This is a genomic window from Streptomyces sp. C36 (assembly GCF_040932295.1).
GTDB lineage: Bacteria > Actinomycetota > Actinomycetes > Streptomycetales > Streptomycetaceae > Streptomyces > Streptomyces triculaminicus.
Genome location: NZ_JBFQGI010000006.1, coordinates 110,899 through 167,942, shown reverse-complemented (window position 1 = coordinate 167,942; position 57,044 = coordinate 110,899). Strand labels below are relative to the sequence as shown.

General features: G+C 73.8%; 49 protein-coding genes (2 of these 49 only partly in view). 31 read left to right on the top strand and 18 right to left on the bottom strand.

Annotated elements, in window-relative coordinates:
• Positions 1-166, top strand: partial view of a hypothetical protein gene (locus AB4K12_RS19875; RefSeq protein ID WP_368435443.1) — the 3' end only. The gene continues 983 nt to the left of window position 1, outside the view; 166 of the gene's 1,149 nt are visible here — the last part of the coding sequence; its start codon lies beyond the left edge, outside the window; its stop codon occupies positions 164-166.
• Between the two features lie 52 nt (positions 167-218).
• Here the strand turns inward: AB4K12_RS19875 and AB4K12_RS19870 are convergent, their stop codons facing one another.
• The 6 genes from AB4K12_RS19870 to AB4K12_RS19845 form a co-directional block, all read right to left on the bottom strand.
• Positions 219-1,496 (bottom strand): alginate lyase family protein, encoded by a 1,278-nt coding sequence (locus AB4K12_RS19870; RefSeq protein WP_368435442.1) that lies wholly within the window; start codon positions 1,494-1,496, stop codon positions 219-221.
• 221 nt (positions 1,497-1,717) lie between these two features.
• Positions 1,718-3,073: a cytochrome P450 gene (locus AB4K12_RS19865; protein WP_368435441.1), complete on the bottom strand. Its 1,356-nt coding sequence runs from the start codon at positions 3,071-3,073 to the stop codon at positions 1,718-1,720.
• Between the two features lie 96 nt (positions 3,074-3,169).
• The gene (locus AB4K12_RS19860; RefSeq protein WP_368435440.1) at positions 3,170-4,600 is read right to left on the bottom strand and encodes a glycoside hydrolase family 47 protein; all 1,431 of its coding nucleotides are present in this window, start codon (positions 4,598-4,600) and stop codon (positions 3,170-3,172) included.
• Positions 4,601-4,766: 166 nt separating this feature from the next.
• Positions 4,767-5,309 (bottom strand): RNA 2'-phosphotransferase, encoded by a 543-nt coding sequence (locus tag AB4K12_RS19855; protein WP_368435439.1) that lies wholly within the window; start codon positions 5,307-5,309, stop codon positions 4,767-4,769.
• A gap of 67 nt (positions 5,310-5,376) precedes the next feature.
• Positions 5,377-6,366 (bottom strand): hypothetical protein, encoded by a 990-nt coding sequence (locus AB4K12_RS19850; protein ID WP_368435438.1) that lies wholly within the window; start codon positions 6,364-6,366, stop codon positions 5,377-5,379.
• A 205-nt stretch (positions 6,367-6,571) separates the two neighbouring features.
• Positions 6,572-9,166: a SpoIIE family protein phosphatase gene (locus AB4K12_RS19845; protein WP_368435437.1), complete on the bottom strand. Its 2,595-nt coding sequence runs from the start codon at positions 9,164-9,166 to the stop codon at positions 6,572-6,574.
• Between the two features lie 280 nt (positions 9,167-9,446).
• Here AB4K12_RS19845 and AB4K12_RS19840 point away from each other — a divergent pair, with 280 nt between their 5' ends.
• On the top strand, positions 9,447-10,046 hold the full coding sequence (locus AB4K12_RS19840; protein WP_368435436.1) for a DUF6328 family protein: 600 nt from the start codon (positions 9,447-9,449) through the stop codon (positions 10,044-10,046).
• A 43-nt stretch (positions 10,047-10,089) separates the two neighbouring features.
• Here AB4K12_RS19840 and AB4K12_RS19835 read toward each other — a convergent pair whose 3' ends face one another.
• Both AB4K12_RS19835 and AB4K12_RS19830 read right to left on the bottom strand, forming a co-directional pair.
• Entirely contained in the window at positions 10,090-10,560 is a 471-nt protein-coding gene (locus AB4K12_RS19835; protein WP_362260694.1) for a VOC family protein, read from the bottom strand.
• A 62-nt stretch (positions 10,561-10,622) separates the two neighbouring features.
• Positions 10,623-11,861 carry an MFS transporter gene (locus AB4K12_RS19830; protein WP_368435435.1) on the bottom strand — a complete coding sequence of 413 codons (1,239 nt, stop codon included), beginning with the start codon at positions 11,859-11,861 and terminating at the stop codon, positions 10,623-10,625.
• Between the two features lie 146 nt (positions 11,862-12,007).
• Between AB4K12_RS19830 and AB4K12_RS19825 the strand changes: the two genes are divergently transcribed.
• Complete coding sequence (locus tag AB4K12_RS19825) at positions 12,008-13,327, top strand: aminotransferase class I/II-fold pyridoxal phosphate-dependent enzyme (RefSeq protein WP_368435434.1); 1,320 nt, start codon at positions 12,008-12,010, stop codon at positions 13,325-13,327.
• 52 nt (positions 13,328-13,379) lie between these two features.
• Here the strand turns inward: AB4K12_RS19825 and AB4K12_RS19820 are convergent, their stop codons facing one another.
• Positions 13,380-14,261, bottom strand: a complete 882-nt coding sequence (locus AB4K12_RS19820) for an alpha/beta fold hydrolase (RefSeq protein WP_368435433.1) — start codon at positions 14,259-14,261, stop codon at positions 13,380-13,382.
• A gap of 164 nt (positions 14,262-14,425) precedes the next feature.
• On the opposite strand from AB4K12_RS19820, the gene AB4K12_RS19815 reads away from it, so the two are divergent.
• From AB4K12_RS19815 to AB4K12_RS19805, 3 genes are all read left to right on the top strand, one after another.
• Positions 14,426-15,085: an ABC transporter ATP-binding protein gene (locus tag AB4K12_RS19815; RefSeq protein ID WP_368435432.1), complete on the top strand. Its 660-nt coding sequence runs from the start codon at positions 14,426-14,428 to the stop codon at positions 15,083-15,085.
• Between the two features lie 5 nt (positions 15,086-15,090).
• Positions 15,091-15,873 carry an ABC transporter permease gene (locus AB4K12_RS19810; protein ID WP_368435431.1) on the top strand — a complete coding sequence of 261 codons (783 nt, stop codon included), beginning with the start codon at positions 15,091-15,093 and terminating at the stop codon, positions 15,871-15,873.
• Positions 15,874-16,174: 301 nt separating this feature from the next.
• The gene (locus AB4K12_RS19805; RefSeq protein WP_368435430.1) at positions 16,175-16,846 is read left to right on the top strand and encodes a transglycosylase SLT domain-containing protein; all 672 of its coding nucleotides are present in this window, start codon (positions 16,175-16,177) and stop codon (positions 16,844-16,846) included.
• A gap of 72 nt (positions 16,847-16,918) precedes the next feature.
• Here AB4K12_RS19805 and AB4K12_RS19800 read toward each other — a convergent pair whose 3' ends face one another.
• The 3 genes from AB4K12_RS19800 to AB4K12_RS19790 form a co-directional block, all read right to left on the bottom strand.
• Positions 16,919-18,526 (bottom strand): FAD-dependent oxidoreductase, encoded by a 1,608-nt coding sequence (locus AB4K12_RS19800; protein ID WP_368435429.1) that lies wholly within the window; start codon positions 18,524-18,526, stop codon positions 16,919-16,921.
• A gap of 213 nt (positions 18,527-18,739) precedes the next feature.
• Positions 18,740-19,381, bottom strand: coding sequence for an NAD(P)-dependent oxidoreductase (locus tag AB4K12_RS19795; RefSeq protein WP_368435428.1), 642 nt, complete (start codon positions 19,379-19,381; stop codon positions 18,740-18,742).
• 5 nt (positions 19,382-19,386) lie between these two features.
• A complete protein-coding gene (locus AB4K12_RS19790) occupies positions 19,387-20,304 on the bottom strand; it encodes an EamA family transporter (protein ID WP_368435427.1) in 918 nt (305 codons plus the stop codon).
• A 111-nt stretch (positions 20,305-20,415) separates the two neighbouring features.
• Here AB4K12_RS19790 and AB4K12_RS19785 point away from each other — a divergent pair, with 111 nt between their 5' ends.
• The 19 genes from AB4K12_RS19785 to AB4K12_RS19695 all read left to right on the top strand — a co-directional run bounded on the left by AB4K12_RS19785 (position 20,416) and on the right by AB4K12_RS19695 (position 45,140).
• Positions 20,416-20,913, top strand: coding sequence for a MarR family winged helix-turn-helix transcriptional regulator (locus AB4K12_RS19785; protein WP_368435426.1), 498 nt, complete (start codon positions 20,416-20,418; stop codon positions 20,911-20,913).
• Positions 20,914-21,232: 319 nt separating this feature from the next.
• Complete coding sequence (locus AB4K12_RS19780) at positions 21,233-24,262, top strand: BTAD domain-containing putative transcriptional regulator (RefSeq protein ID WP_368435425.1); 3,030 nt, start codon at positions 21,233-21,235, stop codon at positions 24,260-24,262.
• 77 nt (positions 24,263-24,339) lie between these two features.
• Positions 24,340-25,353, top strand: coding sequence for an L-tyrosine/L-tryptophan isonitrile synthase family protein (locus AB4K12_RS19775; RefSeq protein ID WP_368435424.1), 1,014 nt, complete (start codon positions 24,340-24,342; stop codon positions 25,351-25,353).
• Positions 25,354-25,438: 85 nt separating this feature from the next.
• Complete coding sequence (locus AB4K12_RS19770) at positions 25,439-26,299, top strand: TauD/TfdA dioxygenase family protein (RefSeq protein WP_368435423.1); 861 nt, start codon at positions 25,439-25,441, stop codon at positions 26,297-26,299.
• Positions 26,296-27,813, top strand: coding sequence for a 4-hydroxyphenylacetate 3-hydroxylase family protein (locus tag AB4K12_RS19765; protein ID WP_368435422.1), 1,518 nt, complete (start codon positions 26,296-26,298; stop codon positions 27,811-27,813). Before AB4K12_RS19770 ends, AB4K12_RS19765 begins: the two co-directional genes overlap by 4 nt.
• Before the next feature lie 19 nt (positions 27,814-27,832).
• The gene (gene asnB / locus AB4K12_RS19760; protein ID WP_368435421.1) at positions 27,833-29,710 is read left to right on the top strand and encodes an asparagine synthase (glutamine-hydrolyzing); all 1,878 of its coding nucleotides are present in this window, start codon (positions 27,833-27,835) and stop codon (positions 29,708-29,710) included.
• The gene (locus AB4K12_RS19755; RefSeq protein ID WP_368435420.1) at positions 29,710-30,684 is read left to right on the top strand and encodes a quinone oxidoreductase; all 975 of its coding nucleotides are present in this window, start codon (positions 29,710-29,712) and stop codon (positions 30,682-30,684) included. Before asnB ends, AB4K12_RS19755 begins: the two co-directional genes overlap by 1 nt.
• A gap of 12 nt (positions 30,685-30,696) precedes the next feature.
• Positions 30,697-31,578: a catechol 1,2-dioxygenase gene (locus AB4K12_RS19750; RefSeq protein WP_368435419.1), complete on the top strand. Its 882-nt coding sequence runs from the start codon at positions 30,697-30,699 to the stop codon at positions 31,576-31,578.
• Positions 31,579-31,936: 358 nt separating this feature from the next.
• Positions 31,937-32,584 (top strand): DUF4360 domain-containing protein, encoded by a 648-nt coding sequence (locus tag AB4K12_RS19745; RefSeq protein WP_368435418.1) that lies wholly within the window; start codon positions 31,937-31,939, stop codon positions 32,582-32,584.
• A 75-nt stretch (positions 32,585-32,659) separates the two neighbouring features.
• Positions 32,660-33,316 (top strand): DUF4360 domain-containing protein, encoded by a 657-nt coding sequence (locus AB4K12_RS19740; RefSeq protein WP_368435417.1) that lies wholly within the window; start codon positions 32,660-32,662, stop codon positions 33,314-33,316.
• Between the two features lie 115 nt (positions 33,317-33,431).
• On the top strand, positions 33,432-34,712 hold the full coding sequence (locus tag AB4K12_RS19735) for a toll/interleukin-1 receptor domain-containing protein (RefSeq protein ID WP_368435416.1): 1,281 nt from the start codon (positions 33,432-33,434) through the stop codon (positions 34,710-34,712).
• Complete coding sequence (locus AB4K12_RS19730) at positions 34,709-35,725, top strand: AAA family ATPase (RefSeq protein WP_368435415.1); 1,017 nt, start codon at positions 34,709-34,711, stop codon at positions 35,723-35,725. The genes AB4K12_RS19735 and AB4K12_RS19730 overlap by 4 nt, the downstream gene beginning before the upstream one ends.
• Positions 35,722-36,678, top strand: a complete 957-nt coding sequence (locus AB4K12_RS19725) for a hypothetical protein (protein WP_368435414.1) — start codon at positions 35,722-35,724, stop codon at positions 36,676-36,678. Before AB4K12_RS19730 ends, AB4K12_RS19725 begins: the two co-directional genes overlap by 4 nt.
• Positions 36,675-40,553: an FxSxx-COOH system tetratricopeptide repeat protein gene (fxsT, locus tag AB4K12_RS19720; protein WP_368435413.1), complete on the top strand. Its 3,879-nt coding sequence runs from the start codon at positions 36,675-36,677 to the stop codon at positions 40,551-40,553. The genes AB4K12_RS19725 and fxsT overlap by 4 nt, the downstream gene beginning before the upstream one ends.
• 56 nt (positions 40,554-40,609) lie before the next feature.
• Positions 40,610-41,218 (top strand): antibiotic biosynthesis monooxygenase, encoded by a 609-nt coding sequence (locus AB4K12_RS19715; RefSeq protein WP_368435412.1) that lies wholly within the window; start codon positions 40,610-40,612, stop codon positions 41,216-41,218.
• A gap of 131 nt (positions 41,219-41,349) precedes the next feature.
• On the top strand, positions 41,350-41,751 hold the full coding sequence (locus AB4K12_RS19710; RefSeq protein WP_368435411.1) for a hypothetical protein: 402 nt from the start codon (positions 41,350-41,352) through the stop codon (positions 41,749-41,751).
• 174 nt (positions 41,752-41,925) lie between these two features.
• Positions 41,926-42,600, top strand: a complete 675-nt coding sequence (locus tag AB4K12_RS19705) for a DUF6766 family protein (RefSeq protein WP_368435410.1) — start codon at positions 41,926-41,928, stop codon at positions 42,598-42,600.
• 32 nt (positions 42,601-42,632) lie between these two features.
• Positions 42,633-43,961 carry a wax ester/triacylglycerol synthase domain-containing protein gene (locus AB4K12_RS19700; protein ID WP_368435409.1) on the top strand — a complete coding sequence of 443 codons (1,329 nt, stop codon included), beginning with the start codon at positions 42,633-42,635 and terminating at the stop codon, positions 43,959-43,961.
• A 108-nt stretch (positions 43,962-44,069) separates the two neighbouring features.
• Positions 44,070-45,140 carry a chitinase gene (locus AB4K12_RS19695; RefSeq protein WP_368435408.1) on the top strand — a complete coding sequence of 357 codons (1,071 nt, stop codon included), beginning with the start codon at positions 44,070-44,072 and terminating at the stop codon, positions 45,138-45,140.
• A 19-nt stretch (positions 45,141-45,159) separates the two neighbouring features.
• Here AB4K12_RS19695 and AB4K12_RS19690 read toward each other — a convergent pair whose 3' ends face one another.
• Positions 45,160-45,888 (bottom strand): hypothetical protein, encoded by a 729-nt coding sequence (locus AB4K12_RS19690; protein ID WP_368435407.1) that lies wholly within the window; start codon positions 45,886-45,888, stop codon positions 45,160-45,162.
• Positions 45,889-45,978: 90 nt separating this feature from the next.
• Here AB4K12_RS19690 and AB4K12_RS19685 point away from each other — a divergent pair, with 90 nt between their 5' ends.
• On the top strand, positions 45,979-46,437 hold the full coding sequence (locus AB4K12_RS19685; RefSeq protein WP_368435406.1) for a pyridoxamine 5'-phosphate oxidase family protein: 459 nt from the start codon (positions 45,979-45,981) through the stop codon (positions 46,435-46,437).
• Positions 46,438-46,477: 40 nt separating this feature from the next.
• On the opposite strand, the gene AB4K12_RS19680 is transcribed toward AB4K12_RS19685, so the two are convergent.
• Positions 46,478-46,993 (bottom strand): NUDIX domain-containing protein, encoded by a 516-nt coding sequence (locus tag AB4K12_RS19680; protein WP_368435405.1) that lies wholly within the window; start codon positions 46,991-46,993, stop codon positions 46,478-46,480.
• A gap of 100 nt (positions 46,994-47,093) precedes the next feature.
• Between AB4K12_RS19680 and AB4K12_RS19675 the strand changes: the two genes are divergently transcribed.
• On the top strand, positions 47,094-47,468 hold the full coding sequence (locus tag AB4K12_RS19675) for an MmcQ/YjbR family DNA-binding protein (protein WP_368435404.1): 375 nt from the start codon (positions 47,094-47,096) through the stop codon (positions 47,466-47,468).
• A 66-nt stretch (positions 47,469-47,534) separates the two neighbouring features.
• Here the strand turns inward: AB4K12_RS19675 and AB4K12_RS19670 are convergent, their stop codons facing one another.
• On the bottom strand, positions 47,535-47,981 hold the full coding sequence (locus tag AB4K12_RS19670; RefSeq protein ID WP_368435403.1) for a GNAT family N-acetyltransferase: 447 nt from the start codon (positions 47,979-47,981) through the stop codon (positions 47,535-47,537).
• Positions 47,982-48,022: 41 nt separating this feature from the next.
• Entirely contained in the window at positions 48,023-49,057 is a 1,035-nt protein-coding gene (locus AB4K12_RS19665; protein WP_368435402.1) for an Lrp/AsnC family transcriptional regulator, read from the bottom strand.
• 216 nt (positions 49,058-49,273) lie between these two features.
• On the opposite strand from AB4K12_RS19665, the gene AB4K12_RS19660 reads away from it, so the two are divergent.
• Positions 49,274-50,848: an MFS transporter gene (locus tag AB4K12_RS19660; RefSeq protein ID WP_368435401.1), complete on the top strand. Its 1,575-nt coding sequence runs from the start codon at positions 49,274-49,276 to the stop codon at positions 50,846-50,848.
• A gap of 124 nt (positions 50,849-50,972) precedes the next feature.
• Here AB4K12_RS19660 and AB4K12_RS19655 read toward each other — a convergent pair whose 3' ends face one another.
• A complete protein-coding gene (locus tag AB4K12_RS19655) occupies positions 50,973-52,292 on the bottom strand; it encodes an MFS transporter (protein ID WP_368435400.1) in 1,320 nt (439 codons plus the stop codon).
• Positions 52,289-52,882, bottom strand: coding sequence for an ArsR/SmtB family transcription factor (locus AB4K12_RS19650; RefSeq protein WP_368435399.1), 594 nt, complete (start codon positions 52,880-52,882; stop codon positions 52,289-52,291). Before AB4K12_RS19650 ends, AB4K12_RS19655 begins: the two co-directional genes overlap by 4 nt.
• Positions 52,883-53,259: 377 nt before the next feature.
• On the opposite strand from AB4K12_RS19650, the gene AB4K12_RS19645 reads away from it, so the two are divergent.
• The 3 genes from AB4K12_RS19645 to AB4K12_RS19635 form a co-directional block, all read left to right on the top strand.
• A complete protein-coding gene (locus AB4K12_RS19645) occupies positions 53,260-53,982 on the top strand; it encodes a transglycosylase SLT domain-containing protein (RefSeq protein WP_368435398.1) in 723 nt (240 codons plus the stop codon).
• A 182-nt stretch (positions 53,983-54,164) separates the two neighbouring features.
• Positions 54,165-54,668, top strand: a complete 504-nt coding sequence (locus tag AB4K12_RS19640; RefSeq protein ID WP_368435397.1) for an NUDIX domain-containing protein — start codon at positions 54,165-54,167, stop codon at positions 54,666-54,668.
• Between the two features lie 143 nt (positions 54,669-54,811).
• Positions 54,812-57,044, top strand: partial view of an AAA family ATPase gene (locus tag AB4K12_RS19635; protein WP_368435396.1) — the 5' portion only. 629 nt of this gene lie beyond the right edge of the window; the window shows 2,233 of its 2,862 coding nt (coding positions 1-2,233); its start codon is at positions 54,812-54,814; its stop codon lies off the right edge, out of view.

Here is a 57,044-nt window from a genome sequence, read left to right as displayed (position 1 = left end):
GAAGGTGGAGGCGCCCACCGAGCCCCTGCTGGCGGACCCCTCCATCCACGAGGACGTCGTGGACGAGATCGTGGAGAACGCGCTCCGCAGCGGCGCGGACATCGAGTTCGTCCCGGACGACACCCTCGCCTCCGAGGACCGGCTGGCGGCCGTACTGCGCTTCTGACCGACACAAGCGCAGGGCACGGCAGGCACGCGGACGGCCCCGGCCGGCAGGCTCAGCCGGGGTTGTTCGTGTGGGTCAGGGTCTCCCAGGCCACGAACAGGTTGTCCGTCCCGCGGTGGCGCGCCGGCCGGGCGGCCTCCTCGGGGTCCCGGAGCGACCACCCCCGACGGTTGCCCAGGTGGTTGAGGAGGACCTCGGTGTCGGGCCCCATCCTCACCTTCAGCCTCCCGTCGCACAGCCATGACGGGGCCGGGTCGCCCAGCTGGTAGCGGGCGTGGAGGTCCAGCGCCGCGCGCAGCCGCTCGGCGACCTCGTCGTAGAGGTCCACGCCCTGGTGCCAGGCGGTCTCCGCGACGTGGGCGGTGGCCGCGAGGGCGTAGCCGACGTGGGTGAAGTTCCGGCAGGTCTCCTGCGCGAGGCCGTCCACGAAGACGCGCTGGCCGAACCAGTACGTCCTGATGTCGTCCGCCGTCTTGATGCGGCTGCCCCGCGGTCGCTCGGGCAGCGGTCCGTCCGAGCGCAGGTAGAAGTAGGCGGGAACGCGGTCGCGGAACCGGCGCACGGCCGTCTCGAAGGCCTCGGTGTCGTCGAGGAAGACCGCGATGCCGATGCTCGCGTCGGCCATGGTCAGGTCCCAGTTCCCGTTGTGGTCCGGGGCGCCCCGCTCGGTCAGGGGCAGATACGCGGTGCGCAGTATCGTGGCGAACCGCCGCACCCGGGCGCGCGACCAGCCGTCGTAGGTGTAGCGCATGATCTCCCCGGCCCGCGCCCAGGAGCTCCCCGACCAGGCGGCCTGCAGCGGCGCGTTGCCCTCGGTGTGGTCCTCCACCTCCGCCGACCAGGCGTCCATGATCTGCACGGCCTTCCGGGCGTGCGCGCGGTCGCGGGTGACGTACCACAGCAGGGCGTGGGTGTACGCGGCGATCGCGTCCCGCCGCTCCTCCACGCACCCCCGCCCGGGCTGGGAACCGGGCGGGCAGCGCACGACCGCGACGGGCGCCGCCGTGTAGTCGAGCGATCCGTACATGCTGGACCGCATGACCTCGAACTCCGACGCCCATGGCTCGGCGCCGTCGGCGACCCGCGCGCGGATCCGCTTCAACTGCGCCCGGGTGAGCAGGACGCCGGGGTGCCGGAAGGCGTGCCCGGAGTCGTCCCGTCGTACGGGACGGCCGGGCGCGCCCGCCGCGCCGGACAGGACGGCGGCCGGTGCCGCGGGCGCGTCCGGGCGCGTCGGCGGGGTCTGGGGTGTCAGGGGTGCCAGCGCGGCGGCGAGCGCGGCGACGACACAGGCGCGCGGCAGCACGCTTCGTGACAAGGTTCCGGGCACGGCCACCTCCGGTACGACTATCCGCAAGCCTCGAGCCCAACGGCGGTATCCGCCGGACGCGTTGCGCCGATCGGCGGCCACGAACCACCCGCCGGGGAAAACGGGCTGCCGCCGCGCACCGGCCGGCGCGGCGAGGCGGTGCCCGGCGGGAGCGGGGGGGGCACGCCAAGGCGAAGCGGCTGCTCGTACGGGCCTCCTGACGGCCCGTTGGGCCGCTGCGCCTACCGGGCCCGCACGGTCGCCCGTACCGGGACGGCCGGCTGGAGGAGGAGGCCCACGGCGGGCCGGCCGTCGTGGGGGGCGGCCTCGAGGTGGAAACGCCGGGCCAGCGTGGCGAGCACCAGCGTCGCCTCGACGAGCGCGAACCGCGCGCCGAGGCAGGTGCGCAGGCCCCCGCCGAAGGGGAACCACGCGTGGTCCGGCACGGCGTCCGGGGCGTCGGCGTCCCAGCGTTCGGGCCGGAAGGCCGCAGGATCGCGGAACCACCGGGGGTCGCGGTGCGTGGTCCACTGGCTGCACCACACGATCGTGCCCGCCCGGACGGGCGATCCGCCCAGCGCGGCGTCCTTCCCGGCCACGGCGGAGATGACCCACGCGGGCGGGTACAGGCGCAGCGCCTCCTTGACGATCTGCCGGGCCCAGGGGAGCCGTTCGTAGTCCTCGTAGGCGGGTGGCCGCCCGCCGAGCACCCGGTCCAGCTCCTCGGTGAGCCGGGCGCGGGCGTCCGGGCAGCGGGAGAGCAGCAGCCAGGTCCACGTCAGGGTCGTGGAGGTGGTCTCGTGGCCCGCGGCCCACAGGGTCACGGCCTCGTCGCGCACCTCACGGGCCGTCAGGGCCCGGCCGTCCTCGTCGCGGGCGGCGAGGAGGCGGCCGAGCAGGTCGTCCTGCCGGCCGTCGGCGGGGTCCTCGGCGCGCCGTGCGTCGATCAGCCGCCGGATCTCCGCGTCGACCACGGTCACCGCGGCCAGCAGGCGGCGCCGCCAGGGCGGGCGCGCCCAGGACGGCAGGAACAGATTGACGCCGCCCCGCAGCTCCGTCGCCAGCTCGCGCTGGATCGCGGCCATCGCGTCGCCGAGGCGGCCGCCGTCGTCCTCGAGGTCGTTCCCGAAGAGGGTCCGGACCACGATCCGCTGAGTGAGCCGTGTCATCTCGCGGCGTACGTCGAGGCGCTGGCCCTCGCGCCAGGCGCCGGCCAGCTCCGTCGCGCAGTCGACCATCGTGGTGGCGTACGTGCGCACGTGGCGGGGGCGGACGGTCGGCTGGACCAGGGTCCGCTTGCGCCGCCAGTCGGCGCCCTTGCTCAGCAGGACGCTGTCGCCGACCAGCTGCTTGAGGCCCCAGCCGATCTCGAGCGGCTCGAAGGTCTGCTCGACCGCCGCGAGGAACTCGGCGATGTGGTCGGGCCGGGAGACGAAGACGCTCCTGCGCGGACCGAGCCGCCAGGTGACGACGTCGCCGTGGTCGCGCAGCCGGCCGAAGAAGGCCAGCGGATCCCTGCCGAAGGCGGTGAGGTTCCCGAAGAGGGGCAGGCCGCGCGGACCGGGAACGGGGCGGGCGGACGCTGCGGACACGGCCATGAGGGACATTCTCCGGCCCTTCCGGGTGGGCGTGGAATACGGCTTACGGGTGATGTCGGAGCGCGTTCGCTCGCGTGGGCGAACGCCCGGGCGGCCTCACGCGCGGCGCAGGCCGCGGAGCACCTTGCCCTCGGTGCTGAGGTAGCCGTGGGCGTAGTCGAAGCGCGGGGTGTCGGCGAAGGTGAGGTAGAGCCACTTGAAGTTCTCGGCGAAGACGTAGGCGGGGCAGTGGTCGCCCTGGGGCATGGGCCGCCGGGTGACGTCGGAGACGACCGTGTAGCCGCCCGGGACGCGGTGGTACTTCCTGAGGTTCTGGAAGTAGCGCCAGGCCGTCGTGCGGTAGTACGCCTCGCCCGTCTGCCAGTAGAGCTGGAAGGCGCAGTTGGCGTACTCGGGGCGCAGCTCGTTCCTGGGGTCGACGGCCTGCAGGCGGGTGTAGTCGATCTGTTCCGGGATGACGGAGTACTTGTCGAGGACGGCCGTCCACGACCGGTAGTAGTCGGCCGCGAGGCCGGGGTCGCCGCCCACGGGCAGGATGGCGACGGCCAGGGAGGACTGCCGCCGGCTCGTGGTCGCCCCGGTGCCGAAGTCGACGTGCCGGAACCACAGCAGCCCGTCCGCCCGCTCGGCCTGGTGCCGGCGCAGCGCGTCGTCGAGCGTGCGGAACCAGTCCCGGCACTCCTCGTCGCCGAACATCTCCCACGCGCCCCACAGGTACTCGTAGAACGAGTCCGCCGGCGGGTCGACGGCGACGGCCTGCCGGTCGGCCCACCGGCCGGTCTCGACGTTCATGGTGGTGGCGAGCAGATCCAGCCCCGAACGGCGTTCCACCAGGGCGCGCACGGCGCGCTTGGCGGCCCGGCGGTAGCGCGGGTCGCCGGTGAGCTCGGACAGGACGGAGAACTCCAGGAGGTGGGTGCCGATCTCGGCCACCGGCGAGACGGCGCCCGAGACGCGCCCGGTGCGGAGGTTGACGTACCGGTAGGGCATGCCGGTCGGCGACGCGGTGAAGGCCGGCAGCAGCCGGTCCGTCAGGTCCGCGCACAGGTCGAGCAGGGCCCGCCTGCCGGTCGCCAGATAGCCCGCGAGCAGGCCGCCGACCAGGCGGATCGTCGCCTCGAAGACCTGGAAGTCGGCGTCGATGTCGAAATCCAGATGGTCGACGATCCACCGCACGCACCGGTCGGCCTCGTCGTCGAGCCCCATCAGATGGTGGGTGTCGAGCGCCTCGACGATCGACAGCCCGACGGGGTGGCCCCGGGCGAAGAACTCGCGGTGACCGCCCGAGACGGGCAGGACCTCGTCGTGCCCCCAGGCGAAGCGCTTGTACCCCTCCCAGGCGTGGAGGAACTCGTCGCGGATCTCCCGTGCCTTCGCGGCGTCCGGCCGCGTTCCGGGCATCACCGGCCGGGCTCCCGGCGCGGCGGCCGCGCCGGGCCCGCCGCCCAGGGCGAGGCCGCTCGCGGCCGCGAGCGCGCGGAGCATGCCACGACGGGACGCGTGCGCCCCGAACGATGTGTCGGTCATCGGGTGGGTCCTCCTGACCATTCGTGCCGGGCCCGGTGGAGTGAGCGATGATCGCAGTATGGGGCGCCGCGGCCGCTCTCCCCGGCAGGCGCGGCGCCGGGGCCGCCCTCGGCGTGACGGGCGTGGTCCGGAGGCCGGCCCCGCCCGGGGTCCCACGACGCCCGGCTCAGCCGGGGAACCGCAGGAACCGCGGCGGCACCCTCTCCGCCAGCCACACCCCGTTCCCGGTCACCCGGAAGACGTGCCCCGCCGCGTGCATCGCCGCGGCGTCCACCGCCAGCACCACCGGCTTGCCGCGCCGGGCGCCGACGCGCGTGGCGGTCTCCCGGTCGGCCGACAGATGCACATGGTGGCGGTTCATGGGCGACAGCCCCTCGGCCCGTATCGCCGCCACGTTGCGGCCGACGGTGCCGTGATAGAGGTACGGCGGGGGCTCGGCCGCCGGCAGCCCGAGGTCCACCGCGACCGAATGCCCCTGCCGCGCCCGGATGCGGTCCCCCTCCAGCGCGAACCGCCGCTTGTCGTTCGTGGCCACCACGTGCTCCAGCTCCTGGCGGCTGACGGGGAAGCCGTGGGCCGCCGCCGCGGCGAGCAGGACGTCGACGTCCACCCAGCCCTGCGCGTCGAGGCTGATGCCGATGCGCTCGGGCTGGTGGCGCAGGTGCAACGAGAGGTACTTCGAGACCCGTACGGTCCGTCGTTCGTCCATGCCCCCAGCCTGCCGTGCCGGAGGGGCCGTGGTCAGCCGGTTTTCCGCGGGCGGCGGACCGGGGGCGTCAGGCCCAGGGGGCCAGCGGGTACCAGATCAGGTCCCGCCGGGCGAGGATCCGCACGTCCCAGTACAGGACCATGAACACGCCCGCGGCGATGAAGGCCGCCGCCGTCAGCGCCGACGCGCGGCTGGGCTTCGCGGCGAACCAGCCGTACAGCCGCTCGCCCGCCAGGCCGGCGACGAGCAGGAACAGCACGGCCATGATCAGGATGTTGCCGAGGGCCTGCAGACCGAACGCCGCCGCGCCGTAAAGGACGTTGTGGCTCTCCGCCGCGTCGCGGAAGAGCTGACGGAACAGCGGATACGGGCGGCCGATCAGGAACGAGCCGGTCAGCGCGCCCATGACGACCATCGGGGCGTTCGGGAAGCGCGCCGAGAGGCGGGCCAGCGGATCGCGGACCAGGCCCAGCGAGGCGAGGCCCAGATAGGCCATGCACAGGCCGACCAGGCCGAACACCACCATGGACTGGATCAGCCGGGGCGAGAAGCCGCCCGCCGCGGTGGTGGACTGGAACTGGGGCATGCGGGTGCCGGCCAGCGCGACGACCACGCCGTAGGCCGCCGACACCGCGACCGATCCGGCGGCCAGCAGGCCCAGCGGCCGGATCATGCGCGCCATCCGCCCCCGGCGGGTGGGCACGCAGCCGGCCAGCGGGGCGATGGCGCTGAAGGCGGCCACGTTGCAGGCGGTGAACGTGCCCGCCACGCCGGTGGCGAGCGCGAAGGCGATGCCGCCCAGGGCTCCGGTGATGGGCGTCTCGCGCGAGTCGTGGCCCAGCAGCGTGTCGGCCACGTTGCCCCCGATCGTCCGGTCGACGAACTCCGCCGACCACACCACCGTCAGCGCGAATCCGAACAACGCGGCCAGGAGGATGACCAGGGCCCGGCGGCCGGGGAAGAATCCGTTGACGAAGAGGGACGTCGCCGGCGCCGTCCCACCCCGTCCCCCTATGAGAGGGCGTCGGGCATCGGGTCGGTCGGGTGCCTGGGTCATCGGATGGCCTTTCCCGGGGCGACGTGGCGTCGGCCCGGAAACTACTCGCGGTCCGCCCCGCCGGGGATCTGCCGGGAGAGGATTGAGCACGCCGGAAGAAGGCGGACGGACGCGACGGGACCAGGCGGCCCTCGGGGTCGCGCGGCGGACGGGCGGTACCCGGGATCCGGGCCCGCCGACGGGCCGTACGCCACCGCGCGCGGCCTCAGGGCAGCAGCTGCTCGGCCCAGATGACCTTGCCCTCGGCCGTGTACCGGGCACCCCAGCGCTCGGCCAGCTGCGCCACCAGGAACAGCCCGCGGCCGCCCTCGTCCTCGGCGGCCGCGTAGCGCAGGTGCGGCGCGGTGCTGCTGGTGTCGGAGACCTCGCAGATCAGGGCGCGGTCGCGCAGCAGACGGACGCCGATCGGGCCGGAGGCGTGCCGGATGGCGTTGGTGATCAGCTCGCTGAGGATCAGCTCCGTGGTGAACCCCAGCTCCTCCAGGCCCCACTCGGTCAGCTGCCGGGTGATGTCGGCCCGTGCGGCCGCGACGACCGCCGGGTCGGCGGGCAGCTCCCAGGTGGCGATCAGATCGGCTTCCAGGCACCGGGTGCGGGCGATGACCAGGGCGATGTCGTCGGCCTGGCGCGCGGGCAGCAGCGCGCCGAGCACCGCGTCGCACATCTTCTGCGGCGACCGGCCGGGCTGCGCCAGCGTGCGGGCGAGGATCTCCAGGCCGACGTCGATGTCCCGCGTACGGTCCTCGATGAGGCCGTCGGTGTACAGGGCCAGGCTGCTGCCCTCGGGCAGGCGCAGCTCCACGGCCTCGAAGGGCAGCCCGCCCAGGCCGAGCGGCGGCCCCGCGGGCAGCTCCGGGAACTCCACCGTGCCGTCGGGACGGACCAGCGCGGGCAGCGGATGGCCGGCCCGGGCCATGCTGCACATCCCGGTGGAGGGGTCGTAGATCGCGTACAGGCAGGTGGCGCCGGTGATCGGCGCCTCCCCGTCCACGTCCGCCGTCTCCTGGTCGATCCGGCCGATCAGCTCGTCGAGATGGCCCAGGAGCTCGTCCGGCGGCAGGTCCAGGGAGGAGAAGTTCTGCACGGCCGTGCGCAGCCGGCCCATCGTCGCGGCGGCGTGCAGCCCGTGGCCGACCACGTCGCCCACGACCAGGGCCACCCGGGCGCCGGGCAGCGGGATGACGTCGAACCAGTCGCCGCCCACCCCGGCCTGGGCCGGCAGGTAGCGGTAGGCGATGTCGAGGGCGTTCTGCTCCGGCACGCCGCGCGGCAGCAGGCTGTGCTGCAGGGTCACGGCCATGGCGTGCTCGCGGGTGAAGCGGCGGGCGTTGTCGATGCACACCGCCGCCCGGGCCGACAGCTCCTCGGCCAGGGACAGGTCGTCGTCCTCGAACGTCCCGCTGCCCTGGGCCCGCCAGAAGTTCACGATGCCCATCAGCACGCCGCGCGCCTTGAGCGGAACGGTGATCAGCGAGTGGAAGCCGTAGTCGAGGATCTCCTGGGTGCGTACGAGGTCCTGGGTGCGCCAGCCGTCGGAGACGCGCAGGTCGGGCACGAGCACGGCCTGCCCGCTGACGAAGCCCGTGGCCTGCGGGGTGGTCGCGGCGAAGCGGTGCACCTCTCCCGCCCGGTAGAGGGGATGGTCGTCCGGGGAGCCGCTCAGGGCCACCCGGCGCAGTTCCGGGGCCTCGTGGCCCACCCCGGTCCGGGGTTCCTCGCCGCGCAGCACCGGCTCGGCGAGGTCGACGGAGACGTAGTCGGCGAACCGGGGGGAGGCCACCTCGGCGAGCTCCTCGGCGGTGCGCTGCACGTCCAGGGTGGTGCCGATGGCCACGCTCGCGTCGTACAGCAGCCGCAGCCGGCCGCGTGCCACCTCGGCCTTGCCCGCGAGCGCGCGCAGCTCGGTGGAGTCCCGCAGGGTGGCCACGCTGCCCGGCGGGCCGCCCCGGCGGTCGGTCGGCCGCTGGTTCACCGCCAGCAGCCGCTCCCCGACGGGCAGCACCTCGTCGGTGGCCACGCGACGCGACGCCAGGAGCTCCGCCATCCGGGGATCCAGGCCCAGGGCGTCGACGGGCCGGCCCTCCACGTCCGTGGGCAGGCCGAGGAGCCGGCGCGCCTCGTCGTTGGCGAGCAGGACGTGGCCGTCACCGCTGACGATGACCACGCCCTCGCGCACCGCGTGCAGAACCGCGTCGTGGTGCTCGTACATCCGGGTCATCTCGACCGGGCCGAGACCATGGGTCTGCCGCCGCAGCCGCCGGGTCACCAGCGCCGTGCCGCCCGTCGCGAGCGCCAGGGCGACGGCGCCGGCGCCCAGGACGACCGGCAGCTGCCGGTCGACCGCGCTGCTCACCGAGCGGACCTTGAGCCCGGAGGAGACCATGCCGACGACCCGGCCGCGGTCCGTCACCGGCACCACGACCTGCAGCTCCTCGCCGAGGGGGCCGTTGACCTTCTCGACCGTGACGCGGCCGTGCAACGACGGCTCGATCGTGCCGACGAACTTCTTGCCGATCTCCTTCGGCGAGGGATGGGTGTAGCGGATGCCGTCGCGGTTCATCACCACGAGGAAGTCGACACCGCCCTGGCGGCGGGCGGCCTCGGTCAGCGGCTGGAGCGTGGCGGACGGGTTGGGGCCGCTCATGGTCTGCACCAGGCCCGGCGAATGGGAGAACGCCTCGGCGGCGGCGAGCGAACGGTCGCGCGCCGCCTGGAACCTGTCGCTGCGCGCCTGGAGCAGCAGTGTCACCACCGCGGCCACGATGAGCAGCAGCACGATCAGGACCTGCAGCACGAACATCTGGCCGGCGACGCTGCGGTCGGCGACCGACCGCAGGCGCCGAGCCCACGGCAGCCCTGCGCCCGCGCGCCTCTGTCGCCGCTCACGCCGGCTACCTCGGCGCCGACCGGCGAACCAGCGACCCGATGGCCTCCAGGAGCGGCCCCGGATTCGGGCCATACCCCTATGTCTACCCCGCCCTCTTCCGCGGCGCGAACGGTACGCGCCACCCTGTGGTCCTCTCCGGATGCGGAGGGCGCCCGGTGACGGCAGCGTGGGCGGGACGAAGGGACGGACGAGCATGCCGCGCAACCGAGCACACGACGGCACCCCGGACGGCCCCGGCGCGCGGCGGGGCCGGGGCGCGGCGGACGCCCTGGGCGCGGCGGACGCCCTGGGCACACCGGCGGGTGACCGGGCGGGGACCGGGCGTCACGAGACGCAGGAGGAACGCGCCGACCGCCGCTGGAACGAGCTGCTCCAGGAGGTCCGCGTCGCCCAGACCGGCGTCCAGATCCTCTTCGGCTTCCTGCTGACCGTCGTCTTCTCGCCGAAGTTCACCGCCCTCACGGCCACGGACCGCGCCATCTACATCGTCACCGTCGTGCTCGGCGCGGCCACCATGGGCGCCCTCATCGGGCCCGTCTCCTTCCACCGGCTCGTCACCGGGCACCGCCTCAAACCCCAGACCGTCATCTGGGCCTCCCGGCTGACGCTCGTGGGTGTCGTGCTGCTGCTGGCCACGATCGTCTCGGCGCTGCTGCTCGTCCTGCGCATCGCCCTGCACTCCTCCGCGGTGCCCTGGCTCGTCGCGGGGCTGACCACGTGGTTCCTGCTGTGCTGGTTCGGGCTGCCGGCGTGGGCCCGGCACCGCTACGCCGACGGGGGCCGGCCGAAATAGGCCGCCGCGCCGGCCGTGGTGCGCGGCCCGTCGGCCGGTGGGTTCACTGTTCGTAGGCGTCCACCAGCGCCTGAATGTCGATCTTCTTCATCTGGAGCATGGCCTGCATGACCCGGCCCGCCCTCACCGGGTCGGGATCGCCCAGCAGCTCGGTCAGCCTGCGCGGGTTGATCTGCCACCACAGGCCGTAGCGGTCCTTCAGCCAGCCGCACTGGCCCTCCTCGCCGCCCTCGCCGAGCCTGGCCCAGAGCGTGTCGACCTCCTCCTGCGTGGCGCAGTCGACCGACAGGGAGACGGCCTCGTTGAAGGTGAAGTGCGGACCGCCGTTGAGGGCGATGAACTGCTGCCCGGCGAGCTCGAAGGCGATGGTCATGACCGTTCCGGCCTTCCCCGGCCCGGCCTCGCCGTAGCGCTGCGTCTCCACGATCCGGGAGTCGTCGAAGACGGACATGTAGTGCCGCACCGCCTCCTCGGCCTGGTCGTCGAACCACAGGAAGGGCGTGATCTTCTGCATGACGGTGTCATACCGGACGGTGCCCGGCGGCCCGGCCAGCGGCGGGCCCGCGCCCCCCAAGGTCACCCGACCGGGTTCGTGCCGCCGGCCGCCGGCTCGGCCGGGGACGGGGCGGACGGCGACGGCCCGGACGGCTCGGGCGGCCCGGGGCGCACGAGGCGGTGCTGGGCCAGACAGGCGGCGGCGATGACGGTGCCGAAGGCGGTCCAGCCGAGGGGGCCGGCGGCGATGGCGGCGGTGACGGCCAGAGGTCCGATCGCGCGCTGGCTCGCCTGGGCCAGGCCGTGGACGCCGAGGTAGGAGCCCTGGGACTCCTCGGGGGCGAGGGCGACCGACAACTCCCACGAGACGGTGGCGTGCAGCATCTCGGCGAGGGTGAAGCCGACGGCCGCCGCGGTCAGGGCGATGCTCGCGGGCACGGCCCCGTGCACGGCGGAGGCCGCCATGGCGACGCCGGAGGCCAGGAAGGTGAGGGAGAGCGGCAGCAGGAGGCGGCGGGCCGCGCTCGTCGTGGCGCCGAACCGGGCCAGGGGGACCTGGAGGCCCACGACCATCACGTTGTTGAGGACCATCAGCAGGGGTACGAGGCCGTGCGGGGCGTCGGTGGCGTGGACGGCCCACAGGGACAGCCCGACCTTGAAGATCGCGTCGTCGAGGAAGAGCACCGTGTCGGTGGCCACGTACGCCAGGTAGGTCCGGTCGCGCCAGGGGTTGGTGGCGCGCACGCCGGGGGCGGCCCGGCCGCCGGCGGCGACGACGCGGGCCGGCGCGGCGGCCTCCGCGCAGCTCAGGGTGATCGCCGCGGCCGCGACGAAGGAGAGGGCGTCGCCGACGAGCAGGACGCGGTAGACGGTGGTGGTGCCGGCGGCGAGGGCGGCGGCCGCGCCGAGGCCGCCGAGGGCCCAGCCGGCGTTGGCGACCGTGCGGTTGACCGCCTGGTAGCGCACGCGCTCGGCGCCCGCGACGCGGGTGCCGTACAGCTTGGTGAGCACGCTCGCCGCCCTGTCGCCGAACCCGGCGAGCGCCGAGAGCACCAGCAGCGGCGCGAAGTCGGTGGTCAGCAGCAGCCCGAGGGCGGACGCCGCGCGCAGCACCTGGCACGCGGCGAGCACCCGGGTGAGCGGAAAGCGGTCCGCCAGCCTGCCGCCGACCGGCGCCCCCGCGATGCCGGCGACCCCGGCGACGGCCGCCAGCGTGCCCACCTGGGCGACGCTCAGCCCGGTGACGAAGGTGAAGTACAGCACCGAGGTCGCGGCCCACAGGCCGTTGCCGGCGCGGTCGACCAGTGCGACCGCGAGCATGCGCCGCCCGTCCCGGCCTCCCGGTATGCGTGCTGTCAGTGCGGCCCACCGCTGCGTCGGGCTCACGATTTCCCCCCGGTCCCTCGTCCGACGTCCGGCGTCCGAAACGCTTGCCGTCGGCTATGTATTGATACATAATCAGTTACGTGGCAATACGATATGGGATCACCGGCGGTACGGCCAAGGCCATTTCCGCCTCGGTCGAACGCGCCGTCACCGAAGGCGCCCTGGAGCCCGGCGCCGCCCTCCCACCAGTGCGCCGGCTCGCGGACGACCTCGGCGTCAGCCCCGGCACCGTCGCGACCGCCTACAAGGAACTCCGGCAGCGCGGCATCGTGGTCACCCGCGGCCGCGGCGGCACGGTCGTCGCGGAAGGCCCCGGCCTGGCGTCGCGACGCCCGCCGAAGGTGCCCGAAGGACTGCGCGACCTGGCCGGAGGACACCCCGACCCCGCCCTCCTGCCCGAGCTGGTGCCGCCCGTACGCCTCTCGCCCGGCAGCCGCTCGCACCGCTCGGTGCCACGGCTGCCGCGCCTGGAGGAGACGGTCCGCGAGTGGCTGGCGGCCGACGGCGTTCCGGCCGGGCACGTCACGTTCGCCCATGGAGCGCTGGACATGATCGGACGGCTGCTGTCCGTCGAGCTCCGGCCGGGCGACGCCGTGGCCGTGGAGGATCCCGGCTACCACCACCTCCTCGACCTCGTCACGGCCCTCGGCCTGCGCACGGTCGCGGTCACGGTCGACGACGAGGGCATGCGCCCCGAGGCGCTGCGCGCCGCGCTCCGGGAGGGCGTACGGGCCGTCGTGTGCGTCCCCCGCGCCCAGAACCCGTACGGCGGGTGCTTCTCGGCCGCACGCCGCGACGCGCTCGCCGACGTGCTGCGCGAGGCCCCCGACGTGCTCGTGATCGAGAACGACTTCGCCACCGAGATCGCCGGAGCGCCCCTCCACTCGGTGACCGGGGCCGGCCTGTCGCGCTGGGCGCACGTACGGACCGTCACGAAGTTCCTGGGAACGGACCTGCGGTGGGCCGCCGCGGCGTGCGACGCGACCACGCTGGCCCGGCACGACGGGCGGCTGCTGCTCACCTCCGGCTGGGTGAGCCATCTGCTCCAGGAGACCGTGCTCGGCCTGATGGGGGACGCCGCGACGAGCGCGCTCGTCGGGCGGGCGCGGGAGGCGTACGCACGGCGGCGCCGGACCCTGATCGACGAACTCGGGCGGCACGGCATCGCGGCCCACGGCGCCGCCGGCATGAATGTGTGGGTGCCGGTGCGGGACGAGTCGGCCGTCGTCAACGGGCTGCGCTCGCACGGGTGGTGGGTCGCCGCCGGGGCCCGCTTCCGGATCGGCTCCGCACCGGGAGTGCGGATCACCACCGCCGCGCTGCCGACGTCCGACGGGGCGCGCCTGGCCCGGGACTTCGCGGCCGTCCTGGGCGAGTCGCAGGCCACGTACGGGGGATGAGGCCGCCCGGGCCTCCGGCGGCCTCCTTGAGGGAAGCGGCCGCCGGGCGGGCTCAGGCCGCGAGCCGCCCGGTGGTGTGACCGACGATCGCGGCGGTCAGCGGGGCGAGCACCTCGCGCGGCAGGGCGTGGCCCATGCCCGGGATCTCCACGACGCGCGCCCCGCGGACCGCCTGGGCGAGGTGCTGCGGGTGCGGCGGCGGGAAGACCGGCTCGGCGGGGGCGGAGACGACGAGGGTGGGCACGCGGTTCGCGGCCAGCTCCTCGGTGCGCAGCAGCCCCGAGTCGTCGGCGCGGGCGTGCGCGGTGCCGACGGTGTGGTGCCCGGTGTGTTCGACGATCCGCCGCTCGAGCGCGCGGAAGTACTCCGCGTCGAACGGGATGCGGCCGCCGCTCAGCACCCGCCAGTGTTCGACGCGCCGGTCCAGCTCGGCCTCGACTCCACGGTCCTCGACGGGCCGGGCCCACATCTCCAGCACCTCGGGCGCGATGCCGGGCAGCTCCGTGGCCGGGACCCGGGTGCCGTCCGGGCGGGTGTAGGGGGCGGTGCTGAGGGCGCACGTACCCATCAGCGTGGCGCTGAGCAGCCGGCCGGGATGGTCGGCGATCAGCAGCTGCGCCAGCAGGCCGCCCAGTGACAGCCCGGCGATGTGGGCGCGTTCGATGCCCAGGCCGTCCAGGACGGCGACGGCGTCCCGCGCGAGGTCGGCGACGGCGTAGGGCTGCCGCTCGAAGGGCCAGGTGGAGCGGCCCGTGTCGCGGTGGTCGTAGCGGATCACCCGGTGGTGGACGGCGAGCGCGTCGACCAGCTCGTCCGGCCAGCCCATGCCGGAGGCCTGCGCTCCCATGATCAGCAGCAGCGGCGGGGCGTCGGAGGCGCCGCGCTCCTCCGCCCAGAGACGGATGCCGGGTGCCGCGTCGATGAAGTGTTCCATGGGTTTCCTCCTTGGGGCCGACGAAGATGGACATGATCATACGAGACGTCTCGTCTCGCGGTCAAGGAGTGGCCGGTCCCCCCGGCGCAACGAATCCCGTTCCTCCTCGTTGGGCCGGGCGGGCCGCCGATGGAGAAGGCGCGCGAACGAGGAGGGGCGAGGCGATGCCGGTGAAGCCGTACGCCCTGCGCGTGCGCGACGTACGCAAGGCGTACGGATCCCGCCAGGTGCTGCGCGGCGTCTCGCTGGATCTCCGGCCGGGCACCCTCGCCGGCATGGTGGGGGAGAACGGCGCCGGCAAGACCACCCTGCTGCGCATTCTCTGCGGCCAGACCGCGGCCGGATCCGGCGAGGTCGACATCAGGGGATCGCTCGGCTACTGCCCCCAGGAGACCGTGCTCAACGACTTCCTGACCGTCGACCAGCACGTGCGGTACTTCCAGGCCGCCTACGGACTGCCGAGCACCGGCCGCGCCGAGGAGCTCATCGAGGAGCTCCACTTCGCCGAGTACCGCCACACCCGCGTCGACGACCTCAGCGGCGGAACCCGGCAGAAACTGAACCTGACCCTGGCACTCATGCACGACCCGAGCGTGCTGTTGCTCGACGAGCCCTACCAGGGCTTCGACTGGGAGACGTACCTGCGGTTCTGGAGCCTCGCCGGTCGGCTCCGCGACAGCGGGCGCTGCGTGCTCGTCGTCTCCCACCTCGCCTGGGACGCCGAACGGCTGGACGTGCTCCACCAGCTGCGCGAGGGAGTCGCCGAGCCGTGGGAGCCCGACGGCCGGACGTCGGCCCCCGCCGCGGACGACGACGGCCGGTGAACGGGGTGAACGGGACGTGGCGGCGGCTCGGCACGGCGGTGGGCTTCGCCCTGCTCGAGCACGCCCGCAACCGCTTCGCCCTCGTCCTGATCCTGTTCTACATTCCGCTCTGGCTCAGCCTCGAGAGCTGGTTCGTCGCCCGCAAGCCCGCGAGCTTCATGCTCCGCGCGACCGGACGGACCGTCACCGTCGACGGCAACCACCTCACGATGATCTCCGGGGCGGTCAACACGGTCACCCTCATCGTCGGCTTCATGATGTTCATGACCACCTTCAAGTCCCTGGCCTTCGACCGCCGGCTGGCCTTCGCCGGCTACCCCCGCGTCCATCTGCTCGTCGCCAAGGTCGCCGCCATGACGCTCGCGGCGGCCCTGATCGCCGCCTACGCCACCGCCGTCGTCCACTGCTACTGGGCCCCCGTCCGACCCGGCCTGCTGACGGCCGGGCTGTTCACGGCGGCCGTCGCCTACGGCGGGATCGGCATCCTCCTCGGCTCGTTCCTGCGCAACGAGCTGGAGGGCATGTTCCTCATCATCATGATCAGTCTTCTCGACACCATGCTGCAGAACCCCATCAGCAATCCGGAGGCGAGCAAGGACGGAGTGCATCTGCTGCCGGAGTACGGGCCGACGCAGGTGAGCGTGGCCGCGGGCTTCACCCACGCCGTCCCGTACCGGCAGCTGCTCCTGGGGCCCGCCTGGTTCGCCGCGATGTGGCTGCTGGGTACCGCGGCCTTCCACCTGCGCACCCGTGACCACCGCCCCCGGGGGCGGACCCGAGAGCACTGACGCACCGTGCGCGTACCCTCGCGCACGGTGCGGCCCGGGGGGCCCGCGTGTGAGGCCGCCCATAGGGGCCAGATCACTTACGAAAGCGATTAGTGATCCGCCTTGAGCCGGGAAACCGGGATTTCCCGGCTTCCCGGATCCCCGCCTTTCCGATCGCGCATAGTAGGTCACACCTTTGCCAGGCGGTTTTCGCGCCGCTAACAATTGCCGAGTCGCACGGCGCCGTCGACCGAGAAACGGCGCTCTTTTTGCGCCATCGACGGCCATTGCGACGTAAGCGATTGGAAGGGTTCAGCTCGTTATGCGCTCCACCGTCTCCGGTTATTCCGCTCTGTCCAAGGCTCATAAGTTCTCCGCCGCCGGTCTGGTGACCGTGGCCGGTGCCGCCGCTCTGACCTTCGCCCTGGTCCCGCAGGCCTCGGCCGCCGACGCCCAGTCGGCCGCCGTGAAGCCGGTGGCGCAGAACGCCCAGTCCTTCGGTGAGACGCACGACGCCGAGCTGGCCAAGGCCGCGGACGCCGCCGCCGCGCAGGCCAAGGCCAAGGCCGGTGCCGCGGTGAAGGCGAAGGCCGACGAGGACCGCGCGAGCCGTTCGACCGAGCGCAAGCCCATCAAGCCCGCCGCCAAGCCGGCCCCGGCGAAGAAGGCCTACGCGGACAACCTGGACGGCTGGATCAGCGAGTCCCTGGACGTCCTGCGCTCCAAGGGCATTCCGGCCTCGTACGAGGGCATCAAGCGCAACATCATGCGTGAGTCCACCGGTAATCCCCGTGCGATCAACGACTGGGACATCAATGCGGTGAACGGTGTGCCGTCGAAGGGTCTGCTGCAGATCATCGACCCGACGTTCAAGGCGTATCACGTCGAGGGCACGTCCTGGGACATCTATGACCCGGTCGCCAACATCACCGCGTCCTGCAACTACGCGGCCGACAAGTACGGCTCGATGGACAACGTCAACTCCGCGTACTGACCGTACGCGGCGCGGCACCTGACGCAGAGGGCGGCGGCACCCCGGACCACCGGGATGCCGCCGCCCTTTCGGTTATCGCGGCGGCCGGACGGACAGCGCGTGGCGGAACTCGTCGCGCGGATCCCACCGGGCCTTGATCCGCTGCAGCCGGGGGTAGTTGTCCTTGTAGTAGAGCGTGTGCCAGGGGACGCCGGAGGCGTTCAGGGCGGGGTCGGCCAGGTCGGTGTCCGGGTAGTTGACGAAGGAACCGTCGTTCGCCCCGCCCGGCGCGGGCACACCGCCGCTGTCCGCGTACACGGTCCGGTAGAAGTCCCGCACCCACGCCAGCGGCGGGCCGTCGTCCTGCCCGGCCTCCCAGCTCGACATGTAGATCGCCTTGAGGATCGCGTCCCGCTGGGCGACGGCCGTCGCGTCGGACGCGACGGTGTTGACCTGGCCGCCGTACGAGACCAGCCACAGCGACCCGTCGAGGTCCGCGCCCGCCGTGCCCGACAGCCGCTCCCAGGCGGCCCCGGCCTGGCGGTCGGTGAAGCGTTTGCGCAGGTAGGCGGCCTTCGCCTTGAAGCGGGCGGGTGCGGTCTCCTGCACCGCGCCCGCGGCCCGCAGCCACGGCACGCTCTCCTGGCCCCGGGCCGGCTTCGCGTCGACCTCCCGGCCGACCGCCGCCACGTAGTCGTCGAGCAGGCGTTCCGCGCCGCGTCCGGTGGAGTCCAGAAGCCCCGCCAGGGTGACGGTGCCGGTCTTGCGGGTGTTGAGCATCAGCACGCTGAACAGCCCCGCGTAGGGCGAGCCGGGCGCGCTGTTCCGCTCGTGCCACTCCCCGTGGTTGCGCACCAGGCGGGTGAACGCGAGCCGGTCCAGGTCCTTCCAGGACCAGGAGGCGTAGAAGCTCGTCACCGCCTCCGGGGCCCTCGGCAGCAGCCGCGCGGGGTCGCCGCCCTCGGCCGCCGGATCACGGAACCAGTAGCGGGTCACCACGCCGAAGTTGCCGCCCCCGCCGCCGGTGTGCGCCCACCACAGATCGTGGTTCGGGTCCGCGGGGTCGCGGGTGGCCACCACGCTCCTGACGTTCCCCGCCTTGTCCACCACCACGACCTCGACCGCGTGGAGATGGTCGACCGACAGCCCGTACCGGCGTGACAGCGCGCCGTACCCGCCGCCCAGGACGTGCCCGCCGACCCCGACCTCGGCGGTGGCGCCCGCCGGGATGGCCACGCCCCAGCCCAGGAAGAGCTTGCGGTACACCTCGCCGAGGAGCGCGCCGGGCTCGACCGCGAACGCCTCGCGCCGTGCGTCGTAGTACACGGCCGACATGGGGGAGAGGTCGATGACCACGCGGACGGCCGGGTCGTCGACGAAGTTCTCGAAGCAGTGCCCGCCGCTGCGCACGGCGATGCGCCGTCCTTCCCGCACCGCCTGCCGCACCGCGTCGACGACCTGCCCGGTGGTGCTCACCACGCGGACGTAGTCGGGCCGGCCGACGAAGCGGGCGTTGCAGCCGCGGTGGGTGAGGGAGGGGTAGCGCGAGTCGCCGGGAGCGACGGTGACCGCGTCCGCCGGCGGGGCCGTCGCGGCCCCGGGCGCCGCGGACGCCGCCGGCGCCGCGACGCCCTGGGCCACTAATCCGGCGGCCGTACCGCCCCATACCGCCGCGCCCGCCAGAACGCCGCGACGCGTCATGTCCGCCATGGTGCACTCCCGTTGACTCCGATTGCCGGGGACGATCTCGCCCCTTTCGCATGATCGGGGTCCGGAGCGCGGACGGGCATCGTCCGCGATGACCATGTGGCCCCTACACCCTTCGGGGTACCGGCACCCTCCCGGCGGAGGTTGCGTCCCGGCGCCCCTGGCCCCCCAAGACGTGTGCCTAGGGAGTGTCCGATGGGTCAGCCCCTAGTACCCGACGGTGAACCGCGTGCGGTGGTGGCGGGGGCCTTCGGCCTCGTCGAGGAGGGCCACGGCGAGGTCCTCCATGGAGATCCCCGAGACGCCCCGGTCGTCGACGAGCAGCTCGTCGGTGCCCAGGCGGTAGCCGCCGGTGCGCCGGCCCGGCTCCAGCAGGGCGGGCGGGCTCACGTAGGCCCAGTCGACGACCGTCTCGTCGCGGCAGACGGCGAGCTGCTCGCCGCAGGCCAGGGCGATGGGCCGCCAGGACGGGGGGACGAACGCGGGGTCGTCGACCACGGTGCGGCCGGCGCCTCCCGGTACGGTCAGGCTGCCGGCGCCGCCGACGAGCAGCAGGCGGACGCCGGTCCGGGCGAGCCCGGCGAGCAACGCGCGGGTGGCGTCGGCGAGTTCGCCCTCGCTGCCGGGCGCCGGCCGGGTGGCGCTGATCACGAGGTCCTGCCCGGCGCTGAGCTCCGCCACGACGTCGGCGTCGCGGGCGTCGCCCGTACGGACCGTCACGGTGGGGGGAAGGGCGCCGGTGCGGGCGGGGTCGCGGACGACGGCGGTGACCTCGTGGCCGCGGGACAGGGCCTCGGCCACGACCCGGCTGCCCACGTTTCCGTTGGCTCCGAAGACGGTGATGCGCATGATGGTCAGCTCCTTGCAGAGGGGGAGGGAGAGGGAGAAGCAAGGGGGCGGGCGTCGGACCGCCGGGCGGTCGCCGGTGCGGCGGTCTGCGCGGCGACGAGCGCGGCGAGGACGACGAGGCCGCCCACGAGCTGCGGTGCGCTGAGGTCCTGGCCGAGCCACAGCCAGCCGAGCGCGGTGGCGACCATCGGGCTGAGCAGGCCGAGGAAGGCCACCTTGGTCGGCGGCAGGGCCCGTATCCCCCGGAACCACAGGGCGTAGGCCACGGCGGTGCCGATGACGGCGAGGTAGCCGTAGCCCGCCAGGTTGGCGCCGGTCGGGACGGGCGGCCGGCCCTCGACGAGGAGTGCGACGGGGAGCAGCATCAGACCGCCCGCGGTGAGCTGCCAGCCCGTGGTCGCCAGCAGGGGCGCGGGCGACGTCCACCGCTTGCTGAGCACGACTCCGGCCGCCATGACGACGGCGCCGCCGGCCGCGGCCGCCACTCCCGTCACGTCCAGGTGGGCGTCCGCCCGCAGGACGAGCAGGGCGATGCCGGCCACGCCGGCGACGCCGGCCGTGGCCGTGCGCGCGGTCAGCCGCTCGCCGAGCAGGACGGCCGCCAGGCCGGCCGCCAGCAACGGCTGAATGGCACCGATGGTGGCCGCGACGCCGCCGGGCAGCCGGTACGCGGCGACGAACAACAGGGCGAAGAATCCGCCGATGTTGAGGGCGCCGAGCACCAGGGCCCGCCACCACCAGTCGCCCTGCGGCAGCCGGCGGGTGAGGGCGATCAGCACCAGACCGGCCGGCAGCGCCCGGACCGTCGCGGCCAGCAGCGGGCGGCCCGGCGGCAGGAATTCGGTGGTGACGAGGTAGGTGCTGCCCCAGACGGCGGGGGCCAGCGCGGTCGCGGAGACGACCTTGAGTCGATTGCTTAGCACTAAGCGAATGTATCTCACCGCTAAGCGAATCCGGCCTCGAGTGCGCCGTGATGTACCTCACCGCTAAGACATCACTAAGGCATCGGTTAAGGCATTGGCTACGATGACGAGGTGGCAGATCACGTCGACCATGTACTGGAGCAGTGGGCCCGGCAGCGTCCCGACCTGGACGTATCGTCGATGGCGGTCATCGGGCGGCTCAAGCGGCTCTCCCTCCTGATCAATACCGAGCTGCGCCGTACCTTCGCCGCGCACGACCTCGACGCCGCGTCGTTCGACGTCCTCGCCACCCTGCGCCGCAGCGACGCGCCCCACCGGCTGACCCCCGCCGAGCTGATGCGGGAGTCCATGGTCACGTCGGGGGCCATCACCCAGCGCCTCGACCGCCTCGAGGGGCGCGGGCTCGTGACGCGCGTGCCCAGCGCGTCGGACGGCCGCAGCGTGGTGGTCTCCCTGACCGACGAGGGCCGTTCGCTCATCGACCGGGTGCTGCCCGACCACATCGCCACCCAGAGCCGGCTCCTGGCCGCCGTCGGCCCCGAGGGGTGCGACGATCTCGCCGGGGTGCTCCGGGATCTCCTGGAGTCCCTCGGGGACAAGCGCGACTGACGGCCTCTCGGCCTCGACGGAGACGGTGCGCCTGCCGGGTCGCCGGGACGACGTCCGGCGGCCCGGCAGGCTTTCGTGCACCCGCCATGATGAACGACCGCCGTGCGCAGGCGTCACGGCCGAGGTGATGCCGCGCGTGCTGTGCGCACCGCAAGTGGAAGTTGGCGCACCGTATAGCCCATAGGGTTGTCGGACATTGTTCGCTGCACAGCGAAGCCGCACAACGAAGCTGTGCATCGAAGCTGTGCGACGAACACGAGCGACGGAGCACTCACGCGCGCTCCGCGTCGTGCAGCCGACAGAAGGGGCGGTCCGGGCGGTGGAGCTTCCGCGCGTCGAGTTCAAGGTGCTGGGGCCCCTGGAGGCCGTGGCCGACGGCCGGACCCTGCCGCTCGGCGGCCCCAGGCAGCGGACCCTCCTCGCCACCCTGCTGGTCCACGCCGACGTCCCGGTGAGCGCGGACCGCCTGTGCGACGCGATCTGGGGAGAGGCGCCGCCCGCGTCCGCCCAGGCCAACGTCCGCAGTTACGTCGCCGCGCTCCGCAAGGCGCTCGCCCCCGGCCCCGGCCCCGGCGAGGACCGCCTCGGCCTCGGACACCGCGGCTACCTGCTGCGCGTGGAGCCCGGCGAACTGGACCTCCACCGCTTCGAGGACCTCGCCGCCGACGGCCGCAGGGCGCTCGCCGTCGCCGACCACCACCGGGCGGCCTGCCACCTGAGGGAGGCGCTCGACCTCTGGCGCGGCGCGGCCTTCGACGGCGTGGCGCACAACGAAGCCCTGCACATCGAGGCCGTCCGCCTCGAGGAGGCGCGGCTGACCGCCGTCGAGGACTACGCCGAGGCGCGCCTGGCGCTGGGCGAACACCGCGAGGCGGCGGGCATGCTGCGCGAGCAGACCGCCCTGCACCCGCTGCGGGAGTCGCTGTGGGCCAAGCTGATGCTCGCCCAGTACCGCAGCAACCGCCCCGGCGACGCGCTCCGGTCCTACGCGCTCGCCCGCGCCGCCCTGCGCGAGGAACTCGGCCTCGAACCGGGCGACGAACTCCGCCGGCTGCACCGCGCGGTGCTCGTCCGCGACCCGGCGCTCGGCGCCGCACCCGCCCCCCTGAGACCCGCCCGGGCCCTGCCCGCCTGGCGCACCGTCAACCAACTCCCCGCGGACATCGCCGACTTCGTCGGACGCGACCTCGTGATGTCCCGGGCCGCCGCGCTCCTGGAGCCCGCCGCGGCACCGCCCGTGGCAGCCTCGGCCCCCGGCGTGCCCTCGGCCGCCGCCCCCGTCGTGATCCTCACCGGACCGCCCGGCGTCGGCAAGACCGCCCTGGCCGTCCGGCTCGCCCACCTCCTGCGCCACGCCTTCCCCGACGGCCGCCTCTTCCTGCGCCTGGACGGCACCCGAGGGCCCCGCCGCCCGGCCGGCGCCGTCCTGGCGGAGCTGCTGCGCGGCCTCGGCGCCGCCGCCTCCTCCCTGCCCGAGGCGACGGTGGACCGGGCCGCGATGCTCCGGCTGCTGCTGTCCGGCCGCAAGGTGCTGATGGTGCTCGACGACGCGTGCGACGAGGAGCAGATACGCCCGTTGCTCTCCGGCGTCCCCGGCTGCGCCGTCCTCGTCACCGGCCGGGACCGGCCGGCGGCCCCTGCGGGCGCCCACCTCGTCGACGTCACCCCCCTCGACGACGAGGAGTCCCGCCTGCTGCTGCGGCGCACCGCCGGACCCCGCCGGCTCGAGGCCGAACCCGAGGCGACCGACTGGGTCGTGGCCGGCTGCGCCGGCCTGCCCCTGGCCCTGAGGGTGGCGGGAGCGGCGCTCGCCGGCCGCCCCCACTGGCGGGTGGGATGCCTCGCCGACCGGCTCGCCGGCGCGCACGGGACACAGGAGGAGCCCGCCCCGGACGCTTCCGCCGTGCACAGCGCCGTCGCCGCCGCGTACCGGAGCCTGCCCGCCGAGGCGGCCCGGGCCTTCCGGGCCCTCGGCCTGCTCCCCTCACCGCGGTTCCCCGGCTGGGCCCTCGCCGCCCTGCTCGACGCCGACGACCCCGACGGACCCCACGGGGGCACACCCTCCGCCGCGCTCGACGCGCTCCTCGACGCGCACCTCGTCCAGGTCGAGGGCGCCGACGCCCAGGGCCGGCCCCGGTACCGCACCCACGACCTGCTGCACGCCTACGCGGCGGAACGGGCCCTGGCCGAGGAGCCGGCCCGGTGGCGGCGGGAGGCGACGGCCCGGGTCCTCGACGGCTGCCTGACCCGGGTCCGGGCGGCCGGCGACCAGCTCCTGCGGGGCGAGCCGGGCGATCTCGTCCGGGGCGGCCCGGGCGACCTCGTGGGATGGCTGGAGAACGAGCGGGAGGGCCTGGTCACCCTGGTGGAGTTCGCCGCCGCCACCGGCCACGGGCCGCACGTGGCCGCCCTCGCCGCCGCTCTGGAGGACGTCTGCCACCTGCGGAACTGGTGGGACGAGTGGGACCGGGTGGCCCGGGCCGCGCTCGACCGCGCCGAAGCCGACGGCGACCAGGTCGCCGTCGCGGTCGCCCAGGGCTCCCTGGCCCGGGCCCACGCCGTGCGCGGCCGCGTGGACGAGGCCGTGACCCGCTGGGAGCGGGCCCTCGAGCGGCTGGACGCGCTGGGCGAGCCGCACCACGCCGCCCGCCTGCGCACCCACCGCAGCTTCGCCGTGTCCGACCGGGGCATGGCCGAACTCGCCCACGACGACGCCCTGTCCGCCGCCGAGGCCATGGGCCGGCTCGGCGACGCCCACGGACAGGTCCTCGCCCTGCGCAGCCTCGGCTACGCGCTCGTGTGCCGGGGGCGCGAGGCCGAGGCCGCCCGGGCCCTGGAACCGGCCCTGGAGACGGCCGAGCGGCTCGGCCACCCGCTCCTGCTCGCCGACGTCCTGCAGCTGCTGGCCGTGACCGACATCGGCCTCGGCCGGCTGGGCCGGGCCGCCCGGCAGACCCACCGGGCCCTCGCCGGCTACCGGATGGTGCGGCACCGCCCCGGCGAGGCGTACGCGCTGGTCACGCTCGGGCGGATCCACGTCCGCCTCGGCCCCGACCAGGCGCCCAGAGCGCTAGGGCCGCTCGCCGAGGCCGCGTCGATCTTCACCGAGCTCGGCGAGCGCCGGGGAGAGGCCCTCACCTCCTACTGGCTCGGCAAGGTCCACGCCGCCCTGGGCGAGACCGCGCGGGCGACGAGCCGGATCGCCGAGGCGTTGACCGGCTTCCGCGTCCTGCGCATGCCCTTCTGGGCCGAGACCGCCCGCCGGGAGCTCAGCGTCCTGGCACGGGCCGCCACCCCGCCCGGCCGCGCCCCCGACGACCCGTCGGAGTGCCCCTACGCCGTGCGCTGAGGGGCCGTCGCGCGCCCTTGTGCGTTTCTCATGCGCTCGCCGACCACGGTGGTACCCAGTCCACGAAGGGAGGCGCGGTGTACGACGTCGCCGCACCCGCTGTCGAAACGGTCGCCGTCGACGTGCTCAAGGAGGTCCTGTCCCACCAGCGCAGACTGCGCGACGGAGGATGCGCCGGGGAGGTCTGCCCGCGATGCGTCCGCCACCACCTCGAGGCGGTGCGCCGCGCGATGGCGAGCGGCCGGCGCATCGAGTTCGTCCTGCCGGCGTTCCCCACGAAGTCCCCCAACCCCGCCAAGGTGCTCGGCCCCCTGCCCGACCTGGCCGAGGAACTCGCGCTGCGCTTCCTCGACGGGCTGTGCGAGCGCATCGCCCGGATCTACCCGCCGGGCGCCGTCATCCTCATCTGCTCCGACGGACGGGTCTTCAACGACCTGCTCGGCGTCGGCGACGAGAACGTCACCGGCTACGTACGGGCCCTCGACCGCATGATCACCCGGATCGGGGCCACCCACCTCGAGCAGTTCACCCTCGACGAGGTCCACCCCGGCGCCGGGCACGAGGACATGCGCGCCATGCTCTCCGCCGGCCACGCCCCGACGCTCGAGGAACTGCGCGAGGAGGTCCGCGGGGGCGGCGCGCCGCTGGCCATGTACCGCGGCATCACCCGCTTCATGCTCGAGGACCTCTCCACCCCCGACTACACCGGCACCCGCTCCGCCCTGCAGCGCAGATGCCGGCAGCTCGCCTACCGCGTCATCCAGCGCAGCCGGGCGTGGGGGAACCTGCTCGACGAGCTCTTCCCGGACGCCGTCCGCCTGTCGATCCACCCCCAGCCGTGCTCCACGGACAAGATCGGCATCCTGCTCGCGGACACTCCGGACGCCTGGCTGACGCCCTGGCACAGCGTCGCCGTCGCCACCGGCGGGCGTTTCACGCTCATGAAGCGCGCCGACGCCGAACGGGCGGGCGCCACGCTCACCTACGTGGCCGGGCGCCCCAGCTTCTACGCGCTCGAGCCCGCCGGCACCGGCGGGAGCGCGCCCGCCGCCGCACACCCCGAGCCCCTCGAGGGCGCGGCCTGCGCGTGAAGCGCGCCCGCCCCACCCCCCTCGGCGCCCGCCGCCCGGACCCCTACCGGGCGCGGCCGCCCGCACCACCCGAAGGAGAACAACCATGACCGACGCCCCCGACGTCCCGGCCGCGAGCCGGTACGACGTCACGCCCGTCGAACCCTTCGGGGTGGCGATCCTGGCCCCGGAAACCGGGGCACGCGTCGCCGACCTCGACGTCACCACCCTGCGCTCGCTCGTCCGCGCCCACCACATCCTGCTGCTCCGCGGCTTCGCGCCCTTCGGCGCCCCCGAGGAGCTGTCCGCGTACTGCGAGCTGTGGGGCGAGCCCAGCGTCTGGCCGTTCGGCACGGTCCTCGAGCTGGTCGAGAAGGAGCGGCCCGAGGACCACATCTTCGACCACAGCCACATGCCGATGCACTGGGACGGCATGTACCGCGACCACATACCGGAGTTCCAGATATTCCAGTGCGTCCACGCCCCCGGCGCGGACGACGGCGGCGAGACGACCTTCTCCCACACCACCGCCGTGCTCGAGCACGCCGACCCCGGCACGGTCGCCCGCTGGTCGCGCATGACCGGCACGTACCACCGCGCGATGGAGTACTACGACAGCGTCACCGTCTCGCCGGTCGTCACCGCGCACCCCGTCCACGGCGCCCCGGTCGTCCGCTACAACGAACCCGTCGCGCCCGGCGACGGCGACTTCGTCAACCACCCGGACCTGCGCTTCACGGGCCTGCCCGACGACGAGCTCGCCGAGGCCCACCGCACCCTGCGCGCCGCGCTCTACGACCCCGCGCACCTGTACGCCCACTCCTGGCGGACCGGCGACGTGGTGATCAGCGACAACTACACGCTGCTGCACGGCCGGAACGCCTTCACCAGCGGCGCTCCCCGGCACCTGCGCCGGGTCCAGGTGCTCGGCACCCCGCCGCTGGACAACCCGGGACTGGTCCGATGACCGACCCCACCTCCCTGATGACGGGAGACACCTATCTGGAGAGCCTGCGCGACGGCCGCCAGGTCTTCCTCGACGGCGAACGCGTCAAGGACGTCACCCGTCACCCCGCCTTCCGCAACTCCGCGCTGTCCGTGGCCCGGCTCTACGACGCCCTGCACGACCCGGCCACCGCCGGCACGCTCACCGCCGTCGACGAGGCCACCGGCATCCGCACCCACAGGTTCTTCAAGCCCAGCCGCTCGGCGGCCGAGCTGGTCGAGGCCCGGGAGGCCATCGCCACCTGGGCCAGGATGAGCTACGGCTTCCTCGGACGCACCCCCGAGTACAAGGCGTCCTTCATGGCGGGCCTCGGCGTCAACGCCGACTACTACGGGCCGTACGCCGCCAACGCCACCGCCTGGTACCGCGAGTTCGCGAGCAGGGCGCTGTACCTCAACCACGTCATCATCAACCCGCCCGTCGACCGCAAGCGGGCGATCCACGACATGGAGGACGTGTTCGTGCGCGCCGTGCGCGAGACGGACGCCGGCGTGGTGGTCAGCGGGGCCAAGATGCTGGCGACCGGATCCGCGATCACCAACGCGGGCTTCGTCGCCCCGGTCGGGTCGGCGGTCCTCGCACCCGGCAAGGCGGAGGCGTTCGCCCTGGTCTTCTTCGTCCGGATGGACAACCCCGGCGTCAAGCTCGTCTGCCGCACCCCCTACGCCACCCAGCACGCCGGCAGCCCCTTCGACGCCCCCCTCAGCAGCCGCTTCGACGAGAACGACAGCGTGCTCCTGCTCGACGAGGCGCTGATCCCCTGGGAGGACGTGCTCGTCCACCGCGACATCGAACGCGCCACGGGCTTCTACGCCGCCTCCGGCTTCCCCAACCTCTACAACTTCCAGAGCGGCACCCGGCTGAGCGTCAAGCTGGACCTGATGGCCGGGCTGCTCGCCCGCGGCACCCGGGCCAACGGCACCGACGGGTTCCGGGGCGTACAGGCCGCCGTCGGCGAGATCATCACCATGCGGGACATGGTGTGGGCGCTGACCACGGCCATGGCCCACGACCCCGAGCCGGGCAGCGGCGGCACGGTCGTACCCCGCCTGGAACACGCCAGCGCCCTGCGGATGTACAACGCGCAGGTCTGGGACCGCGTCCACGAGATCTTCGAGACCACCCTCGGCGGGGCGCCCCTCGCCGTGCCCTCCAGCGCCCGCGACCTCGCCAACCCCGAACTGCGCCCGCTGATCGACCGCTTCTACCGGGGCTCCGACACCAGCGCGCTCGAGCGGATCAAGCTGCTCAAGCTGGCCTGGGACGCCATCGGCACCGAGTTCGGCGGCCGGCACGAGCTCTACGAGCGCAACTACTCCGGCAACGGCGAACAGGTCAGGCTCGACGCCCTCAGGTGGGCGACCCGGCGCGGCGGCCTGGCCCGCTGCGAGGACCTGGTGCAGCAGTGCCTCGACGACTACGACCTCGACGGCTGGCGCAGGGGCCCCTGGCACGACGTGGCCCCCACCGACTGAGAACGGCTAGGAGAACACCATGTGCGGCATCACCGGTTGGGTCGACTTCACCCGCGACCTCACGACCGGGCCACCGGCGGCCCCGGTCCTCGACGCCATGACCGACACCCTGACGGCCAGAGGACCCGACGCACGCGGCGTATGGCTGGACACCCACGCCGCCCTGGGCCACCGGCGGCTGTCCGTCATCGACCTCGAGCACGGCACCCAGCCCATGCTCACCCCCGAACGCGGCCGCGGAGACCTGCCGCGGGCCGTGATCTCCTACGGCGGCGAGATCTACAACTTCCCCGAACTGCGCGAGGAACTCGCCCTGCTCGGACACCGGTTCACCACCCGCAGCGACACCGAGGTGGCGCTGCGCGCCTACCTGCAGTGGGGCGAGGACTTCGCCCGCCGCCTCAACGGCATGTACTCCCTCGCCATCTGGGACACCGCCCGCGAGGAACTGCTGCTCGTCCGCGACCGGCTGGGCGTCAAGCCGCTCTTCTACCACCCCACGCCCGGCGGCGTGCTCTTCGGCTCCGAGCCCAAGGCCGTCCTCGCCCATCCGCTGGCGCGGGCCGAGGCCGGGCCGGAGGAGCTGTGCGACGCGCTGCTGTTCCTGCGCACCCCCGGCCGTGTGCCCTTCCGCGGCATGCGCGAGGTCAAACCGGGCCACCTGCTGCGGGTGGGCCGGTCCGGCATCACCGAGCGGCGCTACTGGGCCCTGGAGGCCCGCCCGCACACCGACGACCTGAAGACCACCGTCGCCACCGTCCGCGACCTGCTGGACGACATCGTCCCGCGCCAGATGGTCGCCGACGTGCCGCTGGTGTCGCTGCTGTCCGGCGGCCTGGACTCCAGCACGGTCACCGCCCTCGCGGCCCGCGCCCGCGCCGCCGACGGCGGCCGGCTCGCCACCTTCTCCGTCGACTTCACCGGCCACACCGAGAACTTCCGCGCGGACGCCATCCGCCCCACCCCGGACGCCCCCTACGCCCGCGAGGTCGCCCGGCACGTCGGCAGCGACCACCACGAGATCGTCCTGGACCGCGCCCGGCTCCTCGACCCGGCCGTGCGCCGCACCGTCCTCGGGGCCTGGGACCTGCCGTTCAACTTCGCGGACCTCGACGTCTCCCTGTACCTGCTGTTCGCCGCCGTCCGCGAACACGCGACCGTGGCGCTGTCCGGGGAGGGAGCCGACGAGGTCTTCGGCGGCTACCTGTGGTTCTCCGACCCCGAGGCGCGGCGCGCGGAGACCTTCCCCTGGCTGAAGCTCGGCGCCCACCGCGGCCTCGACCCCCGCTCGCTCTTCCACCCCTGGTTCGTCGACGGCATCGACCTCGGCGCGTACGAGGCCGACCTCTACCGCACCGCGCTGGCCGAGGTGCCCCGGCTCGACGGCGAGGACGCGGAGAGCCGGCGGACGCGGGAGCTGAGCCATCTGACCCTGACCCGGTGGCTGCCCATCCTGCTCGACAAGAAGGACCGGATGGGCATGGCCTCCGGCCTGGAGGGCCGGGTGCCGTTCTGCGACCACCGCCTCGTCGAGTACGTCTTCAACGTCCCCTGGGAGATGAAGACCTTCAGCGGCCAGGAGAAGGCGCTGCTGCGCGCCGCCGCCGGCGACCTGCTGCCGGAGTCGGTGCTGCGCCGCAAGAAGGCCGCCTACCCCTCGATCCAGGACCCCGCCTACGACCGGGCCCTGATCGCGGGCCTCGGCGCGGCGGCCGCCGACGCCGGAGCGCCGCTGAGCCCGTTCCTCGACGGCGACGCGGTACGGCGGACGACCGTCAGGACCGCCACCGGCAGCCTGTCGGAGTTCGAACGGATCCTCGTGGAGTCCACCGTCCGGCTGGACGAATGGACCCGCGCCTACCAGGTGGAACTGACCGGAGTGAAGGGAACGGACTGATGCGTGCGATCGAGATCCGGGAGACCGGCGGACCCGAGGTCCAGCTCTATGTGGAGAAGCCCGACCCCGGGCAGCCCGGCGAGGGGCAGATCCTCGTCGAACTCGCCGCGGCGGGAGTGAACTTCATCGACCTCTACCGCCGCGAGGGCCGCTATCCGCTGCCCGTGCCGTGCGTGCCCGGCGAGGAGGGCTCCGGCGTCGTCCTGACCGTGGGCCCCGGCGTCACCCGCTTCGCGCCCGGCGACCGGGTCGCCTGGACGACCGTGCTCGGCAGCTACGCCGAACGGGTCCTCGTACCCGAGGACAAGGCCATCGTCGTGCCCGAGGCCATCGACCTGCGGACGGCCGGCGGCGTGCTCGTCCACGGCATGACCGCCCACTTCCTCGCCCACGACTCCTACCCCGCCCGGGAGGGCGAGACGGTGCTCGTCCACGCCGCCGCCGGCGGTGTGGGCCTGCTGCTCACCCAGATGCTCAAGCGGCGCGGCGTCCGCGTCATCGGTACGGTCTCCACGCGGGAGAAGGAGCGCATCGCCCGCGCCAACGGCGCCGACGAGATCGTGCGCTACGCCGAGACCGACGACCTGGCCGCCGAGGTCCGCGCGCTCACGGGCGGGGAGGGCGTCCACGCGGTCTACGACGGAGTCGGCGCCGCCACCTTCGACGCGAGCCTCGCCTCGCTGCGCACCCGCGGCACGCTGGTCCTCTTCGGAGGGGCCAGTGGCGCCGTGCCGCCCGTCGACGTGATGCGGCTGCTGTGGGGCGGCTCGCTGACGCTGACGCGCCCCTACCTGGAGCACTTCCGGGCCACCGTCGAGGAGTTCGAGCGGCGGGCGGGGGAGGTGTTCCGGGGCATCGTGGACGGCACGCTGACGTTCACCGTCGCCGGGACGTACCCCCTCGCCGAGGCGCACCGCGCGCACACCGACCTGGCCTCCCGCCGTACCTCCGGAAAGCTCCTCCTCGTCCCGTGAAGGAGACCGACCATGGGTGACATCGCCGGTGCGGGCCTGCTCTCGCACGCGCCCGTCATCATGTTTCCCGAACCCGCCCGGATCGAGGCCAACGGCGGCGGCGACTTCACCCTCGCGACCGGCCTGGAGCGGCTCCGGCGCGAGGTGACCGACCCGTCGGAGCACGACACCGTCGTGGTCCTCGACTCCCACTGGGCGACGACGACCGAGGCGGTGATCACCGCCCACCCGCGCCGTAAGGGCCTGTTCACCTCGGACGAGATGCCCGGTGCGATCAGCCGGCTCCCGTACGACCTCCCCGGCGACCCGGAACTGGCCCGCGCGGTCGCCGCGGTGGCCCGGAAACGGTCGGTGTGGCTCGAGGCCAATGACGACCCCTACCTGCCGGTCCACTACGCGACGCTCAACCTCTGGACGTACCTCGGCCGGGCCGGCACGCCGTGGGTGTCGGTGTCGGTGTGCCAGACGGCGACCACGGAGGACTTCCTGGCCATGGGGGAGGTGGTCGCCGAGGCGGTCGCCTCGGTCGGCCGGAGGGTCCTCCTGCTCGCCTCGGGTGGCCTGTCCCACCGCTTCCGGCCGCTGGCCGAGCTGCGCGACCGGATGGCGGCGGACCCGGCCAACATCGTCACGCCCGAGGCCCGGGCGGCGGACGAGCAGAGGATCGCCTGGCTGGAGGAGGGCCGGCACGACCACGTGATCGCGACCATGCCGGAATACCTGCGCTTCGCCCCCGAAGCGCGCTTCGGCCACTACCTGATGCTGGCCGGCGCGCTCGGCGGCGCGGCGTGCCGGGCGCGCGGCCGGCGGTTCGGCGCGTACGAGAACGGCATCGGCACCGGCCAGGTCCACCTGTGGTTCGACGACCCCGCCGCCGGGCCGGGGCGGCCGTGAGCGGCTCGCGCCGGCGGGGCCGGACAGACGGATTCCGGCCGTCGTGGCGCAGTGCGGGAGGTTCCCCTTCGCGCGGCCGGTGACGTTCCGCTCGCCGCACGGTGGCCGACTCCGGCCGGTACAGCGAGCGTCGCCGTGTCGAGGGGCACCGCTCCGAAGGGCCGGTTCTCCGCCGCGCGCGTCCGGCCGGCGACGGCCGGACGCGCACGCGGAGCCGCCGGAACGTGCTGCTCCGCAGGGGGCCGGGGCGTATACGGGGGCATTCCGGCTCGGCTCAACCTGAGCTGTACATGCCCTCGGGCCGGTGGTGGCATGGACCGCACGAAATGAGCCCGCACACCAGTGGAAGGGGCTTCCGATGCTCAGACCCGCCATGATCGCCGGCGCGGTGCTCGTGCTCGTCGCCGCCTCGCAGTCGCCGTCGTCCGCCGCCGATGACGGCGCCCCGCCGCCGCCGGACAGAGTCGTCATCGACGTGGCGTCCGTCAACGGCTCGGGCTGCCCCGCCGGGACGGCCGCCGTCTCCGTGGCGCCGGACAACACGGCCTTCACCGTCTCGTACAGCGACTACCTCGCCCAGGTGGGCGTCGGCTCCAAGCCGACCGACTTCCGCAAGAACTGCCAGCTGGGCCTGAGGGTCCACGTCCCCCAGGGCTGGACCTACGCCATCGCCCGGGCCGACTACCGCGGCTTCGCCCACCTCGAGCGCGGCGCCACCGGCATGGAGCGGGCCAGCTACTACTTCCAGGGCTCGCCCAACACCACGGCCGTCAGCCACCGCTTCGCCGGTCCCGTCAGCGAGAACTGGCAGACCTCCGACGTCACCGACGTCAGCGCCCTCGTCTACGCCCCCTGCGGCGTGCAGCGCATCCTCAACGTCAACACCGAACTGCGCGTCGGCGCCGGAAGCTCGGACCCGGCGACGACCACCAGTTTCATGGCGATGGACTCCACCGACGGCAACGTCAACACCCTCTACCACTTCGCCTGGAAGGAATGCCCCTGACCGTGAGCCGCACACGGCACACACCGTCGGGAGCGCCGCGCCGCAGCGGGCCCTGAGTCAGTGGGAGGGACCTCCATGTTCAGACCTGTGATGACCGCCGCCGCGGCCGCGGCGCTACTGGCCACCTCGTCCCCGGCGACCGCGACGGGGTGGCCGGGGGACGGCGTGCCCCCGCCGGACAAGATCGTGATCGATGTGGTCGCCGTCAACGGCTCGGGCTGTCCCGCCGGGACGGCCATCGTGACCGTCTCCCCGGACAACACCGCCTTCACCGTCTCGTACAGCAACTACGTCGCCCAGGTGGGCGTCGGCTCCAAGCCGACCGACTTCCGCAAGAACTGCCAGCTCGCCCTGAACGTCCACGTCCCGCACGGCTTCACCTACGCCATCGCCCAGGCCGACTACCGCGGCTTCGCCCACCTGGAGAAGGGCGCCACGGGCCTGGAGCGGGCCAACTACTACTTCCAGGGCATGTCGCAGACCGCGTTCGTCAACCACCACTTCACGGGCGCGCTCAACGACAACTGGCAGACGTCCGACACCACCCCGATCGACCAGGTGATCTACGCGCCCTGCGGAGCCACCCGCTACTTCAACATCAACACCGAGCTCCGCGTGGACGCCGGCACCTCCGACCCCTCCAGGACCACCAGCTTCCTGGCGATGGACTCCACGGACGGCAGCATCAGCACCCTCTACCACTTCTCCTGGAAACCGTGCCCCAAGACCTGACACACGGCCCCCGCCCCGCGCCCGCCCACCGCGTCAATTCGGCTGTACGGCTGCGGAACCGGTGCGGTCCAAGGGACAGTGGAGGGGGCGCGGCGCGGGGCGGGGGCAGGTGTCGGTGGGCAAGGTATTCATCAGTCACTGCGCGAACCGTGACCGGCGCGCCCGGGCCCTTCGCGACCGCGTCGCGGAGCGCCTGCACGCCGACCGGTACGAAGTCCTCCTCGACGCCCGGGACCTACGCCCGGGGGAGGAGTGGCGGCCGAAGCTCTACGCATGGCTGCGCGAGTGTCGCGCCGCCGTCGTCCTGCTCAACCGCGACGCGCTGAAGTCGGGGTGGGTGCGCCGCGAGGTCGACATCCTCATGTGGCGCAGGAGCTTCAACCGCTCCCTGTTCGTGATGCCGCTGCTCGTCGACGACGTCACCACCCAGGACGTCCGCGACGCCGGCATGGAGGACCTGGCCGCCCTGCAGGTGGCCCGCGTGCGCTACGCGGCCGGGGACCAGGGGGTCCGGGAGGCGGACATCGCCGAGCTCCTGGCCGGCTTCCGGGAACTGCCCGCCTACGACCGCCAGGACCCCGTGAGCGCGTGGACCGGCAGGATCGAGGCGCACCTCACCCGCGTCTGGGACGCCCGCGCCCTCACCGACGCCGGCCGGGCCCTGCGCCTGCCCGACGACGGCCACGACGCCCCCGGCGCCGACCTCAGCTGCGGCCTGCTCGCCGCCCAGATGCTCCACACCCACGCCGCGGCCCAACTGCGGGACGCCGTCGGCACCGTACGCGACTTCATGGACCCCGGCGTCTTCGGCAACCTCGTCGAACTGGTGCTGCCCGTATGGGTCGACGCCGCCTCGGCCCGCTATGTGCTGCCCGCCGGCCGCCACACCCTGCGCCACACGGTCGTGCTCAAGGCCACCCACCCCGACACCGGCGCGTACTACCTGGGCCGCGCCTTCTGCATGGACGCCTCTCGCTACATCTCCATGTACGCGGGCGCCGGGCCGTGGGGCGAGGAGGACCCGGAGGAGGAGCTGAAACGCGCCTGCGAGGAGACGATCAGGGCGACGCTGCACGTCCAGCCCTGGAAGCGGCTGGACGAGGTGCGCCGGACGCCGGACTGCCTGACCTTCCTCGTACTGGACGCCCAGGCCTGCTCCCTGGAACAGGCCGGGCGCGTGGTGGCCTGGCTGCACGACCTGATGCCCTGGCTCTGCGTCCTCGTGCTGCCCCACCCGGCACAGCGGGCGGACCCCGGGCCGTTCGCCTCGGCGGTGGACATCGCCCCGCCCTTCGGCGAGGCGGAGGAAGAGGAATCGATAAGAGCCGCGGCCCAGATGGTCCGGCTCGCGCAGCGATCCGTTCAAGGGATGAGGGACTGGGGGCGGAGGGGATGAACGCGCACGACAAGGAGAGGGACGAGGGCGGCCCGGGCGCCCGCGGCCGGAGCGGCCACACGCTGCCGGACCGCAGCGACGGAGCCGTCTACGTCATGTCCCAGGAGATCGAACTGGTGGTGAAGGTGGCCCGCGCGACCGGGCGCCCGCTCCTGCTGCGCGGCCGCCCCGGATCCGGCAAGTCCTCCCTGGCGCTCTACCTCGCGCAGACCAACCACTGGCGCTACTACGAACACGTCGTCACCCAGCGCACCCACCCCCAGGACCCGTTGTGGACCTACGACAGCGTCCGCAGGCTCTCCGACGCCCAGCTGCTGAGCACCCGGCCCCAGAACGCCCGGCTGGACGACGCGGCGTACGTCCGGCCCGGCGCCCTGTGGTGGGCCCTGGCACCCGAATCGGCACGGCGGCGCGGCAGGGACCTGGGCCACGGCCCGGACGACACCTGCCGCGAGCCGTTCGAGGAGATCAACGCGGACCGCCGCGGCCGCCCCGCGGTCGTCCTCATCGACGAGATCGACAAGGCCGACCCGGACGTGCCCAACAGCCTCCTGGTACCCCTCGGCGCGCACCGCTTCACCGTCACCGAGACCGGCGCCGGCATCCACGCGGAGGAGGAGCAGGACGAGGCCCGGCTCTTCCGCCACCTCGTGGTCATCACCACCAACGAGGAACGGGAACTGCCCCAGGCCTTCTTGAGGCGCTGCGTCGTGCTCACCCTCCCCGACCACGACGAGCAGACCCTGGTGCGCATCGCCGTGCGCCACCTGCGGCACTGGTACGGGGCGGTGCTCCCCGAACACCGCACGCTCGCCTCGGCGCTGGCCCGGGAACTGGGCACCGTCCGCGCCGAGGCCGAACAGTTCGGGCTCCGCCCGCCCAGCACCGCCGAATACCTCGACGCGCTCCGGGCCTGCATCACCCTGGGCATCGACGTCTCCGACCCCGAATGGGAGTGGCTCAAGCACTGCGCCCTCCTCAAGCGCCAGCAGGCCGTCGGGGAGGAGTGGTGACGGGCCAGGCCTGGCTCGGCGACGTGGCACGGGCCGCCGTCGCCCTGAACGCCTCCTCCGCCGCCGACTGGCGGCACATCGCCGCATGCCTGGGCCTCGGCGCGCCCCGTCCCACCGGCCCCCGCCCCGAGCCCCGCGCCACGCCCGAGAACCACCCCCCGGCGCCGCCGGCCCCCTCGGCCGGGGAGAGCGACGACCCCGCCCGGCCGGCCACCCCGCCCCCGCCCCGGGACAGCGCGCCCCCCGGACGCACCATCGCCCTCACCCCCGTGGAACACCGCCCGCCGGCGGCCACCGGATGGACCGTCGATCCTCTGCCGCCCCCGGCCGCCGCCGCCCACCGCACCGCGCTCGCCCACGACCCCCTCCTCGCCCCCCGCACCACCGCCGCCGTCCTGCACGCCGCCCTGGCCCGCAGCACCTTCGAGGGAGAGCTCGACGTGGAAGCGGCCGTCGACCGGGTCTCCCGCCTGCGGCCGCTGACCGAACTGCCCCGCCGCCCCGTCTTCACCCTGCGCTACGGCGTCCAGATCCTCGCCGACGTCTCGGCCTCCATGGAGCCCCTCGCCCGCGACGTGACGGACGTCGTCGCCCGCGTCCGCGCGCTGGCCGGCGTCGCCGGCACCCGCACCCTCTACTTCTCCGAATCCCCGCTGCGCGGCGCGGGCGAAGGGGCCAGGGCGCAGTGGCGCCCGTACCGCGTCCCGCCCGCCGGCACCACCGTGCTCATCCTCTCCTCCCTCGGCCTGACCGGCCCCGTGTTCAACCCCCACCGGGCCGCACCGGGGGAGTGGCTCGCCACCGTGCGGGCGATCCGCGCCCACGGCTGCCGGCCCGTGGCGCTGGTGCCCGCGCCCGAACGCCACTGGCCGCGCTGGCTGCGCGCGACGCTCCCCGCCGTCGTCTGGGACCGCGGCACCACCGTCGGCCGGGTGCTGGGAACCGTGCGATGAGCGGCGCGGCCGACCGGGAGCTGGCCGTACTGCTCAGCACCGCGACCCGCATCGAGCCCGAACTGATGCGCGCCGTACGGCTGACCGCCGCCCCCCGGCTGGACGTGGCGGCGGAGACCGAGCTGTGGTTCGGCGACCTCGTCGAGCGCCGCGCCTCCGGCCACATCGTGCTGCGCCGCGACCTGCTGCCCGAGCTGCGGCAGGAACTGGCCCGGCAGCTGGCGACCGCCCGAGAGGACGCCCCCGTCCACCGCGTCGGCGCCATCGTCGACGAGGCCCACCGCACCGGCTCACCCGCGCTGCACGTCGAGGAGATGGCAGTCTGGCACGCCGTGCGGGGCGGCCCGCGCAGCGAACGGCTCATCGAGGAGGCGCTGCTCCCCGCCCTGCGCGCCCTGGTGGACCAGCACCGCGACGGCGTCGCCCGCTGGTTCGCGGGCGCCTGGGGACGGCTGCCCGAGGCCGTGCGGAAGGTGAAGACCGCCTGGCAGCTGGCCACCGTGACGGCCGCGCTGCAGGGCGCGGCGGGCACGGGCGTCGCCATCCGGCGGCGCCCCCCGGACGGGCTGCTCCTGGCCGACGTCGGCCTGATCGCCGCACGGCTGCCACGCACCGAACTCCCGGTTCTGCGCGACGGCCGGCACCTGATCCTGGGCCAGGAGGCCGCTATCGCCGGCGCCTACACCCTCACCCTGCCCGACACCGACCCCCTCGTGCTGGAACTCACCCTCTCCTCGGGCGCCCCGACGACCCTGCTGGTCGGCCGGGGCGAGAGCGCGACCCGCAGGGTGGACGGGCACGGAGTGCGGCTGGCGGTCGCCGACGGCTCGGTGTACGAGATCCCGGCACCCTCCGCGGCACCGGCCGGCCACGCCGGGACGGGCGATCCCACCGTCCCCGGACCGGGACGCGTCCTGATCAGCTACGCGGGCCCCGAGCGGCCCTGGGCCGTCTGGCTCGCCCATGTGCTCGAGCAGGCGGGCTTCCGGGCGAGCCCCGTGCACTGGGAGGTGGATCGGCGGGATGCGCTCGGCGGGGCACTGGAGGACCTGCCGGCGGCCGGGGGCCGGGTGCTGCTCGTCCTCAGCGACTGGTACGTCCGGCTGGCCGACCGCACGGACGAGGAATGGACGGCCGCCTGCCGGGAGGTGACGGAGCGCCACCCCGGGCGCATGACCGCCGTGAGCGTCACCCACCGCCCCCTGCCCGTGGGAACGGCCCTGCTGGAACCCGTGGAGCTGTGGACCGTCTCCGAGGCCGAGGCGCGCCGGCGCGTACTGAACCGGCTCGGCGTCCCGGACGCGGCCCACGGCGTCACCGCCTCCCCGCCCGGCCGGCCCCCCCGTTTCCCGAACGACCCACCCCTGGTGTGGGGCGCGGTGCCCCGGCGCAACGTCCGCTTCACAGGGCGCGACGCACTGCTCCTCGACATCCAGCGGCTGCTGACGGACGCACCGCCCGGGGCGGCGGTCTGCGCCCTGCTGGGCATGTCGGGCATCGGCAAGACCCAGCTCGCCATCGAGTACGCCCACCGGTTCAGCAACGACTACGACGTCGTGTGGTGGGTGGACGCCGACACCTCCGGCACCCTGCGCGAACGCCTGGCCGAACTGGCCGTCGAGCTGGGCCTGACCGCCGGCTCCGAACCGGGCGGGCGCGTCAGGGCGGTCCGCGAGGCCCTGCGCCGGGGCGAGCCGCACCGCGGCTGGCTGATCGTCTTCGACGGCTGGGACGACCTGGAGGAGGCCGGCGAGCTGCTGCCGCAGGGGCCGGGCCATGTGCTGATCACCTCGCGCAACCGCGGCTGGCACGACGCGGGCGCGACCGTCGTCGAGGTCCCCGCCTTCCTGCGCCACGAGAGCGTCCGCTATCTGACGGGCCGGGCGCGGCGACTCCGGCACGACGAGGCCGACGCGGTCGCCATCGCGCTCGGCGACCTCCCGCTCGCCGTCGCCCAGGCCGCCGCCTGGCTGAGCGAATCGGGCATGGGCGTCGACGACTACCTGCGCATGGTGCTCGAGGGCGAACCCTCCGAGCCGTACGGCCCCGACCAGGTGAGCCACCTCTCCCGCAGCGCCCTCACCTCCTGGTTGATCCTGATCGACCGGCTCCGTGACACACAGCCGCACGCTGCGGAACTCCTGGCCCTGTGCACCTGCTTCGGCCCCGGCGCGATACCGCTCGGCCTGGTCCGCCGCGTTCCGCCCGGCGAACTGCCCGAGGCCCTCGCCGAGGCCGTCACCGAGCCGCGGTGCTGGGCCCGGGCCCTGGGCACCCTCGTCGACTACTCCGTCATCACCCGTGAACACCACGGCCCCGGCGACGAGGCGGCGCGCCCGGAGGACGACGTGGTGTACATGCACCGGATCGTCCACGACATCGTCGTCCGGCTCACCCCGCCCGACCTGCGCCGCACCTACCAGCGGCTGGTCCGCCGCGTGCTCGCCGCCGCCGGCACCGGCAACCCCCAGGACTCCCGCCTGTGGCCCCGCTACGCCGAGCTGCTGCCGCACCTCGAGCCCTCCGGCGCGCTGTCCGCCACCGAGCCCGGCGTACGGCGGCTGGTGCTCAACTGCCTGATGTTCACGTACGTCAGCGGCATCTACCGCGCCGGTCTCGAACTCGCCGAGCGGGTACGGGCGCGGTGGGAGGAGCTGTTCCCGCCGGACGACCCGCAGATGCTCGACCTCACCGTCCGGCAGGGGAACATCCTCCGCGCGCACGGCCGGTTCCACGCCGCCTACGACCTCGACCGCGCCATGCTGGAGAGGCTGCGCGCCACGCCCGGCGCCGGCCGGGACGTGGCCCTGATGTCCGCCACCAGCTGCCTGGCCGCCGACCAGCGCTTCCTCGGCCAGTACGAAGAGGCGCTCCAGCTCCAGCGCGAGGTCCTGGAGACCGCCCTCGCGCTCCGCGGCCCCGACGACTACCTGACCCTCCTCGCCCGCCACAACCTCGGCGCCGGCCTGCGGCTGCTGGGCCGCTACGCCCAGGCGTACGAGATCGACGTGGAGACCCTGCGCCGGCGGGAGTCGCTGCTGCGCGCCCGCCATCCGGCCACCCTGGGCTCGAGCCTGGCCTGCGCCCGGGACCTGCGTCTGATGGGCCGCTACCGCGACGCCCTGGCCCGCCAGGAGCTGGGCGTGCGGCTGCACGTCCAGGTCCTCGGCCCCCTGCACCCCCAGACCCTGCGTGCCCGGCACAACCTCCTCCTGTGCGAGCTGAGGGCGACGGGAGGACCGGAGACGGACGCGGGCATGAGCGGCCTGCTGGAGCAGATGGAGCAGGTGCACGGCCGCGACCACTACGTCACCCTCGGCCTCGTCGTGGACCTCGGCAGCCACGTCCGCGAGCAAGGCGACCTCGACCGGGCCCGCGACCTCGTCGCCGAGGGCGAGAGCGGCTTCCGCGACATGCTGGGCCCCGCGCATCCGGTCAGCACCGGCATGCTCTCGAACGTAGCGCTCGTCCTGCAGGCCGCCGGCGAACACGTCGACGCGCTCGCCCTGTTCGAGGCCGCCCTCGCCGGTTTGACCGCCACTCTCGGCCCCGACCACCCTTGGGTGCTGGGCTGCGCCCTCAACGCCGCCGCCGGCCGCAACGTCACCGGCCGCCTCGACAGCGCCGAGAGCCTCAGCCGTGACACCCTCCGCCGTGCCCGCCGCGCCCTGGGCGCGGACCACCCCTTCACCCTCTCCTGCGAGATCGCCCTCGCCGCGGACCTGCGCGCCCTGCGGGAACGCGAGCAGGCCGCCAAGGTGGAGGAGGACGCCCTCCAGCGCCTCACCCGCACCCTGGGCGCCCAGCACCCACAGACCCTCACAGCCCGCCGACGCACGCGCCCCACCTGGGACTTCGAGCCGTACCTGGGCTGAGCCGCAGCCCCGGCGGACTTGACCTCAAGCCCGCTTGAGGTGTGATCGTTTCCTGCATGACACGCCTCACCCGCCTACGCCGTCCCGACGCCGGAATCACCCTCATCAGCCGCTGGGGAACCGGCACCCCCGAGCGCACGCGCGCCGCCGCGGACGCGCTCCTCGAACAGTGGTCGGCGGCGGACGCCCCGGCCATCCTGCTGGCCACCCATGTCTTCACCGACGTGGACGGCTCCGGCCTCCTCATCCACGGACAGTGGACCAGTGCGGAGGAGCACCAGGCGTTCGTCCGTGACGGCCGCGCGGCGCGGGTCGGCCGCATCGACGCGCGCGTCCCCGGCATCGAGCGCAGCGGTCTGAGCCGTACGCACCCCTACCGCGGCGTGGTCCTCGACGCCGACGGCGAGGCCGGCGTCTTCGCCGTCGCCTGCCACGAGACCGACGGCGCGCCCGGTGGCGCGCGGGCGTGGGCCGACGCGCGGGTGGACGCGCTGCGCGACGGAGCGCCGACGGGGCTGCTGGCCGCGCACCTTCACCTCGATGTCGACGGCAGGCGCGTGGTGGAGATCTCGGAGTGGGCCGACGGGGCGGAAGGGGAGACGCCGGCCCAGCTGGCCGGGCTGCCCCTCACCCGCTACCGCCTCTACGGCTCGGCCGACCGGTGACCTCGGCGGGGGCGACCGCCGACGACCCCACGCCCTCAATGTCTTGAATGCGAGCTTGTGTGACTTAACGTTCCTCACGTGATGTCCTCGTGAACGGGCCCGGGCCGCCTCCACGGCGGCCACGCCGCCCCGTGGGCCCGGCCGCCGCGCTCACGGGGCTGCTCCTGGCCGTCACCACCACGGCCTGCGGCAGCCTGGACGAACGCCGCGACGACGCGCGTGCGGCGGCCGTCCGCTTCGAGCAGGCGCTGCGGGCCGGGCGGACGGCGGTGTTGTGCGCGGTGCTCGCCCCCGGCACCCGGGAGGAAGTCGAGCAGTCGGCCGAGGAGCCCTGCGACCGGGCGGTGGAGGGGGAGAGGCTCCCGGCGGGCGGCACGGTCCGGCACATGGACGTCTACGGCGACCAGGCGCGAGCGGTCCTCGAGCACGACACCCTGTTCCTGGCGCACTTCGACGCCGGCTGGAAGGTCACGGCCGCCGGATGCGAACCACGTGGCGAACAGCCCTACCAGTGCGAGATCAAGGGCAGGTGACCCGTCCGTGAGAGCGATGTTCGGATCGTGCCTGGTGCTGATCCTCGTGGGGCTGGCCTATTTCACGGCGCTGGGGCTGACGCACCGATGAGCCGGGACGGCGGAGCGGGCCGGGAACCGGCGCGGCACAGGAGCACGGGCCGCAAGGACAGGGGCCGCAAGGACAGGGGCCGGGTGCGGGGCTTCCTGTACGACAACGGCCTCGGGCTCGCCTTCGGCGCCGCCTTCGTGCTCGCCCTCGCCGGCCAGGCCATCGCCGGGCGCGCCGAGTTCAACAGCGACCTCATCACCGAAGGCCTCCAGCCGGTGGGCCACCTCGCCTATCTGACCTCCTCGGACTTCGCGGTCGACGTCACCGAGAACTGGCAGTCGGAATACCTGCAGTTCTTCCTCTACATCTCCGTGACCGTCTGGCTCGTCCAGCGCGGCTCGCCCGAGTCGAAGCCGATCGACAAGGCCGGCCTGGAATCCGACCACGAGCAGCTGACCGGTGAACACGCCCGCCCCGACTCGCCCCGCTGGGCCGCCGCCCGCGACTGGCGCCAGGCGGTCTACTCCCACTCGCTCGGCCTGGTCATGGGCACGATCTTCCTGATGTGCTGGTTCAGCCAGTCCGTCACCGGAGTGGCCTCGTACAACGAGAAGCAGCTGCGCCGGCTGGAGGCCCCCGTCGACTGGGGCGAATACCTGGCCCGCGCGGAGTTCTGGAGCCGGACCCTGCAGAACTGGCAGTCCGAGCTGCTGGCCGTCGCCTCCATGGCCGTCCTCTCCATCTACCTCCGCCAGCGCGGCTCACCCGAATCGAAGCCCGTCGGCGCGTCCCACTCCAGCACCGGCGTCGAAGGCTGACACGGCGCCAGCCCCCCGAAGGAGGAGAGTCCATGCCCGTGAGACCGAGCGAGGCCGTCGCCGTACCCGAACGGCCGCCGACGCGCGGCGGACCGCCCGCCCGTTCCCGTGCGTCCCGTACGAAGGAGCCGTCCGGCTACCCCATCGGACCGTCCGACCGGTCCTTTCTGAGGCGGACCAGTACCCACCGCCCGACGACGGGATTCTTCCTCGACTTCGACGGCCCGCCTCCGGCCCGCATGGAGCTGGCCGCGCGCGTCCTGGAACGGGCGCAGGCGCTGCCCGCGCTCAACGACCTGATCCGGACGGCGGACGGGAGCCGCTGGCGGGCGGGCGCGGGCGTACTCGACGCGGCGGTGCACATCCACTGCCGCACCGGCCTGAACGGGCCGGGACACGTCGACGAGGCCGCCAACGACCTGCTCCACCACGCGCTGCCGCCCGAGGGGCGCCCCCAGTGGGACCTCTGGCTCCTCGCCGGCGCCGAACCCGAGGGCTTCCGGCTCTGCTTCCGGATCCACCACGCCATCCAGGACGGCGTCGGCGCCGCCCACTCCGCGCTCGCCCTCCTCGCCGACTCCGCGACCCGCGGCCCGCACCCGCACCAGGCCTCCCGCCCCACGCCGTCCGGCATGCTCCGGGCCGGCCGGGACGTGGCCCGCGCCCTGCGGCCCGAGCGCCGATGGCCCGAGCTCCAGGCGGCCCCGACCGGGCGTTCCCGCTGGACGTACGCGGACGTGGACGCCTCCCGCCTGCGGGACCTGGCCGACGCCCACGGCGCCAGCGTCAACGACGTCTGCCTCGCCGCGCTCGCCATGGCCCTCCGCTCCTGGCGCCACGAACGCACCGCGTCGACCGGCGCGGGAACCTGCCCCGACCTGCCGACGCTCGTCCCCATGTCGACCCGGCAGGCCCACGAGCTCCACACCCCCGGCAACCGCACGGTCGCCCACCGCCTGCTGCTCCCGTGCTCCGAGGAGCGCCTGCGGGACGCCGTGGCCCGCGTCCACCGCCAGACCGCCGTCGTCCGGCGCGACCGCAGGCGCGACGCCGCCCGCGCCGCCCTCGACAGACCCCTGGTGCCCGCGCTGGCGGACTGGACCGTCCGCGCGATGGGCAACCCGCGCACCACTCCCCTCAGCACCAGCAGCATCACGTTCCCCGCGGCCTTCAGCTGCTTCGGGGCCCGGCTCGCCACCGCGTCGATGTTCTACAACGTGCAGGAGAACCTGCCGACCTACGTCTCCTTCACCCGCACCCCGACGACCGTCCGCTGCGCGCTGATGCGCGACGACGCCCTGGCCCACACCGCCCCCCTTCCGCACCTGTGGAGGCGGGCGCTGGACGAGACCGCCGTGTGACACGGGACGACCCGGGATTGGTCCGGACCTATTGACGGTCGGCCATGGCCGCCCTACGTTCGGTGAAAGATTCCCCAACCGGCTCGAGGGGGACGGCACATGAGCGGCATGAGCGGACGGACAGCGCGCCTGATACGCCTCCTGGGAGCCGGGACCGCGGCGCTGACCTTGGCGTTCGCCGCACAGGGCCCCGTCGCCGCCGCGCCGGGACCGCCGTTCGAGGACACGTGCGCGGTGAAGCCGAAGCCCTCGGGGAAGGTGCTCCAGGGGTACTGGGAGAACTGGGACGGCGCCGCGAACGGCGTCCACCCGCCGTTCGGGTGGACGCCGGTCACCGACCCCCGCATCCGCGACCACGGCTACAACGTGATCAATGCCGCGTTCCCCGTCATCCGCTCCGACGGCACCGCCCTGTGGGAGGACGGGATGGACGCCACGGTCAAGGTCCCCACCCCGGCCGAGATGTGCCGGGCGAAGGCCGAGGGCGCCACGATCCTGCTGTCCATCGGCGGCGCGGCCGCCGGCATCGACCTCGGCTCCAGCACCGTCGCCGACCGCTTCGTACGGACCCTGGTGCCGATCCTGAAGGCCTACAACTTCGACGGGATCGACATCGACATCGAGACCGGCCTGACCGGCAGCGGCGACATCGGCAGGCTCTCCACCTCCCAGGCCAACCTCATCCGCATCATCGACGGCGTACTCGAGCAGATGCCCCCGGAGTTCGGCCTGACCATGGCGCCCGAGACGGCCTACGTCACCGGAGGCAGCGTCGCCTACGGCTCGATCTGGGGCGCGTACCTGCCGATCGTGAAGAAATACGCGGACAACGGCCGCCTGTGGTGGCTCAACATGCAGTACTACAACGGCAGCATGTACGGCTGCTCCGGGGATTCGTACTCCGCGGGGACGGTGCAGGGCTTCACCGCGCAGACGGACTGCCTGAACAAGGGCCTCGTCGTCCAGGGCACCACCATCAGAGTCCCCTACGACAAGCAGGTGCCGGGACTGCCCGCCCAGCCGGGCGCGGGCGGCGGATACATGCCGCCGACTCTCCTCTCGCAGGCCTGGAACACCTACGGCGGCAAGCTGAAGGGCCTGATGACCTGGTCCCTCAACTGGGACGGCTCGAAGAGCTGGACCTTCGGGAACCAGGTGAAGGCCCTGCAGGGACGCTGACCCGCCACGTCGTTCCGCGTCAAGAAGCGGCCCCCGCCGCCCCCGTCGCCGCCGTGGTGACGTCCGCGACCAGTTCCACCATGTCCGGGCCGTAGACGTCCGAGCCGATCACCTTCAGCAGGAGGCAGAACGTGCCGTCGAGGCCGTGGCGGCGGGCGAGCCGCGCGTGGTGACGGGTCAGATGGCGTATGGCCGCCTGGTTGGTTATCCCCCGCTGGCCCGAGGAGAGGAAGACCGGGCGGCCGCCGGCCGGGGCGGTGAGCCGGGCCAGCAGGACGTACTCCACCCTGCCCTTGTCCATCCGGTACGTCTGGCCGCCGACGGTGAACGCGCCGCCGTCGGGAACGCTCTCGTAGTCGGTGTTCACCTCCACACCCGGCAGGAGCGCGCGCAGGTGTGCCTCGGTGCGGTGGTTGGACGCCGGGCCGCCCACGCAGAACTCGGTGCGGGTGCCGAACCCCTGCCGGGCGGCGTCGTGCGCCACGATGTCCGCGTTCGCCCCGCACTCCTTGATCAGCGCGGACAGCTCGAGCAGCGCGAAGGTGTCGTAGCGCGAGACGCTGTGGCCGCTCGCACTCGGGTCCTGGTTGACCACGAGCAGGCACTCGGACCCGCCCGGGAGGCCGAAGAACGTCTGCTTCCGGCGAAGTTGGCGTCGCCACAGCAGCGTTCTGACGAACCAGCCGGCAGCCCCGCTGATGCCGCTGGCCGTCAGGCCCAGCACGATGTTGCGCACGTCGTCATTCATGAGCGGGCAGCTTACGGGGCGTCATACGCCCCCGGCCCTACGGCCGGAGCCCGATGCGGGCAGTGACGCAGCGCTCTAGTGTCCCGGGACATGGAGATCATCGAGTCGCCCCGGAGCCCTGAACAGCGCAAGCGCGACGTGCTGGAGAGACTGGGGCGGGAGCAGGACATCTGGGTCGCGTCGGCCGACGAGGACGGGCTGCCGTACCTGGTGCCGCTGTGGTTCCTGTGGGACGGCGAGGCCATATGGATGTCCACCCGGTTCACCAACCCCACCGGCCGCAACCTGCGGGACGGCCGGCGCGCCCGCCTCGCGCTCGGGCACACCCGGGACGTCGTCCTCATCGACGGCGACGTGGAGAGCTTCACCGCACGGGACGTGCCGACCGCGGCGGCCGACGCGTTCGCGGAACGTCACGGATGGGATCCGCGTCGCGGCGGCGGCTCGTACGGGTACTTCAGGGTGCTGCCGCGTGCCGTGCAGGCATGGCACGAGGAGCACGAGCTGCCCGGCCGTCACCTCATGCGTGAAGGGCAGTGGGTCGTGTGACCCCGGCCGCCGGGGGAGGTGCGGGCCGGCGCGTGGACCGTCAGGCACCCGGGGGAGCGGACGCGGCCGGTGGCAGGCCGTCGCGGAGAAAGGCGGTGTGCGCCCCGCGTTCGGCCTCCAGCGAGGCGGCCACGCGGCGCCGCAACGGCTCCGGGAACCGCGCCAGCGCCGTCTCCTCGTCGGCGAACTCGGCCGCCGCGATCTCCGAGCCCTGCAGGACCAGGTCCTCGGCCCGCACGGGACGGTCCGGATGCGCGGCGAAGATGAACACCAGGAGGGACCTGCCGTACGCGGCCGCCGAGAGGTTGTCCACCGCCAGCAACCGCCCGGTACGCAGGCCGCGCAGGCCCAGCTCCTCCTCGGCCTCCCTGGCCAGCGCCGCCGGGAGGTCCTCCTCGGCCTCCACGAAGCCGCCGACGATGTCCCACCCGGGTTTGTAGACGGGGTCGACGATCAGGAGCCGCCGGCGGTCGTCGCGTACGAGCGCGTCCACCGCGACCAGCGGCGCCGGCAGGCCCCGCAGGAACCGTGCCAGTCGCGTAGCGGGAGTGTCCATGCGTTCCTCCGGTGCCGTAGCCGCGCGGCCCACGACCGTGAGCATGCCCGGCACGCCCGTACGGAAAGCGCATGGCCCTCCACCCCTTAACGTGGTGACCATGATCAATGCCGACGACGTCCGCCGGATCGCGCTCTCCCTCCCGGAGACGGCCGAGAAGGAGGCGTGGAACATGCCGACCTTCCGGGTCGCGGGGAAGATGTACATCACGATCCCCGACGATCAGACGTCGTTCGCCGTCCGGTGCCCCCGGCACGAGCGGGCCGAACTCATCGCGGCGGAGCCGGAGAAGTTCTGGGTGCCCCCGCACGAGGCGAGTTCCGCGTGGGTGCGCGTACGGCTCGCGGCCCTGGAGGACCTCGACGAGCTGCGCGACATCCTCGTCGACTCCTGGAGGCAGGCGGCGCCGGAGCGCCTGGCGGACGCCCTGCCCGGCGGAGCGCCCGGCGACGGCGCGGACCCCGGGAAACGCTGACCGGGGCCGGGGCCGGGGCCGGGGTCCGCGCCGTCGCCGAGGGCTCCGCTGTTGCCGTCGCCGGGATCAGGAGTCGGAGAAGCTCATCATCATCAGCTTCCCCGGATCGGCGACGGGCGCGAACCCGACCCGGGCGTAGACCTCGTGCGCGTCGAGGGTGGACAGCAGCACCCGCTTGAGGCGGTAGGGCGCGAGGTGGTCGCGGACGGCGGTGGCCAGGAGCGTACCGACGCCCCTGCCGCGGTGTTCCGGGGCGACGTAGACGTCGCAGAGCCAGGCGAAGGTCGCGAGGTCGGTGACGACGCGCGCGTAACCGGCCTGGCGGCCGTCGGCGTCGTACGCGCCGAAGTTGAGGGAGGCCGCGACGGACCGCTCGACGGTCTCCAGGCTGCGGCCGATGGCCCAGAACGCGTCGGTGGACAACCAGCGGTGGACGAGCCCCGTGTCGAGGCGGCCGGGATCGGTCGAGATCTCGTATCCGTCGCGCAAGGCGTCCGCTGTGCGATTGATCATGGACCGCAAGCGTAGGCGTGCGGCCCGGAAATGACCATTGATCAGGGCTTTCCGCCGGCGGCCGGCTGTGGCCACAGCGGGCCCGGGCCCTTGAGGAGGCGGTGGGTGGGGGCGGTGCTGGCGTGCTGGACGCCGGGCAGGGAGGCCACCGGGCCGGTCAGATAGCGGTAGAACGAACCGGCGTTCTGCGTGCTGATGCTGGCGCACAGGTTGGTGGCGCCGGTGGTCGCCGCGGCGAACGGCACCTCCGGATGCTCGGCCAGCGCCCGGCCCACCGCGTCCAGCCGCGCCGGCTCGACCTGCAGCCACAGCGTGGCCCGGAACCCGTGGTGCAGGATCCGCGGGTGGTAGTCGAGGTCGAAGTAGAGGACGCCCGCCGCGCGCAGCTCCGTCAGCCGCCGCCGGACGGTGGTCTGCGACCAGCCCGTGGCCGCGGCCAGTTCGCCCAGCGGAGCGCGCCCGTCCTGGGTCAGCGCGGCCAGCAGGCGGTGGTCGCGCGCGTCGAGGGGGTACGGCGTGGCCGGCTCGTGCGGGCGGGTCGCCGGAGCGTCGGCGGGGGTGAGGGCGGCGACCTGTTCGGGGGTGAGCGGCCCGGTTTTGCTGACCAGGCTGCGCTCCTGGCCGAAGAACACGTGCAGCAGGCTGTGCGCCGACACGTCCACGACCCGCGGCGTGCGCGGCAGCTTCTGCAGCAGCAGGGCGTCGCTCTCGCCCCGGTCGCGGGTGCGGACGTTGCAGATGATCTCGGTACCGCCCGAGGTCAGCTTCACCCAGCTGGTGTCCGGATGCCGTGCCAGCGCCTCGCCGACCGAGCCGGCGGCGTCCGGCGTGCAGCGCACCCGTACGAACCAGGGGGTGTCGCCGACCCGCATCGGGTCGGTCAGCCCCACCACGCGCAGCGTGCTCGTGGTGCGCAGCCGGGTGTAGCGGCGGGCGACGGTCTGGTCGGACACCCCCAGCACGTCGGCGATCCGGCTGAAGGGCGCCCGCCCGTCGATCTGCAGGGCGTGGACGAGGGGCTGGTCCTGAACGTCGAGGGCGGGAAGGAGCGCCCGCAGATCGGTGTCGATATCCACCATCGAAGGCTACGGGATGTCGAAATCCGCCGCGTGAGGATCATTGGCTGCGGCCTCGGGCGGCATCACCGCAGGCTCGACGAGGACGGCTCACCGGACCCCGAAGGGACCTCCGAGCCGGCCCCGGCAACTCTTCGACACTCCGCTGAAACAACTCCACTGAACACTCCACACACTTCACGAAACGAGATTCGGATGCGTAAGTGGCGGCCCTTGATGGCTGTCTCCCTGGGCGCCTTCATCCTGCTGGTGGACGTCACGATCGTGAACGTGGCACTGCCGCAGATGGCCGAGGACCTGCACGCCGGCTTCGCCTCCCTGCAGTGGGTGGTCGACGCCTACGCTCTTGCCCTGGCCGCCCTCCTGCTCGCGGCGGGCTCGCTCGCCGACCGCTTCGGCCATCGCAGGCTCTACGTGGGCGGGCTGATCCTGTTCGCCCTGGCCTCCCTCGCCTGCGGCCTGGCACCCGGCGCCGGCGTCCTGGTGGCCGCCCGCGCGGTCCAGGGCGTGGGCGGCGCCGCGATGTTCGCCACCACCACGGCCCTGCTCGGCGCCACCTACCAGGGACGTGACCGGGGCACCGCCTTCGGCGTCTGGGGAGCCGTCAACGGTGCGGCCGCCGCGGCCGGCCCGCTGCTCGGCGGCCTCCTGACCGAACACATCGGCTGGCAGGCCGTCTTCCTGGTCAACCTGCCGATCGCCGCGGTGGCCGTCCTCATGACGCTGCGCGTCATCGCGCCCGACCGGCGCGACGAGGCCCGGCACGCGGCGCCCTCCGGCCGCCTCGACATCCCCGGCGCCGTGACCTTCACCCTCGCCGCCGCCGCGCTCACCTACGGACTCATCCGCGGCAGCGAGGACGGCTGGACCTCCGCGCTCACGCTGGGCGCCTTCGCCGTGGCCGTGGTGTCGCTCGCCGCCTTCGTGACGGCCGAGATCCGCGCCGAGCGCAAGGGCGGCCAGCCCATGCTGGACCTGGCCCTCCTGCGCAGGCCCTCCTTCAGCGGGCTGATGGGCGGCGCGCTCCTGCTCCAGGGCGGCGCCTTCGGCGGCCTCGCGCTGCTCTCGCTGTGGCTGCAGTCCGTCATCGGCCTGGGCCCGATCGACGCCGGCCTGTCCCTGACCCCGCTGGCCGTCGTCTCCTTCGTCGTCTCCCTCGTGGCCGGCCGCTACCTGCAGCGCCTGACGCCCCGGCTGCCGATCGGCCTAGGCCTGCTCGTGGTCGCCGGCGGCATGCTCCTGCTGAACGCCGGACTGACGGCGGACGCCGGCCGGTCCGCCGTGATCGCCGGGCTGTGTGTGACCGGCGCCGGCGCCGGGCTGGCGATGCCCGTGCTGGTGTCGGCGGCGATGGGCAGCGTGCCGCCCCAGCGCATGGGCATGGCGGGCGGCGCGGTCAGCACCTTCCGGCAGCTGGGCATGACCCTGGCGATCGCCGGCCTGGGCGCCGTCTTCACCAGCCGTGTCGAGAAGGTGCTCGAGGACTCGGGTACGGCTGCCGACCCGCACGCCGCCGCGTCGGCGCTGGCGGGCGGGCAGGCCCACCGGATGATCGAGAGCGCCCCGGCCGCCGTACGCGACGACACCGCACGCCTGGTCCACGAGGCCTTCGCGGCCGGCCTGGACCGCGTCTTCCTGTGCGCGGCGGTCGCGGCCGCCGTCGGCGGCCTCCTCGTCCTGGCGCTGGTGCGCCCCACGCCCCGCCCTCAGGGCGGCGCCCGCACCGGCGGTACTCCGGCCGAGCAGACGCCCGGATCCCGCGGCGAGGCGGCCGAGCCCGCGAGGGCCTAGCCCCGAGGAGTGCGGCAGACGGCGAGTGGCCGCAGACGGCGAGTGGCCGGGGAAAACCCCCGGCCACTCGCCGTTTCCGTACCCGCCCGCGCCGGCCGCGCCACCCGGGCGGAGGTGGCCTGGTTCAGCCGCCTGCGCGGGCGCGGCGGGATCCGCCGGAGGCCCCCGCACTCCCCGCCCCGTCCACCGGCCGACGGCACGTCGGCAGGTCCCGGGCCCGGCGGACGGGGGAGAGCAGCAGCACCAGGCCGGCGAGCGGGACGCCCGCCGTCGTGATCCACATGGCCGCGCGCAGGCCGAGCACCGTACCGAGCGCGCCGCCGAGCAGCGCGCCGAGCGGGATCGTCCCGTAGTTGACGAACGCGGTGGTCGCCGTGAGCCGGGCGAGGAGCTCCGGCGGGCAGTATCTCTGCAGAAAACCCGCCTTGATGACATTGCCGCCCACGACGCCGGCCGTCACACAGAAACCGCCCGCCACGAAGAGCAGCACCCCGGCGCCGCCTACGGTCAGCGGCATGAGCAGGGCGAACACGGCGAGCCCCACCTCGAACAGCAGCGTCGCGCGGGCCGTACCGAACCGGCCGGCGACCCGGCGGGCCGCGAAAGCCCCGGCCACCCCTCCGGCACCGGCGGCCGCGACGAGCACCCCCACCGTGCCGGGGTCCAGGCCGACGTCCTGGACCAGAAAGACCACCCGTATCGACTGGTACCCCATGAGCGCCAGATTGGAGGCGGCCCCGAAGAGCGTCAGCGTCCGCAGCCAGGGGTCGCCCGCGACGAGGCGCAGCCCCTCGCCGACCTCGCCCGCCAGCCCTCCCGGGCGACGCCCGGCCCTGGACGGGCGGGGCTCGCGGTGCCGTATGCCCGCAAGACAGAGAAGGGACACCAGAAGCGTCGTGGCGTTGGCGAACAGCCCGTTCACGGCGCCCGCCAGCTGTGTGATCAGACCGCCGGAACCGAGCCCGGCGATCTGCGCGGCCGACGCGCTGCCGTGCAGCTTGGCATTGCCCTCGGCCTGGTCGGCGGGCCCCAGGAGACCGGGGAGATAGGCGGTGTAGGCCGTCTGGAAGAAGACGGCGGCCGTACCCGTCAGCAACGCCACGACCAGGAGCAGGCCGATGCTCAGGCGGCCGAACGCGGCGGCCGCCGGGACGGCGGCGAAGAGGAGCAGCGAGGCCGCGGCGGCGGCCAGCATGACGGGCCTGCGCCGGACCCGGTCCACCCAGGCACCGGCCGGAAGGCCGATGACCAGCCAGGGCACCCACGCGGCGGCGCTCAGCAGCCCGACCTGGAAGGTGCCGGCCCGCAGGTCGGACACGGCGATCAGCGGCATCGCGACCCCGGTCACCGAGGCACCGAACTTGCCGGCCGTCTCACCGCACCACAGCAGCCGGAAATCGCGGTGGCGGCGCAGGAGGCCACCACCGCCGCCACTCCGCGTCATGAGCCGCCACGCTCTCTGCGCGGGAAGGACTGCAACTGCACGACGACCGGCAGGGCGCCGGGGACGGGCTCGGCGTCCGGAGCGGGCGTGTGACGGGCGATGACGGCCATCAGCTCCGCGTTGAGGGCGGCGAGCTGCTCGGGCGACAACCGCAGGTCACGCCAGTCGGAGACGGTCCCCGCCGCGCGCCATTCCGCGTCCCAGTCCTCGTTGACGTAGGTCACGACCCGGCTGAAGTACTGCTGCACCAGTTCATGGAGATAGACGGACAGCGCGCCCCGGCTCTCGGGGTCGTCGCGGAATTCGGCGATGTTCAGCTCGTTCGCGACACCGACCCTCCGCCACCAGCGCTCACGCTTCGTGCCGCGCCCGGTCTCCTCCTCGATGAAGCCGTGCTCGGCGAGGTGGCGCAGGTGCCAGCTGACGGTTCCGGTGTTCTCCCCGAGGCGCTCGGCGAGCAGCGTGGCGGTGGCGGGCCCGTCGAGGCTGAGCAACTCGAAGATCCTCATCCGCAGGGGGTGGGCCAGCCCGCGCAGGCTGCGGGCGTCGATACGGCGAGTGGGACGTGGGGCTTCGGAGGCTTCGGTCATGACGGCATCGTAGGTTGCAGAGTTTCCTCTGCATAGAGAGCTCTGCAGAGGAATCTCTGCAAACTACCCGGCCAGGGGCATCCACCGCACTCGAGTGCTCACGTGCTGTGAGGCGAAGGGGGTCCGGTTGTGAGGCCCCTCATGGGGCCTGGATCACATACGAACCCGGGTAGTGGAAGCCGAGGCCTGAATCGGGCATTTCGGGACGCTTTTCGTTCGGTGGATACGGCGTTCCGCCGTAGGTCACACCTTTGCCAGGCGGTTTTCGCGCCGCTAACAATTGCTGAGTCGCACGGCGCCGTCGACCGAGAAACGGCGCTCTTTTTGCGCCATTGACGGGCATTGCGACGTAAGCGATTGGAAGGGTTCAGCTCGTTATGCGCTCCACCGTCTCCGGTTATTCCGCTCTGTCCAAGGCTCATAAGTTCTCCGCTGCCGGTCTGGTGACCGTGGCCGGTGCCGCCGCTCTGACCTTCGCTCTGGTGCCCCAGGCCCAGGCCGCGGATGCTCACTCGGCCGGTGTGAAGCCGGTGTCGCTGAGTGCTCAGGAGTTCGGTGTGACGCAGGATGCCGAGCTGGCGAAGGCCGCGGACGATGCTGCCGGTCAGGCGCAGGTGAAGGCCAAGGCCGCGGTGCAGGCCGAGGCGAAGGCGAAGGCTGATGCCGAGCGTGCGAGCCGTTCCGAGGCCCGTAAGCCGATGAAGCCCGCCGCCAAGCCCGCCGCGAAGCCGGCCCCGGCCAAGCCCGCCGCCAAGCCCGCTCCGGCGAAGAAGGCCTACGCGGACAATCTGGATGGCTGGATCAGCGAGTCCCTGGACATCCTGCGTGCCAAGGGCATCCCGGCCTCCTACGACGGTATCAAGCGCAACATCATGCGTGAGTCGACCGGTAATCCCCAGGCGATCAATGACTGGGATGTCAACGCGGTGAACGGTGTGCCGTCGAAGGGTCTGCTGCAGATCATCGACCCCACCTTCAAGGCGTATCACGTCGAGGGCACGTCCTGGAACATTTACGACCCGGTCGCCAACATCACCGCGTCCTGCAACTACGCGGCCGACAAGTACGGCTCCATGGACAACGTCAACTCCGCTTATTGATCGAACCGAGCGGACGAGCACCGAAAGGGCGGCGGCACCCGGGACGACCCGGGTGCCGCCGCCCTTCGCGTTGCCCCAGGGATCGTGTCCTTCGCCCGGGTGACGCAGTTGAAGGGATACACGCCCGCGTGCGCGCACGCGAATGGGCGGATCGTATCGAGCGGAGAGGGGAGGGCCCCGCAGTGACGAGCGTGTGGCTTCCGCCGGAGGAGTACCTGGCGACGCTGCCCAAGGCGACCATGTACGGCTGTCTGTTCTTCACCGACGGCGAGGGCCGCCCGCTGCAGCTCCGGTCGTCGGTCGACCCGGGACTGTGGCAGTTCCCCGGCGGCAACACCGACCCGGGGGAGACTCCGTGGCAGACGGCGGTGCGGGAGACGAGGGAGGAGACCGGCATCGTCTTCACGGGCCGGCCGCGTCTCCTCGCCACGCACTTCCTCCCGCCGGGCGGTGTCTGGACGGTCTCCAAGGTCGGGTTCGTCTTCGACGGCGGCACCCTCACCGATGAGCAGCTGTCGCGCATCGTCCTGGACCCGGCCGAGCACTGCGAGTGGCAGGTGCGTTCCATGGAAGGCTGGGCTCCGGCACTCGGCACGGCGACGTGGGAGCGGCTGGCGGCGGTGAACGCGGCCCGGGCGACGGGAGTGCCGGCGTACCTGGAGACGACGTTCGAGGTCTGCATGTGACCGGCCGGCGGGACGCGGCCGGGCGGGAAGCGATCGGCAAGGATCCGAAAGCGACCGCGCAAGATCGAAAAAGGTACAGTCGGCCCCGCTGAAGGGGGCGGCACAGGGCGGTTCCCCGGCATCGACGGGGGCAGGGCACAGGCATGGCGGACGACCGGATCGCCGGGCGTGGGGACGAACTCGACGCGCTCGGAAGCTTTCTGACGGACATCCGCTCCGGCTCCGGCCGGGCCCTGGTGCTGCGCGGCGAGCCCGGGGCGGGCAAGTCCACGCTCCTGCGGTACGCCGCCGCGCACGCGGCCCCCGCGCGGGTGCTGACGGCGACGGGTGCCGAGCCCGAGTCGGGCATGGCCTTCGCCGCGCTGCACCAGCTGCTGCGTCCGGTCGTCGGCCTGGCCGTCGCGCTGCCCGGCGCCCAGCGCGACGCCGTGCGCGCCGCGCTGGGCCTGGCCGAGCCGGCGGCGGCCCAGGACCGGTTCCTGGTCTCGGCGGGCGTGCTGTCCCTCCTGACGGAGGCGGCCGCGACCGACGGCCTGCTCTGTGTCGTCGACGACTTCCAGTGGGTCGACCAGGCCTCCGCCGACGCCCTGCTCTTCGCCGCACGCCGCTTCGACGGCGATGGCGTGGGGCTGCTGATCGGCACCCGCGACGTGGCCGCGGCCCGGCAGGCGCTCCGCGCGCTGCCCGCCCGGGATGTGGGCGGACTGGACGCCGACGGCGCGCGCGGGGTGCTGGCCGCACGTGCGGGGATCACGCCGGCGCCCGCGGTCGTCGAGCTCGTCACGGCCGCCACGGGCGGCAATCCGCTCGCCCTGCACGAGGCGGCCGGCCTGCTGACCGCCGAGCAGCTGACGGGCCGGGCGCCGCTGCCCGACCCGCTGCCGGTGGGGCACGGCGTCGCCGGGATCTACGGCGAGCAGATCGCCCGGCTGCCCGAGGACACCCGGACCGCCCTGCTCGCCGCCGCGCTGGAGGGCCGCGGCGACCCCCGGCTGATACGGGCCGCCGCCGCCCGGCTCGAGGCGGACCCCGACGCCCTGTACGCCGCCGAGGCGGCTGGGATCGTCGACCTGCTGCCGGCCGAGGTCCGCTTCCGGCATCCGCTGATCCGGGCCGCCGTGCACGCCGGCGCCACCCCGGCGGCCCGTCGCGCGGCACACCGTCACCTCGCCGCCCTCCTGGAGGAGGCCGGCGACCGCGACCGTGCGGCCCGGCACCGCGCCGAAGCCGCCACCGGCCCCGACGAGGACGTCGCCGCCGCGCTCGCCGCCGCCGGCGAACGGGCGCGCGCCCGGGGCGGCTACGCCGACGCCGCCCGTACCCTCGCCCGGGCCGCCGAACTGACCCCCGACCCGGGGAGCAAGGCCCGCCGTCTCAAGGACACGGCCGCCGCCGCATGGCTGGGCGGCCACCCCGGGCGGGCCCAGACGGCCCTCGCGGCGGCCCGCGACCTCGCCCGGGAGCCCGTACTGCTCGCCGAACTCGCCCAGATCGGCGGCAGGTTCGAGCTGTCCTCGGGGAACGCCGCCGAAGCCCTGCGGGCGTTCCTCGCGGCCGCCGAACGCGCTGCCGCGCACACGACGGAAACGGACGGCTCGCACGAGCAGGGCGACGCCGCCGCCCGGCGCGTCGTCCTCGCGCTGCTCGCCGACGCCGCCGAGGCCGCCGCCGCCATCGGCGACACCGAGGCCGCCGTACGCGTCGGACGGCAGGCGGCGGACCTGACCGGGCCGACCGGGCCGACCGGCTCGCCCGAGGCGCCCGCCGACGCGTTCCTGCGCGACGTCCTGACGGGAATGGGCGCGCTCTACGAGGGAGAGACGCGCCGCGGTGTCCCGCTGCTGCGCCGGGCCCTGGCCGGCCTCCCGGACGACGGTCACGACGGCCCCGACGGCCACGACGGAGGCGACGGCGAGAACGCCGCGGCCCGCCTGCTGTGGGCGGCGGCCGCCGCCAGCCTCCTCGGCGAGAGCGACGCCGCCGCCCGCTACGGTGCCCGCGCCGGCCGCGTCGCCCGCGTCTCCGGCATGGTGGGCACCCTGCCCGTCGTCCTGGAGAACGCCGCCACGGCCGAGCGCATGAACAGCGGATTCGCGCTCAGCGCCGCCCTGTCCGAGGAGGGCCTGGCCCTCGCCCGGGAGACCGGTCTCGACAACTCGGTCGCGGCCCACCTCGCCAACCTCGCGGTCTGCGCCGCCGTCCGCGGCCGCGAGGACGACTGCCGCGCCTACGCGCACGAGGCACTGGCCATCGCCATTCCGCACCGCCTGGGACTGCGCGCCGGCGTGGCGTCCTACGCCCTCGGCCTGCTGGACCTCGGACTCGGCCGCTTCGACCGGGCCCACGAACGGCTCACCGCGCTCACCTCGGCGGGCC

Excerpts from the sequence above, each read along its gene's own strand:
- AB4K12_RS19765 (WP_368435422.1), top strand. The coding sequence starts at position 26,296 with ATGACCGACCCCACCTCCCTGATGACGGGAGACACCTATCTGGAGAGC.
- AB4K12_RS19690 (WP_368435407.1), bottom strand. The coding sequence starts at position 45,888 with ATGAATGACGACGTGCGCAACATCGTGCTGGGCCTGACGGCCAGCGGC.
- AB4K12_RS19850 (WP_368435438.1), bottom strand. The coding sequence starts at position 6,366 with ATGACCCAGGCACCCGACCGACCCGATGCCCGACGCCCTCTCATAGGG.
- AB4K12_RS19650 (WP_368435399.1), bottom strand. The coding sequence starts at position 52,882 with ATGACCGAAGCCTCCGAAGCCCCACGTCCCACTCGCCGTATCGACGCC.
- AB4K12_RS19700 (WP_368435409.1), top strand. The coding sequence starts at position 42,633 with ATGCCCGTGAGACCGAGCGAGGCCGTCGCCGTACCCGAACGGCCGCCG.
- AB4K12_RS19800 (WP_368435429.1), bottom strand. The coding sequence starts at position 18,526 with ATGACGCGTCGCGGCGTTCTGGCGGGCGCGGCGGTATGGGGCGGTACG.
- AB4K12_RS19675 (WP_368435404.1), top strand. The coding sequence starts at position 47,094 with ATGATCAATGCCGACGACGTCCGCCGGATCGCGCTCTCCCTCCCGGAG.
- AB4K12_RS19755 (WP_368435420.1), top strand. The coding sequence starts at position 29,710 with ATGCGTGCGATCGAGATCCGGGAGACCGGCGGACCCGAGGTCCAGCTC.
- AB4K12_RS19840 (WP_368435436.1), top strand. The coding sequence starts at position 9,447 with ATGCCGCGCAACCGAGCACACGACGGCACCCCGGACGGCCCCGGCGCG.
- AB4K12_RS19680 (WP_368435405.1), bottom strand. The coding sequence starts at position 46,993 with ATGGACACTCCCGCTACGCGACTGGCACGGTTCCTGCGGGGCCTGCCG.
- AB4K12_RS19745 (WP_368435418.1), top strand. The coding sequence starts at position 31,937 with ATGCTCAGACCCGCCATGATCGCCGGCGCGGTGCTCGTGCTCGTCGCC.
- AB4K12_RS19845 (WP_368435437.1), bottom strand. The coding sequence starts at position 9,166 with ATGTTCGTGCTGCAGGTCCTGATCGTGCTGCTGCTCATCGTGGCCGCG.
- AB4K12_RS19835 (WP_362260694.1), bottom strand. The coding sequence starts at position 10,560 with ATGCAGAAGATCACGCCCTTCCTGTGGTTCGACGACCAGGCCGAGGAG.
- AB4K12_RS19695 (WP_368435408.1), top strand. The coding sequence starts at position 44,070 with ATGAGCGGACGGACAGCGCGCCTGATACGCCTCCTGGGAGCCGGGACC.
- asnB (WP_368435421.1), top strand. The coding sequence starts at position 27,833 with ATGTGCGGCATCACCGGTTGGGTCGACTTCACCCGCGACCTCACGACC.
- AB4K12_RS19750 (WP_368435419.1), top strand. The coding sequence starts at position 30,697 with ATGGGTGACATCGCCGGTGCGGGCCTGCTCTCGCACGCGCCCGTCATC.
- fxsT (WP_368435413.1), top strand. The coding sequence starts at position 36,675 with ATGAGCGGCGCGGCCGACCGGGAGCTGGCCGTACTGCTCAGCACCGCG.
- AB4K12_RS19770 (WP_368435423.1), top strand. The coding sequence starts at position 25,439 with ATGACCGACGCCCCCGACGTCCCGGCCGCGAGCCGGTACGACGTCACG.
- AB4K12_RS19820 (WP_368435433.1), bottom strand. The coding sequence starts at position 14,261 with ATGGAACACTTCATCGACGCGGCACCCGGCATCCGTCTCTGGGCGGAG.
- AB4K12_RS19815 (WP_368435432.1), top strand. The coding sequence starts at position 14,426 with ATGCCGGTGAAGCCGTACGCCCTGCGCGTGCGCGACGTACGCAAGGCG.
- AB4K12_RS19860 (WP_368435440.1), bottom strand. The coding sequence starts at position 4,600 with ATGACCGACACATCGTTCGGGGCGCACGCGTCCCGTCGTGGCATGCTC.
- AB4K12_RS19670 (WP_368435403.1), bottom strand. The coding sequence starts at position 47,981 with ATGATCAATCGCACAGCGGACGCCTTGCGCGACGGATACGAGATCTCG.
- AB4K12_RS19645 (WP_368435398.1), top strand. The coding sequence starts at position 53,260 with ATGCGCTCCACCGTCTCCGGTTATTCCGCTCTGTCCAAGGCTCATAAG.
- AB4K12_RS19865 (WP_368435441.1), bottom strand. The coding sequence starts at position 3,073 with ATGGCCGTGTCCGCAGCGTCCGCCCGCCCCGTTCCCGGTCCGCGCGGC.
- AB4K12_RS19715 (WP_368435412.1), top strand. The coding sequence starts at position 40,610 with ATGACACGCCTCACCCGCCTACGCCGTCCCGACGCCGGAATCACCCTC.
- AB4K12_RS19730 (WP_368435415.1), top strand. The coding sequence starts at position 34,709 with ATGAACGCGCACGACAAGGAGAGGGACGAGGGCGGCCCGGGCGCCCGC.
- AB4K12_RS19660 (WP_368435401.1), top strand. The coding sequence starts at position 49,274 with ATGGCTGTCTCCCTGGGCGCCTTCATCCTGCTGGTGGACGTCACGATC.
- AB4K12_RS19685 (WP_368435406.1), top strand. The coding sequence starts at position 45,979 with ATGGAGATCATCGAGTCGCCCCGGAGCCCTGAACAGCGCAAGCGCGAC.
- AB4K12_RS19855 (WP_368435439.1), bottom strand. The coding sequence starts at position 5,309 with ATGGACGAACGACGGACCGTACGGGTCTCGAAGTACCTCTCGTTGCAC.
- AB4K12_RS19830 (WP_368435435.1), bottom strand. The coding sequence starts at position 11,861 with ATGCTCGCGGTCGCACTGGTCGACCGCGCCGGCAACGGCCTGTGGGCC.
- AB4K12_RS19655 (WP_368435400.1), bottom strand. The coding sequence starts at position 52,292 with ATGACGCGGAGTGGCGGCGGTGGTGGCCTCCTGCGCCGCCACCGCGAT.
- AB4K12_RS19805 (WP_368435430.1), top strand. The coding sequence starts at position 16,175 with ATGCGCTCCACCGTCTCCGGTTATTCCGCTCTGTCCAAGGCTCATAAG.
- AB4K12_RS19795 (WP_368435428.1), bottom strand. The coding sequence starts at position 19,381 with ATGCGCATCACCGTCTTCGGAGCCAACGGAAACGTGGGCAGCCGGGTC.
- AB4K12_RS19740 (WP_368435417.1), top strand. The coding sequence starts at position 32,660 with ATGTTCAGACCTGTGATGACCGCCGCCGCGGCCGCGGCGCTACTGGCC.